53 protein-coding genes, 2 tRNA genes, 1 pseudogene and 1 riboswitch (2 of these 57 cut by a window edge) are annotated in these 56,809 nt (G+C 69.0%); of the genes and pseudogenes, 24 read left to right on the top strand and 32 right to left on the bottom strand.

Annotated features, from left to right (window positions below):
* Together kdpA and ACYVLQ_RS17280 are read right to left on the bottom strand one after the other, a co-directional pair.
* Positions 1–1,553, bottom strand: partial view of a potassium-transporting ATPase subunit KdpA gene (gene kdpA / locus ACYVLQ_RS17285; protein WP_460698496.1) — the 5' portion only. The gene continues 124 nt to the left of window position 1, outside the view; only the first 1,553 of its 1,677 coding nucleotides appear in the window; its start codon is at positions 1,551–1,553; its stop codon lies beyond the left edge, outside the window.
* Positions 1,554–1,640 (bottom strand): potassium-transporting ATPase subunit F, encoded by an 87-nt coding sequence (locus ACYVLQ_RS17280; protein ID WP_114699638.1) that lies wholly within the window; start codon positions 1,638–1,640, stop codon positions 1,554–1,556. It lies immediately after the preceding gene.
* 368 nt (positions 1,641–2,008) lie between these two features.
* Here ACYVLQ_RS17280 and ACYVLQ_RS17275 point away from each other — a divergent pair, with 368 nt between their 5' ends.
* The 8 genes from ACYVLQ_RS17275 to ACYVLQ_RS17240 all read left to right on the top strand — a co-directional run bounded on the left by ACYVLQ_RS17275 (position 2,009) and on the right by ACYVLQ_RS17240 (position 9,083).
* On the top strand, positions 2,009–2,161 hold the full coding sequence (locus tag ACYVLQ_RS17275; protein ID WP_460698495.1) for a hypothetical protein: 153 nt from the start codon (positions 2,009–2,011) through the stop codon (positions 2,159–2,161).
* Positions 2,158–4,647, top strand: a complete 2,490-nt coding sequence (locus ACYVLQ_RS17270) for an ATP-binding protein (protein WP_460698494.1) — start codon at positions 2,158–2,160, stop codon at positions 4,645–4,647. The genes ACYVLQ_RS17275 and ACYVLQ_RS17270 overlap by 4 nt, the downstream gene beginning before the upstream one ends.
* A 259-nt stretch (positions 4,648–4,906) precedes the next feature.
* On the top strand, positions 4,907–5,593 hold the full coding sequence (locus ACYVLQ_RS17265) for a response regulator (protein ID WP_460698579.1): 687 nt from the start codon (positions 4,907–4,909) through the stop codon (positions 5,591–5,593).
* 239 nt (positions 5,594–5,832) lie between these two features.
* Positions 5,833–6,291, top strand: a complete 459-nt coding sequence (locus tag ACYVLQ_RS17260; RefSeq protein WP_460698493.1) for an OsmC family protein — start codon at positions 5,833–5,835, stop codon at positions 6,289–6,291.
* Entirely contained in the window at positions 6,288–6,566 is a 279-nt protein-coding gene (locus tag ACYVLQ_RS17255) for an acylphosphatase (RefSeq protein WP_460698492.1), read from the top strand. Before ACYVLQ_RS17260 ends, ACYVLQ_RS17255 begins: the two co-directional genes overlap by 4 nt.
* Before the next feature lie 24 nt (positions 6,567–6,590).
* Positions 6,591–7,433: a hypothetical protein gene (locus tag ACYVLQ_RS17250; RefSeq protein WP_460698491.1), complete on the top strand. Its 843-nt coding sequence runs from the start codon at positions 6,591–6,593 to the stop codon at positions 7,431–7,433.
* Entirely contained in the window at positions 7,433–8,599 is a 1,167-nt protein-coding gene (locus ACYVLQ_RS17245) for a glutathionylspermidine synthase family protein (RefSeq protein ID WP_460698490.1), read from the top strand. The genes ACYVLQ_RS17250 and ACYVLQ_RS17245 overlap by 1 nt, the downstream gene beginning before the upstream one ends.
* Positions 8,600–8,630: 31 nt before the next feature.
* Positions 8,631–9,083, top strand: coding sequence for a DUF350 domain-containing protein (locus ACYVLQ_RS17240; RefSeq protein ID WP_460698489.1), 453 nt, complete (start codon positions 8,631–8,633; stop codon positions 9,081–9,083).
* Between the two features lie 2 nt (positions 9,084–9,085).
* Here ACYVLQ_RS17240 and ACYVLQ_RS17235 read toward each other — a convergent pair whose 3' ends face one another.
* The 7 genes from ACYVLQ_RS17235 to ACYVLQ_RS17205 all read right to left on the bottom strand — a co-directional run bounded on the left by ACYVLQ_RS17235 (position 9,086) and on the right by ACYVLQ_RS17205 (position 14,435).
* Positions 9,086–10,132 (bottom strand): PHP domain-containing protein, encoded by a 1,047-nt coding sequence (locus ACYVLQ_RS17235; protein WP_460698488.1) that lies wholly within the window; start codon positions 10,130–10,132, stop codon positions 9,086–9,088.
* Entirely contained in the window at positions 10,132–10,713 is a 582-nt protein-coding gene (locus ACYVLQ_RS17230; RefSeq protein WP_460698487.1) for a dihydrofolate reductase family protein, read from the bottom strand. The genes ACYVLQ_RS17235 and ACYVLQ_RS17230 overlap by 1 nt, the downstream gene beginning before the upstream one ends.
* A gap of 73 nt (positions 10,714–10,786) precedes the next feature.
* Positions 10,787–11,644 (bottom strand): bifunctional DNA-formamidopyrimidine glycosylase/DNA-(apurinic or apyrimidinic site) lyase, encoded by an 858-nt coding sequence (gene mutM / locus ACYVLQ_RS17225; RefSeq protein ID WP_460698486.1) that lies wholly within the window; start codon positions 11,642–11,644, stop codon positions 10,787–10,789.
* 95 nt (positions 11,645–11,739) lie between these two features.
* Positions 11,740–12,477: a ribonuclease III gene (gene rnc, locus ACYVLQ_RS17220; protein ID WP_460698485.1), complete on the bottom strand. Its 738-nt coding sequence runs from the start codon at positions 12,475–12,477 to the stop codon at positions 11,740–11,742.
* A 22-nt stretch (positions 12,478–12,499) separates the two neighbouring features.
* On the bottom strand, positions 12,500–12,682 hold the full coding sequence (rpmF, locus tag ACYVLQ_RS17215) for a 50S ribosomal protein L32 (RefSeq protein ID WP_460698484.1): 183 nt from the start codon (positions 12,680–12,682) through the stop codon (positions 12,500–12,502).
* A 2-nt stretch (positions 12,683–12,684) separates the two neighbouring features.
* Positions 12,685–13,350 carry a YceD family protein gene (locus ACYVLQ_RS17210; RefSeq protein ID WP_460698578.1) on the bottom strand — a complete coding sequence of 222 codons (666 nt, stop codon included), beginning with the start codon at positions 13,348–13,350 and terminating at the stop codon, positions 12,685–12,687.
* Between the two features lie 338 nt (positions 13,351–13,688).
* Positions 13,689–14,435: a DivIVA domain-containing protein gene (locus ACYVLQ_RS17205; protein ID WP_460698483.1), complete on the bottom strand. Its 747-nt coding sequence runs from the start codon at positions 14,433–14,435 to the stop codon at positions 13,689–13,691.
* Between the two features lie 246 nt (positions 14,436–14,681).
* Between ACYVLQ_RS17205 and ACYVLQ_RS17200 the strand changes: the two genes are divergently transcribed.
* From ACYVLQ_RS17200 to coaD, 3 genes are all read left to right on the top strand, one after another.
* Entirely contained in the window at positions 14,682–15,509 is an 828-nt protein-coding gene (locus ACYVLQ_RS17200) for a GtrA family protein (RefSeq protein ID WP_460698482.1), read from the top strand.
* A 364-nt stretch (positions 15,510–15,873) separates the two neighbouring features.
* Positions 15,874–16,917: a hypothetical protein gene (locus tag ACYVLQ_RS17195; RefSeq protein ID WP_460698481.1), complete on the top strand. Its 1,044-nt coding sequence runs from the start codon at positions 15,874–15,876 to the stop codon at positions 16,915–16,917.
* Positions 16,918–17,390: 473 nt separating this feature from the next.
* Positions 17,391–17,876: a pantetheine-phosphate adenylyltransferase gene (gene coaD / locus ACYVLQ_RS17190; protein WP_460698480.1), complete on the top strand. Its 486-nt coding sequence runs from the start codon at positions 17,391–17,393 to the stop codon at positions 17,874–17,876.
* 493 nt (positions 17,877–18,369) lie between these two features.
* Here the strand turns inward: coaD and ACYVLQ_RS17185 are convergent, their stop codons facing one another.
* Positions 18,370–19,386 (bottom strand): NAD(P)/FAD-dependent oxidoreductase, encoded by a 1,017-nt coding sequence (locus ACYVLQ_RS17185; RefSeq protein ID WP_460698479.1) that lies wholly within the window; start codon positions 19,384–19,386, stop codon positions 18,370–18,372.
* An 80-nt stretch (positions 19,387–19,466) separates the two neighbouring features.
* On the opposite strand from ACYVLQ_RS17185, the pseudogene ACYVLQ_RS17180 reads away from it, so the two are divergent.
* Positions 19,467–20,053 (top strand): annotated as a pseudogene (locus ACYVLQ_RS17180) (helix-turn-helix domain-containing protein).
* 190 nt (positions 20,054–20,243) lie between these two features.
* Here ACYVLQ_RS17180 and rsmD read toward each other — a convergent pair.
* A complete protein-coding gene (gene rsmD, locus ACYVLQ_RS17175) occupies positions 20,244–20,801 on the bottom strand; it encodes a 16S rRNA (guanine(966)-N(2))-methyltransferase RsmD (RefSeq protein ID WP_460698478.1) in 558 nt (185 codons plus the stop codon).
* Between the two features lie 139 nt (positions 20,802–20,940).
* Positions 20,941–24,345 carry a pyruvate carboxylase gene (locus ACYVLQ_RS17170; protein WP_460698477.1) on the bottom strand — a complete coding sequence of 1,135 codons (3,405 nt, stop codon included), beginning with the start codon at positions 24,343–24,345 and terminating at the stop codon, positions 20,941–20,943.
* 261 nt (positions 24,346–24,606) lie between these two features.
* Positions 24,607–24,806: riboswitch (cobalamin riboswitch) on the top strand.
* A gap of 116 nt (positions 24,807–24,922) precedes the next feature.
* Here ACYVLQ_RS17170 and metE point away from each other — a divergent pair.
* On the top strand, positions 24,923–27,187 hold the full coding sequence (gene metE, locus ACYVLQ_RS17165; protein ID WP_460698476.1) for a 5-methyltetrahydropteroyltriglutamate--homocysteine S-methyltransferase: 2,265 nt from the start codon (positions 24,923–24,925) through the stop codon (positions 27,185–27,187).
* 63 nt (positions 27,188–27,250) lie between these two features.
* Here the strand turns inward: metE and ACYVLQ_RS17160 are convergent, their stop codons facing one another.
* The gene (locus ACYVLQ_RS17160) at positions 27,251–28,384 is read right to left on the bottom strand and encodes a bifunctional 2-methylcitrate synthase/citrate synthase (protein ID WP_460698475.1); all 1,134 of its coding nucleotides are present in this window, start codon (positions 28,382–28,384) and stop codon (positions 27,251–27,253) included.
* Between the two features lie 4 nt (positions 28,385–28,388).
* Entirely contained in the window at positions 28,389–29,297 is a 909-nt protein-coding gene (prpB, locus tag ACYVLQ_RS17155; RefSeq protein WP_460698474.1) for a methylisocitrate lyase, read from the bottom strand.
* Positions 29,298–29,716: 419 nt separating this feature from the next.
* Between prpB and ACYVLQ_RS17150 the strand changes: the two genes are divergently transcribed.
* Entirely contained in the window at positions 29,717–29,887 is a 171-nt protein-coding gene (locus ACYVLQ_RS17150) for a DUF1737 domain-containing protein (RefSeq protein WP_460698473.1), read from the top strand.
* 17 nt (positions 29,888–29,904) lie between these two features.
* Here the strand turns inward: ACYVLQ_RS17150 and ACYVLQ_RS17145 are convergent, their stop codons facing one another.
* Positions 29,905–31,413 carry an MmgE/PrpD family protein gene (locus ACYVLQ_RS17145; RefSeq protein ID WP_460698472.1) on the bottom strand — a complete coding sequence of 503 codons (1,509 nt, stop codon included), beginning with the start codon at positions 31,411–31,413 and terminating at the stop codon, positions 29,905–29,907.
* 116 nt (positions 31,414–31,529) lie between these two features.
* Between ACYVLQ_RS17145 and ACYVLQ_RS17140 the strand changes: the two genes are divergently transcribed.
* Both ACYVLQ_RS17140 and ACYVLQ_RS17135 read left to right on the top strand, forming a co-directional pair.
* Entirely contained in the window at positions 31,530–32,951 is a 1,422-nt protein-coding gene (locus tag ACYVLQ_RS17140; protein ID WP_460698471.1) for a short-chain fatty acyl-CoA regulator family protein, read from the top strand.
* Positions 32,952–33,021: 70 nt separating this feature from the next.
* Positions 33,022–33,189 carry a hypothetical protein gene (locus ACYVLQ_RS17135; protein WP_460698470.1) on the top strand — a complete coding sequence of 56 codons (168 nt, stop codon included), beginning with the start codon at positions 33,022–33,024 and terminating at the stop codon, positions 33,187–33,189.
* A gap of 62 nt (positions 33,190–33,251) precedes the next feature.
* Here the strand turns inward: ACYVLQ_RS17135 and ACYVLQ_RS17130 are convergent, their stop codons facing one another.
* The 4 genes from ACYVLQ_RS17130 to ACYVLQ_RS17115 all read right to left on the bottom strand — a co-directional run bounded on the left by ACYVLQ_RS17130 (position 33,252) and on the right by ACYVLQ_RS17115 (position 39,201).
* Positions 33,252–33,794 carry a hypothetical protein gene (locus ACYVLQ_RS17130; RefSeq protein ID WP_460698469.1) on the bottom strand — a complete coding sequence of 181 codons (543 nt, stop codon included), beginning with the start codon at positions 33,792–33,794 and terminating at the stop codon, positions 33,252–33,254.
* Between the two features lie 66 nt (positions 33,795–33,860).
* The gene (locus tag ACYVLQ_RS17125) at positions 33,861–34,766 is read right to left on the bottom strand and encodes an EamA family transporter (protein ID WP_460698468.1); all 906 of its coding nucleotides are present in this window, start codon (positions 34,764–34,766) and stop codon (positions 33,861–33,863) included.
* A gap of 250 nt (positions 34,767–35,016) precedes the next feature.
* A complete protein-coding gene (gene recG / locus ACYVLQ_RS17120) occupies positions 35,017–37,284 on the bottom strand; it encodes an ATP-dependent DNA helicase RecG (RefSeq protein WP_460698467.1) in 2,268 nt (755 codons plus the stop codon).
* Positions 37,285–39,201 carry a DAK2 domain-containing protein gene (locus ACYVLQ_RS17115; RefSeq protein ID WP_460698466.1) on the bottom strand — a complete coding sequence of 639 codons (1,917 nt, stop codon included), beginning with the start codon at positions 39,199–39,201 and terminating at the stop codon, positions 37,285–37,287.
* Between the two features lie 310 nt (positions 39,202–39,511).
* Between ACYVLQ_RS17115 and rpmB the strand changes: the two genes are divergently transcribed.
* Both rpmB and ACYVLQ_RS17105 read left to right on the top strand, forming a co-directional pair.
* A complete protein-coding gene (gene rpmB, locus ACYVLQ_RS17110; protein ID WP_011210730.1) occupies positions 39,512–39,703 on the top strand; it encodes a 50S ribosomal protein L28 in 192 nt (63 codons plus the stop codon).
* 82 nt (positions 39,704–39,785) lie between these two features.
* The gene (locus ACYVLQ_RS17105; protein WP_460698465.1) at positions 39,786–40,313 is read left to right on the top strand and encodes a GNAT family N-acetyltransferase; all 528 of its coding nucleotides are present in this window, start codon (positions 39,786–39,788) and stop codon (positions 40,311–40,313) included.
* Here the strand turns inward: ACYVLQ_RS17105 and ACYVLQ_RS17100 are convergent.
* The 3 genes from ACYVLQ_RS17100 to ACYVLQ_RS17090 are packed head-to-tail and all read right to left on the bottom strand — an operon-like array spanning position 40,276 to position 42,266.
* Positions 40,276–40,542 carry a hypothetical protein gene (locus ACYVLQ_RS17100; protein ID WP_460698464.1) on the bottom strand — a complete coding sequence of 89 codons (267 nt, stop codon included), beginning with the start codon at positions 40,540–40,542 and terminating at the stop codon, positions 40,276–40,278. The two genes, ACYVLQ_RS17105 and ACYVLQ_RS17100, sit on opposite strands and share 38 nt — an antisense overlap.
* 38 nt (positions 40,543–40,580) lie before the next feature.
* Complete coding sequence (locus ACYVLQ_RS17095; protein ID WP_460698463.1) at positions 40,581–41,258, bottom strand: uracil-DNA glycosylase; 678 nt, start codon at positions 41,256–41,258, stop codon at positions 40,581–40,583.
* Between the two features lie 39 nt (positions 41,259–41,297).
* Complete coding sequence (locus tag ACYVLQ_RS17090) at positions 41,298–42,266, bottom strand: thiamine-phosphate kinase (protein WP_460698577.1); 969 nt, start codon at positions 42,264–42,266, stop codon at positions 41,298–41,300.
* 457 nt (positions 42,267–42,723) lie between these two features.
* On the opposite strand from ACYVLQ_RS17090, the gene ACYVLQ_RS17085 reads away from it, so the two are divergent.
* Positions 42,724–43,425, top strand: coding sequence for a DUF3515 domain-containing protein (locus ACYVLQ_RS17085; RefSeq protein WP_460698462.1), 702 nt, complete (start codon positions 42,724–42,726; stop codon positions 43,423–43,425).
* A gap of 60 nt (positions 43,426–43,485) precedes the next feature.
* Here ACYVLQ_RS17085 and ACYVLQ_RS17080 read toward each other — a convergent pair whose 3' ends face one another.
* Genes ACYVLQ_RS17080 through ACYVLQ_RS17070 form a run of 3 tightly spaced genes read right to left on the bottom strand, consistent with a single transcriptional unit; the run spans position 43,486 to position 45,958 of the window.
* Complete coding sequence (locus tag ACYVLQ_RS17080; RefSeq protein WP_460698461.1) at positions 43,486–43,785, bottom strand: DUF6191 domain-containing protein; 300 nt, start codon at positions 43,783–43,785, stop codon at positions 43,486–43,488.
* Positions 43,786–43,824: 39 nt separating this feature from the next.
* Positions 43,825–44,928: a D-alanine--D-alanine ligase family protein gene (locus ACYVLQ_RS17075; protein ID WP_460698460.1), complete on the bottom strand. Its 1,104-nt coding sequence runs from the start codon at positions 44,926–44,928 to the stop codon at positions 43,825–43,827.
* Positions 44,929–44,962: 34 nt separating this feature from the next.
* Complete coding sequence (locus ACYVLQ_RS17070) at positions 44,963–45,958, bottom strand: NAD(P)H-dependent glycerol-3-phosphate dehydrogenase (RefSeq protein WP_460698459.1); 996 nt, start codon at positions 45,956–45,958, stop codon at positions 44,963–44,965.
* Positions 45,959–46,113: 155 nt separating this feature from the next.
* On the opposite strand from ACYVLQ_RS17070, the gene cofC reads away from it, so the two are divergent.
* The 3 genes from cofC to ACYVLQ_RS17055 all read left to right on the top strand — a co-directional run bounded on the left by cofC (position 46,114) and on the right by ACYVLQ_RS17055 (position 50,200).
* Positions 46,114–46,866: a 2-phospho-L-lactate guanylyltransferase gene (gene cofC / locus ACYVLQ_RS17065; RefSeq protein WP_460698458.1), complete on the top strand. Its 753-nt coding sequence runs from the start codon at positions 46,114–46,116 to the stop codon at positions 46,864–46,866.
* Between the two features lie 158 nt (positions 46,867–47,024).
* Entirely contained in the window at positions 47,025–49,196 is a 2,172-nt protein-coding gene (locus tag ACYVLQ_RS17060; protein WP_460698457.1) for an RNA degradosome polyphosphate kinase, read from the top strand.
* Positions 49,193–50,200: an NUDIX hydrolase gene (locus tag ACYVLQ_RS17055; RefSeq protein ID WP_460698456.1), complete on the top strand. Its 1,008-nt coding sequence runs from the start codon at positions 49,193–49,195 to the stop codon at positions 50,198–50,200. Before ACYVLQ_RS17060 ends, ACYVLQ_RS17055 begins: the two co-directional genes overlap by 4 nt.
* 107 nt (positions 50,201–50,307) lie before the next feature.
* Here the strand turns inward: ACYVLQ_RS17055 and ACYVLQ_RS17050 are convergent, their stop codons facing one another.
* The 3 genes from ACYVLQ_RS17050 to leuC form a co-directional block, all read right to left on the bottom strand.
* Positions 50,308–50,964 (bottom strand): HU family DNA-binding protein, encoded by a 657-nt coding sequence (locus tag ACYVLQ_RS17050; protein WP_068013769.1) that lies wholly within the window; start codon positions 50,962–50,964, stop codon positions 50,308–50,310.
* A gap of 156 nt (positions 50,965–51,120) precedes the next feature.
* Positions 51,121–51,729, bottom strand: a complete 609-nt coding sequence (gene leuD / locus ACYVLQ_RS17045) for a 3-isopropylmalate dehydratase small subunit (RefSeq protein ID WP_460698455.1) — start codon at positions 51,727–51,729, stop codon at positions 51,121–51,123.
* Positions 51,730–51,799: 70 nt separating this feature from the next.
* Positions 51,800–53,224, bottom strand: coding sequence for a 3-isopropylmalate dehydratase large subunit (gene leuC, locus ACYVLQ_RS17040; protein WP_460698454.1), 1,425 nt, complete (start codon positions 53,222–53,224; stop codon positions 51,800–51,802).
* Positions 53,225–53,320: 96 nt separating this feature from the next.
* Here leuC and ACYVLQ_RS17035 point away from each other — a divergent pair, with 96 nt between their 5' ends.
* Together ACYVLQ_RS17035 and ACYVLQ_RS17030 are read left to right on the top strand one after the other, a co-directional pair.
* Entirely contained in the window at positions 53,321–54,022 is a 702-nt protein-coding gene (locus tag ACYVLQ_RS17035) for an IclR family transcriptional regulator (RefSeq protein ID WP_460698453.1), read from the top strand.
* 85 nt (positions 54,023–54,107) lie between these two features.
* On the top strand, positions 54,108–54,608 hold the full coding sequence (locus ACYVLQ_RS17030; RefSeq protein WP_460698452.1) for a pyridoxamine 5'-phosphate oxidase family protein: 501 nt from the start codon (positions 54,108–54,110) through the stop codon (positions 54,606–54,608).
* A 41-nt stretch (positions 54,609–54,649) separates the two neighbouring features.
* Here the strand turns inward: ACYVLQ_RS17030 and ACYVLQ_RS17025 are convergent.
* The 4 genes from ACYVLQ_RS17025 to ACYVLQ_RS17010 all read right to left on the bottom strand — a co-directional run.
* Positions 54,650–54,722 (bottom strand) — tRNA-Glu (locus ACYVLQ_RS17025).
* A gap of 127 nt (positions 54,723–54,849) precedes the next feature.
* Positions 54,850–54,921: transfer RNA gene (locus tag ACYVLQ_RS17020), tRNA-Gln, on the bottom strand.
* A 144-nt stretch (positions 54,922–55,065) separates the two neighbouring features.
* The gene (gltX, locus tag ACYVLQ_RS17015) at positions 55,066–56,526 is read right to left on the bottom strand and encodes a glutamate--tRNA ligase (protein ID WP_460698451.1); all 1,461 of its coding nucleotides are present in this window, start codon (positions 56,524–56,526) and stop codon (positions 55,066–55,068) included.
* Positions 56,527–56,540: 14 nt separating this feature from the next.
* Positions 56,541–56,809: the end of a fumarylacetoacetate hydrolase family protein gene (locus ACYVLQ_RS17010; RefSeq protein ID WP_460698450.1), read on the bottom strand. Its footprint extends 505 nt past the window's final position; 269 of the gene's 774 nt are visible here — the last part of the coding sequence; its start codon lies off the right edge, out of view — the gene reads right to left on this strand; it ends in the stop codon at positions 56,541–56,543.

Here is a 56,809-nt window from a genome sequence, read left to right as displayed (position 1 = left end):
CCGATCGACTCGGGCGTATGACCTTGCGCGGCAAGCGATCCGGCCAGCGCGAGCACCAGGATGATCGGCAGGAAGCGGCCGAACACCATGGCCAGGCCCAGCGCGGTGTTGTACCAGTCGGTATTGCCGGACAGCCCCGCGAAGGCCGAGCCGTTGTTGTTGGCCGCGGACGCGAAGGCGTACAGCACCTCGGTCAGCCCGTGCGGGCCCGTATTGCCCATGCTCGCGCGCTGGCCCGGCAGCGCCATGGCCGACGCCGTACCCACCAGCACGATGAGCGGGCTCACCAGGAAATACGTTGCGGCCAGCTTGATTTCGCGCGGCGTGATCTTCTTGCCCAGGTACTCGGGCGTGCGGCCGACCATCAGACCCGCGACGAACACCGTGATCACGGCCAGAATCAGCATGCCGTACAGCCCCGCCCCGACACCGCCGGGCGCGACCTCCCCGAGCTGCATGTTGAACAGCGGCCACAGGCCGCCGAGGCTGGTGTAGGAGTCGTGCGCGGAGTCCACCGCACCGGTCGAGGTGAGCGTCGTGGCGGCCGCGTACGTCGCCGAACTCGATACGCCGAACCGGGTTTCCACGTCGGCCATCGCCGAACCGACCGCGGTCGGCACCGTGCCGTGGTGCATCAACTGGAAGAGGTTGGTCAGCGTCACGCTGATGATCGCCAGCGTGGCCATCACCGCGGTGATGGCGTAGCCCTGCGTCGGGCTGCCGACCATCCGGCCGAAGGTGCGCGGCAGCGAGAAGGCGATCATCAGGATCAGGAAGATCTCGAGCCAGTTCGTCCAGGTGGTGGGATTCTCGAACGGATGCGCGGCATTGACGTTGAAGAAGCCACCACCGTTGGTGCCCAGTTCCTTGATGACCTCCTGGCTGGCGACCGGACCACCCGGCAGGGTCTGTGACCCGGTGCCCGCTACGGTCTGCGCGACCTGGTCGTACACGTGGAAGTTCTGGATCATGCCCGCGGCCACGAACACGATGGCGAACACGAACGCGATCGGCAGCAGGATGCGGATGGTTCCCCTCACCAGATCCACCCAGAAGTTGCCCAGATCGGTTGTGTTGCGACGGGCGAACCCGCGCACCAGCGCGATCGCCACCGCCATGCCGACGGCGGCCGACACGAAGTTCTGCACGGCCAGGCCCATCATCTGCACGGTGTGGCCCATCGTGGATTCGCCCGCGTAGTTCTGCCAGTTCGTATTCGTGACGAAGCTGATCGCGGTGTTCCAGGCCAGCCCTCCGGTCATCTCGGTGCCCGGCTCGCTCAGATGCCACGGCAGGTGCCGCTGCAACAGCTGCAGGAAGAACAGGAACAGCACGCTGATCGTGGAGAAGGCCAGCACGCTGCGGGCGTACACGCCCCAGTTCTGCTCGACCCCCGGCTGCACGCCGATCAGCTTGTAGATGCCGCGCTCGACCCGCGAATGCTTCGCACCCGCGTACACCCGGTAGATGTAGTCGCCGAGCGGGATGTGAATCACGGCGAGCGCGATGATCAGGGATACGACGAACAGTATCCCCGCGGTGGTCGTGTTCACCTAGAACCTCTCCGGAAACAGCAGCGCCGCAACCACATACAGGGCGACACCGACGGCCAGAACCAGACCGATGATGTTCTCCGTCACAGCCGCTCCACACCCCGTTGGATCAGCCCGAGCAGCGCGAAGACCGCCACGGTCAGCACCGTGAACACCACGACAGACATGTCGAAACCTCTCTTGGATCAGCGGCGCACACCAAGATGCGCCGCACAGAGTCAAGCGGTCGTACAGGTCTTTTTCGACATCGTTAACGCGTTCTTTGCGCCGTAAAGGCCCGCATTGACGAGCCACTTACGGAAACCGCCGATGTGTGGCCGGGACGGCGTCAAGGTAGCCGACCATGCCGTCAAGAAGTCGTAAGAAACTGTCCGTCAGCGATTCCCGGAGGTACACAGTGGTGTGTTCGGCTGCGGAAACCAACCCGGTCGGCGAACACACAGTGATGTAAGGAGATGACTGTGCCGGATTTCGCGGTCACCGCGGCGGTGGTCCTCGGCTTCCTGACCTGCGCACTGGTCCTGCGGATACTCGCCACCGGGACCCCGATCCGCGCACGCGTGGCGCGGCGGCCGCGCGGAGCGTCGCGCGCGATGATGGACGAGTGAAGCGCGGCCAACTACGGATCTACCTCGGCGCCGCCCCCGGCGTGGGCAAGACCTTCGCGATGCTGGGCGAGGCCCATCGACGGCTCGAACGCGGCCGCGACGTGGTGGCGGCGGTGGTGGAGACCCACGGCCGCAAGAAGACCGCCGGGCTGCTGGAGGGGATCGAGCGGATCCCGCCCAAGCAGGTCGAATACCGCGGGACCACGCTGCCCGAACTCGATGTCGAGGCCGTACTGCGGCGCCGCCCCGCCGTGGTGCTCGTCGACGAACTGGCGCACACCAACGCGCCCGGCTCCAAGAACGAGAAGCGCTGGCAGGACGTGCACGAGTTGCTGGACGCGGGCATCGACGTGATCTCCACGGTCAACGTTCAGCACCTGGAGAGCCTCAACGATGTCGTGCAGCAGATCACCGGCGTGGTGCAGCGCGAGACCGTGCCCGACTGGGTGGCGCGCGGCGCCGAGCAGGTGGAACTGGTCGACATCACCCCCGAAGCGCTGCGGCGCAGAATGTCGCACGGCAACGTCTACGCCGCCGAGAAGGTCGACGCCGCCCTGCGCAACTACTTCCGGCCCGGAAACCTCACGGCGCTACGGGAATTGGCGCTGCTGTGGCTGGCCGACCAGGTCGATGCCGCGCTCGCCAAGTACCGCGACGACCACCGCATCACCGATACCTGGGAGGCCCGGGAGCGCGTCGTGGTCGCCGTGACCGGCGGCCCGGAATCGGAGACGATCGTGCGGCGGGCCAGCCGCATCGCCACCAAGTCCAGCGCCGACCTCATCGTGGTGCACGTGGTCCGCGGCGACGGACTGGCGGGTGTGTCCACGCAGCGGCTCACGCGGCTGCGGGATCTGGCGAACAGTCTCGGCGCCAGCCTGCACACCGTCACCGGGGAGGACGTGCCCGGCGCGCTGCTGGACCTCGCCCGCCAGGTCAACGCCACCCAACTGGTGCTGGGCACGTCGCGGCGCTCGCGCTGGGCCCGCATGCTGGACGAGGGCATCGGCTCGGCCGTGGTCCAGGCGTCGGGGAAGATCGACGTGCACATGGTCACCCATGAGGAGTCCAATCGCGGCTTCCGCTGGTCGTCGGTGACGCCCCGGGAACGCACGCTGTCGTCGTGGCTGACCGCGGTGCTGGTGCCGTCGGTGATCACCGCGGCGTGCTACTTCTGGCTCGACAATCACCTCGACCTGGCCGGGGAGAGCGCCCTGTTCTTCACCGGCGTCATCGCGGTGTCGCTGCTCGGCGGTGTCGCCCCGGCGGCGCTGTCGGCCCTGCTCGGGGGGCTCCTGCTGAACTGGTTCTTCGTCTCCCCCAGGCACAGCCTCACCGTCGCCGAACTCGACAACTTCCTCACCATCGTGGTGATGCTGATGGTGGCCGTGGCGGTGGCCGCCCTGGTGGACGTCTCCGCCAAACGCACCCGCGAGGCACGCCGAGCCTCGCAGCAGGCCGAACTGCTCACGGTGTTCGCCGCCGCCGTCCTGCACGGCGCCGACCTGCACGATCTGCTGGAACGGGCGCGGGAGACCTTCGGCCAGCGGGCGGTCAGCTTCGTCTCCGACGACGCTGCGATCGCCTGCGTCGGCGAGGATCCGCCGCGCCGCATCGCCGACGCCGACGTCGCGATCGAGGCCGGGGACGATCTGCACTGGCTGCTGCTCACCGGCCGCTCCCTCACCCCCGGTGACCGGCTGGTGCTCGGCGCGGTCGCCAATCAGGCCGCCGGGCTGCAACAGCGGCGGCGACTGGCCGACGAGGCGCAGGCGGCGGCGAGCGTGATCGCCGCCGACCGGCTGCGGCGGGCGCTGCTGTCGGCGGTCAGCCACGACCTGCGCACGCCGCTGGCGGCGGCCAAGGCCGCGGTGTCGAGCCTGCGCAGCGACGACGTCGAATTCTCCCCCGAGGACACCGCCGAACTGCTCGAAACCATCGAGGAATCCACCGATCAGCTCACCAGCCTGGTCGGCAACCTGCTCGATTCCTCGCGGCTGGCCGCCGGGGTGGTGCGGCCGCAACTCAAGCGGGTGTATTTGGAGGAGGTCGTCAATCGGGCGGTCGTCGGCGTCGGGATGGGCACCCGCGGGTTGCGGCGCGCGGCGATGGAACGGATCAAGGTGGAGGTGGGCGACGTCTCGGTGCGGGCCGACAGCGGCCTGCTCGACCGGGTGCTCGCCAACCTGATCGATAATGCGCTGCGCTACTCCCCCGGCGACACTCCGGTCCGCGTGGCCGCCGAACACACCGGCGACCGCGTGTCGATCACCGTGGTCGACTACGGTCCCGGAGTGCCGACGGGGATGGAAGACCAGATGTTCGAGCCGTTCCAGCGTCTCGGCGATCGCGACAACTCCACCGGCGTCGGACTGGGACTGTCGGTGGTGCGTGGATTCGTCGAGGCGATGGGCGGCACCGTCCACGCCGAGCCGACGCCCGGCGGTGGCCTCACGATGGTGATCGACCTGCCGGCGGACGAATGAGGACGCACGGCCCGCCCGAGACCCACTGGACAGTACGAGAACAGGAGAACCGGTGACGACACCGAGCGACGGGCCCGCGGCGCGAGTGAGCGAACAGCACACCCCGCGCTCGCCGATGCCCGTGGCGAGCACCGCGCGGCCGGGAGCGACGGGTCCGGACGAGGCGGCCCGCGCGGCCAAGGAGAGTCCCGGCAACGCCGCGCTCGGACGCGGGGGCGGCGCGCGCAATCCCGGCGGGACCCGCGACCGCGACCAGTCCGTGGCGCCGACCAAGGTGCTGGTGGTCGACGACGAGCCGCAGATACTGCGCGCGCTGCGGATCAACCTGTCGGTCCGCGGCTACGAGGTGATCACCGCCGCCACCGGCGCCGCGGCGCTGCGAGCGGCGGCGGAGAAGCATCCCGAGGTCGTCGTGCTGGACCTCGGGCTGCCGGATATGGACGGCATCGACGTGCTGGCTGGCCTGCGCGGCTGGACCCAGGCGCCGGTGATCGTGCTGTCGGCCCGGACCGACTCCGCCGACAAGGTGGAGGCGCTCGACGCGGGAGCCGATGACTACGTGACCAAACCGTTCGGTATGGACGAGCTGCTCGCCCGGCTGCGAGCGGCGGTGCGGCGTGCGGCGGCCATCGGCGAGGGCTCCGATCCGGTCGTCGAGACGTCGTCCTTCGTCGTGGATCTGGCGGCGAAGAAGGTCACCAAGCACGACCACGACGTGCATCTGACGCCGACGGAGTGGGGAGTGCTGGAGATGCTGGTACGCAACCAGGGAAAGCTCGTGGGGCGGCGGGAGTTGCTGCGCGAGGTGTGGGGGCCGTCGTATGCGACGGAGACGCACTATCTGCGTGTGTATCTCGCCCAACTGCGCCGAAAGTTGGAAGACGACCCATCCCACCCCAAACACCTGCTGACAGAGGCGGGCATGGGGTATCGGTTCCAGTCCTGAGGTCCCGTCATTCCGATATTCCGGCGCGCCCCGAGGCCCCGTCCTTTCCGGCATGCTTTCGGCCGGAATCCATGGCGAGACCCCGGCCAAAAGCGCGCCGGGGTTACAGGAACAGCGATCGCCGCCGGGATACGGGCAGCGATCGACGCCGAGACACGGACAGCGATCGACGCCGGATGCCGGGTGACAAGGGATTGTGCGGTCTGCGCGTGAGTTCGCGGGGATGGCAGGATCGGGGCATGGCTGAACAGACCGCTGCAAGTCCTCCCGCCGCGACCGCGAAGGCGGCGACCGAACTCTGGGTCGAGCGGACCGGGACCCGGCGGTATACCGGGCGTAGTTCGCGGGGGGCCGAGGTGCTGATCGGGTCGGAGGGGGTCGAGGGCGTCTTCTCGCCCGGTGAGTTGCTGAAGATCGCGCTGGCGGCCTGCACCGGGTTGAGCTCGGACTTTCCGCTGTCGAATCGGCTCGGCGAGAACTACGACGTCACCATCCGGGTGTCCGGGGCCGCCGATCGGGAGAACGAGGTCTACCCGGAACTCGACGAGGTGGTGGAGTTGGATCTGTCCGAACTCGACGAGGCGGGGCGGGAGCGACTGCTGGTGACCGTGCAGCGGGCCATCGACAAGGTGTGCACGGTGGGCCGGACGTTGAAGGCAGGCACCAAGGTGGATCTGTCGTTCCAGGTGGACGCGTGACCGACCCCGTGCGGCTGAGTGCCTGGGTGCACGGCCGGGTGCAGGGCGTCGGGTTCCGGTGGTGGACTCGTTCCCGCGCACTGGAACTGGGTCTGATCGGATTCGCGCGTAACACGCGCGACGGCAGAGTCCATGTCATAGCAGAGGGTCCGCGGGACCGATGTGACAAACTGCTGGCGTTGTTGCGGTCCGGCAACACTCCTGGCCGCGTCGATCTGGTTGTGGAAGACTGGGGCGCCGCACAGGGCGAATTGACCGGATTCGAAGAACGGTAGAGGCGGGGAACAGGGAGTCGATCGTTGGCAACTGAAGAATCCGGCAACCGGCCCGGCAACTCCGGAGAGCCCGGAGAGGACCCCGGAAAAGACCCTGGCAAACCCGATCCGAACGAAACGGCGGCGGGTGCGCCCGGACCGCGGTGGGCCGAGCCCACACCGCCCGACCAGCCCACAGCGCGCTTCGCCGAACCGGGCCCCGCCGCGCCGCTGCCGGGCATGCCGAATCCGTTCCCTGACCCAGCCGAAACCGGTGGCGCCGGTGCGCCGCCCGCCCAACCCCCCGGCGGCCCAGCCGAATCCGAGCCCCCGCGCTCCCTGCGCGGCAGCATTCAGCGGCAGCAGGCGGGCGTCACGCAGCCGCGCCCGCCCACGGTCGCCGAGGCGCGCGCCCGCGACAAGGCCCGCCAGCGCGCCGAGGAGGCCCAGCGCGCCGCCGAGCAGGCGTTGGCGGACAAGAAGAAGCAGCGCAAACGACTGCTGATCGGCGGTGTGGCCGTGGTCGGCATCGCCGCGGTGGTCGGCGCGGGCTATCTCACCTATCGAGCGGTCACCGCGCCCGACGAGGTCACCGCCTCCTGTGTCATGGAGAAGGACGGCCAGCAGGTCGTCGTCCCCGACGCGGACTGCGAGCGGGCGCAGAACGCCTCCTCCACCTCCGGGTACCACGGCGGCGGATTCCCCGGCATCTTCATTCTCGGCGGCAATCAGTACCGCTATTACTACGGCGGCAATCAGACCGTCGGGCGCCCGCCCGTCGGTGGCAGCACGGTCGAGCCGAAGAACGCCACGGTGAAGACCAAGAGCGGCACCGTCATTCGCGGCGGACTGGGTTCCAAGAGCAGCAGCTCGAGCGGAGGTTCCTAGTGCGGCGGGTGCACAGCCAACCGCGGCAGGGCTGGCAGCGGATCATTCAGGATCAGGGCCTGGTCTTCGGATCACCCGGCCGCGACGCCAACGGGCACCCGCGGCCGTACTGGGACGAATCGGTGCACTACGAGTTCGACCTCGACGAGATCCTGGCCCTGGAGGCCCAGGTCGAGGTGCTGCACTCGATGTGCCTGCACGCCGTCGAGCAGATCATCCTCACCGAGCGTTTCGCCGATTTCGGTCTGCCGCAATGGAGTTGGGAGCCGATCAAGCAGTCCTGGCAGCGGTCGGATCCCTACGTCTACGGCCGCTTCGACCTGCGCTACGACGGCCGCGGCCCGGCAAAGCTGTTGGAGTACAACGCCGATACCCCGACCTCGCTACTGGAGGCGGGAATCGTGCAGTGGCACTGGCTGACCGACACCCACCCGGACGACGATCAGTGGAATTCGCTGCACGAGAAGCTCGTCGAACGCTGGGCCGAACTGCGTGAGTCCCTGCCCACCGGCGAACTGCACTTCACCTGGTCGGGCGCGGACGCCTCCGGCGAGGACAACGTCACCACCGCCTACATGCAGGAGACCGCCGCCGAGGCCGGATTCCACACCGTGGCGCTGCCGATCGAGGAGATCGGCTACGACACGGAGCTGGAGCGTTTCGTCGATCTGGCCGAGGCGCCGATCGAATCGCTGTTCAAGCTGTATCCGTGGGAGTGGGCGCTGGACGACGAGTTCGGCAAGCGAGTCGTCGATTCGCTGCCGGAGACGATGTGGGTCGAGCCGCTGTGGAAGGCGGTGCTGTCGAACAAGGCGCTGCTGGCGGTGCTCTGGGAGATGTATCCGGGCCATCCCAACCTGCTGCCCGCCTACATCGACGATCCGCACGAGCTCACCGAATACATCAAGAAGCCCAAACTCGGCCGCGAGGGCGCGAATATGACGATCGTCGGCGCCGGGATGGAGACCGCGACCGGCGGCGTGTACGGCGAGGAGGGCTACGTCTACCAGTTGCTCGATCCGCTACCGGATTTCGACGGCATGCGCCCCGTGCTGGGCGCCTGGATCGTCGGCGACACCTCGGCGGGGCTGGGCATCCGGGAGACCCCCGGCCTGATCACCGACGACAGTTCCACCTTCGTCCCGCACCGCATCCCGCAGCACTGACACGCACCGAACCACACCTGGAGGACCATCCATGACCACACTTGCGCTCGAACAGGGGTATTGGGGGAATATCGGCCACGGCATCGGCTCCATCATCGCCTTCGCCGTCCTCGGACTCGCCCTCATGCTGATCGGCTTCTACGCCATCGACATCACCACGCCCGGCCCGCTGCGCCGACTCGTCGCCTCCGGCAACCCGAACGCCGTCGTGGTCACCGCCTCCGGAATGGTGAGCATGGCGCTGATCGTGGTGCTGGCCATCTACTCCTCGGCGGGCAAGCTGGCGGAGGGTCTCATCGCGGCGGCCTGCTGGGGCCTCGTCGGCATTGTCGCGCAGGTGGTTTCGGTGCGCGCCCTGGAATGGGTCGTCGGACTGGACATCGACGATCTGCTGCACGCCGACACCTACAAGGTGCAGTCGTTGCTGGTGGCCGCCGCCCACCTCGGCATCGGCATGGTCGTCGCGGTCGCCGTCCTGTACTGAGTTCAGGCGGCCGCGAACTCGAGCAGCTCCTCCACCGGCCAGGTGTTGATGATGCGTTCCGCCGCAACACCGTTGGCCAGTGCGCGCTCGCATCCGTAACCCTGCCAATCCAATTGGCCGGGGGCATGGGCATCGGTGTCGATGGAGAAATAGCAGTCCATCTCCACGGCCAGCCGCATCAATCGGCTCGGCGGATCGCGGCGCTCCGGGCGGCTGTTGATCTCCACCGCGGTGCCGTAGCGGCGGCACGCCTCGAACACGACCTCGGCGTCGAACTGCGACTCGGGCCTGATGCCGCGCTCGCCGGTCACCAACCGGCCGGTGCAGTGGCCGAGGACGTCCACGTTCGGATCGGCGACCGCGTACACCATGCGCCGCGTCATGGTGGCGCTGTCGGCGCGCAGCTTGGAATGCACGCTGGCGACGACGATGTCGAGCTGCGCCAGCAGGTCGGCCTGCTGGTCCAGGGCGCCGTCGTCGAGGATGTCGACCTCGATGCCGGTGAGGATGCGGAACGGCGCCAGCTCCTCGTTCAGCCGCGCCACCACGTCCAGCTGGCGGCGCAGCCGGTCGGCGGAGAGCCCGTTGGCGACGGTCAGCCGCGGCGAATGATCGGTCAGCGCGCAGTATTCGTGGCCCAGGGCGGCGGCCGTGCGCATCATCTCCTCGATCGGGCTGCCGCCATCGGACCAATCCGAATGGGTGTGCAGATCGCCGCGCAGCAGCTTGCGCAGCGGCGCGCCGTCGGGCGCGATCGGCTTTGCCGCCGTACGCAATTCGGCCAGCTTGTCGGGCAGCTGTCCGGCGGAGGCCTGGGTGATCACATCGGCGGTCTTCGGGCCGATTCCCGGAATCTCTTGCCAGCCACCGTTTCTCCGGTAGCCGTCGTAGCGCTCCGGCGACAGGTCGGCCACCGTGTCGGCCGCCCTCCGGTAGGCCTTCACCCGATGTGTCTGCGCCCGCGCGCGCTCCATCCAGAAGGCGATCTCCCGCAGGAGGTAGGCGACCTGCTCCTGCGCGCCGCTGCCCGAAGGAAACTGTTCGGCCACTAGCGAATCCGAACGTATTTCACGAAGGCCACGCCGTCCTCGAAGATCCGGCTGGTCAGCACCCGGAACCGGGCCGGTTCGGGCAGCTGCGCGCCCGCGCCGAACAGCGGACGTCCGCGCCCCAGCACGATCGGGTACAGCTTGAGGAATACCTGGTCGATCTCCGGCAGCAGCTCCTGGGCGAGTTCGCCGCCGCCGCACAGCCAGATGCCGAGTCCGGTCTCCCGCTTGAGTTCGCGCACCCGCTCGAGCGGATCGCCGGAGACCAGTTCGACGTCGGGAGCCGGGCGCTCGGGCAAGGTCGTGGACACCACGATCTGCCGCAGATGCGCGTACGGGCTCGACGTTCCGGTCCGGACGCCGAAGTCGTGGGTCTTGCGGCCCATCAGCACGGTGTCGAAGTAGCTGCCGAGCTTGTCGATGCCCAGCGATTCGCGCACCTTCGTCGGCAGCGTCTCCGGGTACTGCGCCGTGATCGCGGGCCCGTGGTCACCGCCGACCGGGAAGAAATCGACCGAACCGTCCTCGGTGGCGATGAAACCGTCGATGGTCGATGCGACGTAGTAGGTCAGTTTGCGCATGCCCCCGCCTCTCCGCGTTTCTTGCCGGTAGTGAGTGCTATCGACGGTACCGCGAATCCTCCTGTCACCGTGGTCAGCCGCGCGGCCTGGGCTGGCAGCGCGGGCAGGAGAACGACGAGCGGTTCATGAACTTCTCCCGCCGCATCGGCGCCCCGCAGCGGCGGCACGGCTCGTCCTCGCGGCCGTAGGCGGCCAGGGCGCGCTCGAAGTAGCCGGATTGACCGTTGACGTTGACATACAGGGCGTCGAAGGAGGTGCCGCCCGCCTGCAGCGCCTCGCCCATCACCGCCCGCACCTCGGTCAGCAGGCCGTGCAGGGCAGGCTTGGTGAGCTTGGCGGCGACCCGTTCGCCGTGGATGCGGGCGCGCCACAGCGCCTCGTCGGCGTAGATATTGCCGATACCGGATACGACGGTCTGATCCAGCAGCACCCGCTTGATCTCGGACTGCTTCCTCTTCAGCGCCCGGACTACCGCATCGGCGTCGAAGCGCGGATCCAGCGGATCGCGGCCGATATGGGCCACCGCCTCGGGCACCGCGGCGCCGTCGACCTCGACCAACCGGTGCAGCGCCCAGCCGCCGAAGGTGCGCTGGTCGATGAATCGCAGCTGCGCCCCCGAATCCAACCCGGCGATGATGTGCGCGTGCTTCTCCAGCGGCGCATCGGCGGGCTGCACCAGCATCTGACCGCTCATGCCGAGATGCACGACCAGCGAGGTCTCCGGGTCGTCGAAGGTCAGCCACAGGAACTTGCCGCGGCGCTGCGCGGATTCGACGCGCAGCCCGGCCAGCTGCGCGGCCAGATGGTCGCCACCGAGCACGTGGCGGCGCACCGACCGCGGATGTTTGACGGTGACGGATTCGATGACGCTACCGACCACATGCTCGGCCAGACCGCGTCGGACGACCTCGACCTCGGGAAGCTCAGGCACCGCGATACTCCTTAGAATCGCTCACCAGTGTAAGAACGGCCACCGACAGAAATGCCGCCCACGCACGGCGGCGGGCGGCTTCCGTCAGCGGCGAATCAGACGGAGCCGTTGAGCGACTGCCAGGCGGCGCCCGCAGCCTTCTGCTCCGCTTCCTTCTTCGACCGGCCGACGCCCGTACCGTAGGCCCGCCCGCCGACGACGGCGGTCGCGGTGAATTCCTTGTCGTGATCCGGGCCGGTCGAGGTGATCTCGTAGCTGGGCACGCCGATACCGCGCTCCGCGGTCAGCTCCTGCAGGCTGGTCTTCCAGTCCAGCCCGGCGCCCATGCGGGGACCGCGCTCGAGCAGGTCGGCGAACAGGCGCAGCACCACGCTGCGCGCGACCTCGATGCCGTGCTGCAGGTGCACCGCGCCCAGCAGCGATTCCATGCCGTCGGCGAGAATGCTCGGCTTGTCGCGGCCCCCGGTCAGCTCCTCGCCCTTGCCGAGCAGCAGGTGGCGGCCCAGTCCACCGGCGCCGAGTTCACGGGCGACCTCCGCGAGGGCGTGCATATTCACCACGCTCGCGCGGAGTTTGGCCAGCTCGCCCTCGGACTTCTCCGGATGTTCCAGGTAGAGACGCTCGGTGATGCTCAGGCCGAGCACCGAGTCGCCGAGGAACTCCAGTCGTTCGTTGGTCGGCAGGCCGCCGTTCTCGTAGGCGTAGGACCGGTGGGTGAGCGCGAGCCGGAGCAGATCCGGGCGCACGTCGACGCCGAGCGCCTCGAGCAGAGGGCTGTGATCAGCGGCTTCGCCTACGGCGAGTGCGTCTGCTCCGTCCTTGCTGGCGGTCACGTTCGGCTACCGGGCTAGGCGATCAGACAGCGGAGGTGACCTGGCGGCCCTTGTACGTGCCGCAGTTGGGGCACGCGATGTGCGGCAGCGTCTTCTGACCGCAAGCCCGGTTCGGGCATGTGATCAGGGCCGGCGCGGTGGCCTTCCACTGGCTGCGCCGCGAGCGGGTGTTGGCACGAGACATCCGGCGCTTCGGAACGGCCACGACTACTTCTCCTCTGTTCTGGAACTTGCCGAGCCGTTGCGGCCCGCAAGAGATCGGTCTTCGTCGGATTCTGCTGCGGCGCCCTCGGCACCGGCGCCGGGTGCCTCGGCCGCGAAATTCGCGAGCCCGGCCCAGCGGGGGTCCAGTATCTCATGCCTGTGATCCGGACCTGCAATCGCCATCCGCACACCGCATTCCGGGCACAGACCGGCGCAGTCGGGCTCGCACAGCGGCTGCAGCGGCAGCGCCAGGCCGACGGCGTCGACGACCACCGGTTTCAGATCGGCCATATCGTCGATCAGCCGGTAGACCTCGTCGTCCTCGGTGGTCTGCTCGGTGGCGCTGTCCGGGTAGGCGAACAGCTCCGTCAGCTGCAGCTCGATCTCGTCGGTGAACGGCTCGAGACAGCGTGAGCACTGCCCCGACACCGGTGCGTGCACCGCGCCGGTGACCAGGACACCCTCCGAGACGGCCTGCAGCGTCAGGTCGAGCTCGACCTCGCCGCCGACCGGGACGGCGACCATGTCCAGGCCGATCCGCTCCGAGACGGGGACGGTGCGGCGCACCTGCCGCATCGAACCGGCGGCGCGTCCGAGACTGCGTGTGTCCAGCACGAAGCCCGCGTCGATCTGACGACGACGCGAACCGGAACCGGATTCGGCGGGCATCACGAACTCACTCACGATCGGTTGTGGGATTTGGGCAACCAGTCAACAATACCGGACCGGGCGCCCCGCACCCAAACCGCAGGTCATCGGGCACCCAATGCGCCCTCCACCTCATTCCCGGCGTGCCCGCTCCACCTCATTCCCGGCGCGCCCGCTCCACCCCATTCCCGGCGCGCCCGCTCCACCCCATTCCCGGCGCGCCCGCTCCACCCCATTCCCGGCGCGCCCGCTCCACCCCATTCCCGGCGCGCCCGCTCCACCCCATTCCCGGCGCGCCCGCTCCCCCTCATCCCCGGCATGCCCGCTCCACCTCATTCCCGGCATGCTTTTGGCCGGGATCAACGCCTGAATTCCGCAGCGTAGTCCGGGACGCCCGCACCGGAGCGCAGCTGCTGGCGGCCGCGGCCGACCGTACGCAGGGCGCCGTGCAGGGTCTCCTCGAAGTCGGCCAATTGGCCATCCACGTAGTGGTCGCACTCCTCGCGCAGCCGGTCCGATTCGGCCTGCGCGGCATCGATGAGGCGGGCCGACTCCACGTGCGCGGCGCGCACCACCTCGGTCTGCGACACCAGGCGCTCCTGTTCGGCGCGCCCATCTGCGACCGAACGGTCGTAGGACGACTGCCCGGCCGCGATCATGCGCTCGGATTCGGTCCGCGCCCGGCCGGTGACTGCCTCGTACTCCGCCTTGCCGTCGGCCACCACCCGATCGGCCTCAGCCTGCGCGGTGGCGACCAAGTGGTCGGCGTGGGCCCCCGCCTCGGCCACCATCCGGTCGGCGTGCGCCTTGGCGTCGGCCAGGATGCGGTCGGCCTCCTCGCGGGCCGCGGTGACGGTCTGGTTGGCCTGGTCGTCGGCGGCGGTGACGGTGGTCTCGGCGGTCGAGCGGGCATCGGAGACGATTTTGTCACGGTGGTCCAGGACGTCCTGGGCGTCGTCGAGCTCGCCGGGCAGCGCGTCACGTACGTCGTCGAGCAGCTCGAGGACCTCGCCGCGCGGGATGATGCAGTTGCGCGTCGGCGGGATGCCGCGCGCCTCCTCCACGATCGCGACCAGTTCGTCGAGTGCCTCGAATACGCGGTACATCCTGCTGACCCCACTCTCCTACCGAGCTCTCACGACGGAGACCGCCGTCCGGCCTTCTTGCAGCCTGGGCCCAGTGTGCCCCTCGTCACGATCATCTGCCCAGTTCACCCGCGGTGTGTCGTGGGTGTGTTTCCAACGCCACAGAAATCAAGTGGAGGATTTCCCTCCACTTGGTGTTATCGTTTTACTGAGCGGTAGACCAGTCGGGTCGCGGAACAATCCGCGCCCGGCGATGTTGGATCGGAAATGACAATGGCTGTCCTGTATCCGGTACTGAAGGGCCCCGGGGCGAACATCCCGCCCGGCCCTGGCATACCCGTGCAGCCCGACGGCAATACCGCAGCGCAGCCCGCCGATTCGGGCCGCGCTCCCTATCATTGGCTGATCTGGCTGGGCATGGGATTGACCGTGCCGCCGCCCGATGCCTTCCGGATGCCGTTACGCCCGGCGGATTCTCCGACCGGCGCCGGATCGCGGGGCCGCAAGCCGACCCTGCTGTCCCGGTTGATCACCGGGCAGTTGTCCCGCGGCCGCGCCAGGCACCTGCCCACAGGATCCGAGCCCATCGTTCCCGGTGCGCTGGCCGAGGCGTCGCCGCGCACCGTCACCGTCCTGCCGCCGGAGGAATCGACCGCCGACGGCCCGCGGGCGGCGCGGCGGGCGCTCTCGCAGTTGGGCGCGTATCTGCGCGGGGACCAATGGCTGCCGCAACTGGTCCGTTTCGCGCTGGTCGGCGGGCTCAGCAATATCGGCTACTTCCTGCTGTTCCTCGCCTTTTACGGCGGTGGCGCGCAGCTGGCCAACCTCGCCGGTTCCATCGTGAGCACCGCGCTGGCCAACGAGATGCACCGGCGGCTCACCTTCCACGCCGCCGACCGCGTCGGCTGGGTCACCGCGCAACTCGAGGGCGGCGGCCTGGCGCTGGCCGGGCTCGCGATCACCTCGGCCGCCCTCGCCGTACTCGACTTCGTCGCGCCCGGCATGAACGACGTCTCCGAGGCCTTGGCCGTCATCGCCATCGCGGCCGCCGTAGGCACCCTCCGCTTCCTCACCCTGCGCCTCTGGGTCTTCTGAGCGCCCAACTCCCCCGAACAGCCCGGCCCACAGACCCCAGCCCCTTGCCGCACCCCGGGCATCCCCGTGCACCCCATACACGTGCGGCAAGCCGTGCGTGAATGAATACGGGGTGCGTGAACAAGCTGGTCAAGCGAGCAAGGAACCGCATTCGGGTACCCGGCGTCCAATCTGAGCAAACGCACTGTCCGAGTACTCGAGGTGGAGGTTCAGTAATGAAGCGTCGCCAAGGATGTCGCACGTCGTGGCGGAACGGTCTGGCCCCGCAAATGGTATGGGTGCGGCCCGCCGTCAGGTCGATCGAGATCTGCGAGACCGGTACGCCGCGGCGAACCCGGCGCCCCCGCACCGATCGCGAACCCGAATGAGCGGGACGGGCGGGCCGCAGCCGGGCGATCCGTGGACGGAATGCCTTGCCGCCGAAGACCTCTGCGATACCGGCGTGCGGCGTCGGCAGGAGGTGATCCGGAGCGGTGTCAGCGACGCCGAGATCCGCAGGCGCTGCCTCGGCGGACGCTGGCGGCGGCTGCGGCGCGGTTCCTACACCGACGAGGCCGGCTTCGCGGGGTTGGACGCGATGGCGCGCCATCGGGTGCTCGCCGACGCGGTACTGCCCGACCTGTCCACCGACGCGATCCTCAGCCACCAGTCGGCGGCCGTGGTGTACGGGGCTCCGGTGTGGGTCGCGCTGCTGGACCGCGTGACCGTCACTCGCAACCGGCGCAACGGCGGACGGATCAAGGCGACCATGAAGGTGCACTGCGCACCGGTCGACACGGTCGCCGAGCTGGACGGATTCGTCCTCACCACACCGGCGCGCACCATCGTGGACCTGGCGCGCACCACGCCCTTCGAGGCCGCGGTCGTCGCCGGCGACGCGCTGGCACGCGACTACGGCGTCCCCGCGGCGGACCTGGCGACGGAGCTCGAACTCGCGAAGCGTCGGCACGGCATCGACGCCGCCCGCCGCGTGGTGAACTTCCTCGATCCGCGCAGCGAGAGCGTGGGCGAATCACGCAGCCGCGTAATGCTGCGCCGACTGGGCCTGCCGATGCCGCAGTCGCAGGGCGACGTCTACAGCGGTGGCGGCCGGATGCTGGGCCGGGTCGACTTCTACTACGGCGAGACCGGCGTCATCGGCGAATTCGACGGCCGCGTCAAGTACGGCCGCCTGCTCCGCCCCGGCGAGGCGCCGGGCGAGGCGGTCTTCGCCGAGAAGAAGCGTGAGGACGCCTTGCGCAGCAGCGGCTTTCAGGTAGTGCGATGGACCTGGGACGAAATCCCCACCGGCGAGGTCGCCACCCGCCTCCGCGCCGCCCACACCCGAGCCCAGCACACCCGCCCCGACGGCTTCATCTGCCAGTCCCCCCTCCCCAAACCGAAACCCCTATCCCTCAGAAACCTCTGACCCCTCCCGCGCGCCCGTCGTACGTCCTGGTGGGGCGTGCGCCGGGCTCGGGTGAGCTGGGCCGAGACCCTCCCCCGTGATCCCGTACCCCACATCTATCCACGCAGTCGCTACCACGCATGCACGGTGTGCGTCGACCCGCATGGAGTGCACGATGCCCTGATCACCGCCCCGCGCAATGCCGGGTACGAAGCAAGCAGCCGGGCAACAAAACTCACGCACCCCGCACCTGTTCACGCACCCGCTACAGCACATGTATGGGGTGCGTGAACCTGCAAGGGGTGCGCGATGGGGTGGCTGTCCGGTCCGGACTAGCGCTGGGTGCGAAGGGTGTGGGCGGGCAAGGGAACTCGCTCGTTCGTGTGGTTGTTCGCGCGCTCGTTGCGGCGCGCGTGCTGGAGCGCTGGGATGAGGACCGGGGGGTGAGGTACCGGAGGGGTTGGGGTGGAGGGTGGCTCTGTTAGCGTTCGGGGATGGCTGGAGCACTGTGCCCCGGGTCGTTCGATCCGGTGACCAACGGGCATCTCGACGTGATCACGCGGGCGGCCGCGCAGTTCGACGAGGTCGTGGTGACTGTGAACGTGAACAAGAAGAAGCAGGGCATGTTCACGGTCGAGGAGCGGATGGAGATGTTGCGCGAGGCGACTGCCGCGCTGCCGAACGTCCGCGTCGCATCGTGGTACGGGCTGACGGTGGAGTTCGCCCGAGAACAGGGCATCGGCGCGATCGTCAAGGGCCTGCGCGATGCCACGGACTTCGGGTACGAGCTGCAGATGGCGCAGATGAACAAGAAGCTGTCCGGCGTCGACACCTATTTCCTCGCCACCAACCCCTCCTACGGCTACCTGTCCAGTTCGCTGGTCAAGGAGGTCGCCACCTTCGGCGGCGACGTAGCCGACATGCTCCCCCCCGCCGTCCACAAACGCCTACTGGCCCGCATCGCCGAACGCAAAGACTGAGCAGGCGCCTACCGGCCCGACATACCTCTCCAATCCTCCCGACATGTCTCTCGAGTCATCCCGGCGTGCATCCCTCCAGTCATCCCGACATGCCTCTCGAGTCAACCTCGGCATGCATCTCTCCAGCCCTCCCGAGATGTCCCTCCAGTTATCCCGGCATACCTCTCGAATCAACCCGGCATACATCCCTCCAGCCATCCCGACATGCCCCTCGAGTCAACCCGGCATACATCCCTCCAGCCATCCCGACATGCCCCTCGAGTCAACCCGACATACATCCCTCCAGCCATCCCGGCATGCCTCTCAAGTCAACCCGGCATACATCCCTCCAGTCATCCCGGCATGCTCTTGGCCGGGATCCGCGGCAGCCGAAGCGGATTCCGGCCCAGCGCATGCCGGAATGACTGAAGGGCTGGTGCCCGATCGGCTGTAGGGACCGGTGCCCGCGTAGCCGGTGAGGCCGGGGCCGCGGGCTATGGAACTCGGTGTCCGGTCACAATCCGTGGCGGTTGCCGGTAATCAGGTCGCTGATCTGGGATTCCAAGGCGGGTGAGAATGGGGCGCGGGCTGCCTCGACCGCTCGGCGGGTCTCCTCTGTCACCAAGTCCATGTTGATCTGGGCGGCGGCGTTCGCGCCTGCCGCCGCAGCGGGGCCTACCTGGGCGGAGGGATCGGTGACGTTACCCGCGACCCAGACTCCGGGGATCGTCGTGCGCCCGGCCGGGTCGGCGGGGATGTGGTCGCCCATGCCGCTGGGGTGCGGTACCGGGTGCAGGCCGAGGTCCGACAGGAATCCCGCGCGGGCCACCATGCGCGAGGGCGCGGCCAGGACCTGCCTGGCGACCAGCGAGCCGTCGGCGAGCCGCACTCCGACCAGCCGATCGTCGACTACCTCGACCGACGCCACCTCGCCTGTCACGACTCGGACGCCGCGCGCCGCCAACTGCTCGGCCTGCTCGCCGGTCGGTTCGGCCATCGTATGCGTGAACAGCGTGACGTCGTCGGTCCATTGCCGCCACAGCAGCGCGCCGTGCACCGTCATCGGGCCGTTGGCGAGCACGCCGATGGCCCGGTCGCGAACCTCCCAACCGTGGCAGTACGGGCAGTGCACGACGTCGCGGCCCCAGCGGTCCCGCAGCCCGGCGACGTCCGGCAACTCGTCGGTCAATCCGGTTGCCACGAGCAGGCGTCGCGCCCGCACGGTGCGCCCGTCAGTCAGGGTTACCGTCAGCCCGGCGTCGTCGCGCGTGGCGGTCTCAACGGTTCCGGAAACCACCTGACCGCCGTAGCCGCGAACCTCCGCGCAGCCCCGTTCCAGCAGTTCAGCGGGGGGCATGCCGTCGCGGGCCAGCAGGCCGTGCACCCCGTCGGCCGGTGCGTTGCGCGGATCTCCGGCATCGATCACCACCACCGACCGGCGCGCCCGCGCCAGCATCAGGGCCCCGTTCAAGCCCGCGGCGCCGCCGCCGATCACCACCACGTCGTAGCCGTCCATCAGCTGATCGGTCATATGACCACCTCCTGCCATCGACAATGCGGGCGGGTCGGCGGTCTAGGCAAACTTCTTTGCCGAAATGGCAAACTGAAGACATGGACGACTTCGATCAGGCGCTGGACGCGGTCGGCCCACGGCTGCGGGCGCTGCGCAAGCAGCGCGAGACCACGCTCGCGGAGCTGTCGGCGGCGACCGGCATCTCGGTCAGCACCCTGTCGCGCCTGGAGTCCGGCGCCCGGCGCCCGGCGCTCGAACAGCTGCTCCCGCTGGCCCGGGCGCACGGCGTCACCCTCGACGAGCTTGTCGACGCCCCGGCGACCGGGGATCCGCGCGTGCACATGCGGCCGGTCACCCACCACGGCATGACAATGGTGCCGCTCACCCGCCGCCCGGGCGGTATCCAGGCGTACAAGATGGTGCTGACGCCCGAGGACCGCGCCGGTGACCCGCAACCCCAGACGCACGAGGGCTACGACTGGGTCTACGTCCTCAACGGGCGATTGCGCCTGATCCTCGGCGAGCACGACCTGGTGCTGTCACCGGGCGAGGCAGCGGAATTCGACACCCGGTGCCGCACTGGTTCGGCGCCGCAGGTGGCGAGCCGGTCGAACTCCTCAGCCTGTTCGGCAAGCAGGGCGAGCGCGCACATCTGCGCGCCCGGCCCAAAGCGCAAACCGGGTAAGCCATTTCGCATCCGGGCGGCGGGACTGCTCGCCACGCCCAGGCGCCGAGGTACGCCTCGCCACACCAGGAACCAAATACAACTCGCCACACCAGGGCCGAGTCAGGCTCGCCGCGTCCAGGGGCTGAGCGTGGCTCGCCATGCCGGGGGCGAGTGTGGCTCGCCGCGTTGGGAGGTCGGGGGACGGGGCTCAGGGTTCGAATTCGGCCAGTTCGATGCGGGTTTCGCCGTAGCGGCGCGGCTTCAGGACGGAAAAGACTGGTGGCCAGTCGATTTCGGGCGAGCGGGTGGGGCGCTCGATGATCACCAGCGCGTCCTCGCGTAACCAGCCGTTGGTGGCCAGGGATTTCAGGTCGGCAACCACATCGACGCCGTCCACGGCATAGGGCGGATCCGAGAAGACGAGGTCGAATGCCGCGGCAGGCGTGCCGGAGAGCACGGAGCCCACGGTGCCCACCCGCAATTCGGCCCCGGGCAGGCCCAGATCGGCGATATTGCCACGGACCACGGCCGCCGCCTTGCGGTCGGACTCCACGAGCAGGGCGTGAGAAGCGCCGCGCGACAACGCCTCCAGGCCGAGCGCTCCCGAGCCCGCGTAGAGATCCAGGACCCGAGTACCGTCGAAGTCCAAGCGCGCAGCCAACATGTTGAACAGCGCCTCGCGCACCCGATCCGACGTCGGCCGCGTACCGGCGGGCGGAACCCGCAGCCGCCGCCCTCCGGCCACCCCCGCCACGATCCGCGTCATCGAGCCACCCCCGAGAACACCGCCCCACTCGATGCCCCCACTCCGCACAACGGGCGGGCGCCACCGTGCGCGGCGCGGCACGCCCCCGAACCGGATCCCCGCGAGGCTGACCCGCGGGGGCTGGTGGGCCTGGGGCGGCTCACTCCGCCGCGGCCTCGTTCAGGCGGAGGTCTACGAGCAGGTCGCCGCCCTCCACCTGCTGGACCTTGCCGATGGCGACGCGGCGCACCACGCCGGCGCGGGGGGCGGTGATGGCGGCCTCCATCTTCATAGCCTCGATGGTGCCGATGGTGTCGCCCGCCGTGACGGTGTCTCCCTCGGAGACGACCAGGGTGACGACGCCCGCGAAGGGGGCGGCCACGTGACCCGGATCGGTCTTGTCCGCCTTCTCGGCGGCGGGGACGTCGCTGGCGACGGAGCGGTCGCGGACCAGGACGGGACGCAGCTGCCCGTTGAGGATGCACATCACCGTGCGCATGCCGCGCTCGTCGGGCTCGGAGATGGCCTCCAGGCCGATCAGCAGCGTGACGCCCTTCTCCAACTGCACCCGATGCTCCTCGCCGTGCCGCAGCCCGTAGAAGAACTGGTTGGCCGACAGTCCCGAGATGTCGCCGAATTTCTCACGGTGCGCGAGGAATTCGCCCGCCGGGCCCGGGAACAGCAGGCGGTTCAACGTCGCCCGGCGCTCCTCCGAGCTGCCGCCGAGTCCGGCCTCGTCGGCCGCGGTCAGCTCCGTCTCGGGCTTGGCGGACCCGCGCCCGGCCAATGCCCGGCTGCGGAACGGTTCCGGCCAACCACCGGCGGGAGTGCCGAGTTCCCCACGCAGGAAACCGATTACGGAGTCGGGGATGTCGTAACGGCCCGGATCGGCGGCGAAGTCCTCCACATCGATGCCCGAGCCGACCAGTGACAGCGCGAGGTCGCCCACCACCTTGGACGACGGCGTCACCTTCACCAGTCTGCCCAGCAGCCGATCCGCCGCAGCGTATTTCGCCTCGACCTCCTCGAACCGGTCGCCGAGGCCGAGCGCGATCGCCTGCTGGCGCAGGTTCGACAGCTGCCCGCCCGGAATCTCGTGGGTGTAGACGCGGCCGGTCGGACCCGGCAGCCCGGATTCGAAGGGCCCGTACACCTTTCGCAAGGCCTCCCAGTACGGCTCCAGATCGCACACATTGCCCAGGTTCAGCCCGCTGTCGTACTCCGAATTCGCCGCCGCCGCAACGATTGCCGACAGCGGCGGCTGGCTGGTCGTGCCGGCCATCGGCGCGCTGGCACCGTCGACGGCATCCGCACCGGCCTGCCACGCGGCCAGGTACGTCGCCAGCTGACCACCCGGTGTGTCGTGGGTGTGCACGTGCACCGGCAGGTCGAAATTGCTGCGCAGCGCGGTGACCAGGGTGTGCGCGGCGGGCGCGCGCAGCAGTCCGGCCATGTCCTTGATGCCGATGACGTGCGCGCCGGCGTCCACGATCTGCTCGGCCAGCTTGAGGTAATAGTCGAGCGTGTAGAGGTTTTCGTCCGGGTTCGACAGGTCGCCGGTGTAGCTCATCGCGACTTCCGCGAGGGCCGTGCCGGTTTCGCGCACCGCGTCGATGGCCGGGCGCATCTGGTCGACGTTGTTCAGCGCGTCGAAGATCCGGAAGATGTCGATCCCGGTCGCGGTGGCTTCGGAAACGAAGGCGCGCGTGACCTTTTCCGGGTACGGCGTGTACCCGACGGTGTTGCGCCCGCGCAGCAGCATCTGCAGGCAGATATTGGGGATCGCCTCCCGCAGCGCCGCCAGCCGCTCCCACGGGTCCTCGTACAGAAACCGCAGCGCCACATCGTAAGTCGCGCCGCCCCAGCACTCGACCGACAGCAGCTCCGGTGTCAGCCGCGCCACGTGCCCGGCCACCTGGATCAGGCTGTTGGTACGCACCCGGGTCGCCAGCAGCGACTGGTGCGCATCGCGGAAGGTGGTGTCGGTCAACGCGATTCCCCGCTGCTCGCGCAGGGCCTGCGCGAAACCCTCGGGACCCAGCCGCAGCAAACGCTGCCGCGACCCGTCCGGCGGCGGCGCCGTGGTGTCGATCGGAGGCAGCTTGTCGTGCGGGTACACCGCGGTGGGACGCTCACCGTGCGGCTTGTTGACGGTGATGTCGGCCAAATAGGTCAGGATCTTGGTGCCGCGGTCCGCGGACCCGCGCTGGGTCAGCAGGTAGGGCCGCTCGTCGATGAAGGAAGTGGTCACCCGCCCGGCCCGGAAGTCGGGATCGTCGAGCACCGCCTGCAGGAACGGAATGTTGGTCGCCACACCGCGAATCCGGAATTCGGCGACCGCCCGCCGGGCCCGGGCCACCGCCTGGGTGAAGTCGCGGCCGCGGCAGGTGAGCTTCACCAGCATCGAATCGAAATGCGCGCCGACCTCGGCGCCCAGGTTGGCGCCGCCGTCGAGGCGAATGCCGCCGCCGCCCGGACTGCGGTAGGCGGTGATGCGGCCGGTGTCCGGCCGGAAGCCGTTGGCGGGATCCTCGGTGGTGATCCGGCACTGCAGCGCGGCGCCGCGGATACCGATCGAGTCCTGGCTCAACCCCAGGTCGTCCAGGGTTTCCCCGGCGGCGATCCGCAACTGCGACGCCACCAGATCGACGTCGGTGATCTCTTCGGTGACGGTGTGCTCGACCTGGATACGGGGGTTCATCTCGATGAACACGTGATTGCCGCGCTCGTCGAGCAGGAACTCCACGGTGCCCGCGCAGCTGTAGCCGATCTGCCGCGCGAAGGCCACGGCATCGGCGCAGATGCGTTCGCGCAGTGCGGGATCCAGGTTCGGCGCGGGGGCCAGCTCGATCACCTTCTGATGCCGCCGCTGCAGCGAACAGTCCCGCTCGAACAGGTGGATGACATTGCCCCGCCCGTCGGCGAGGATCTGGACCTCGATATGGCGGGGATTGATCACCGCCTGTTCGAGGAATACCGTCTGGTCGCCGAAGGCCGATTCGGCCTCCCGCATAGCCGCCTCCACGGACTCGCGCAGCTGCGCCCGGTCGGCGACCCGGCGCATACCGCGGCCGCCGCCACCGGCGACGGCCTTGACGAATACCGGGAACCGCAGGGAATCCGCGGCCGACAGCAGCTCCTCCACGTCGGCCGACGGCGCGGTGGAGGCGAGCACCGGCAGCCCCGCGGCCTCCGCGGCGGCGATCGCGCGGGCCTTGTTACCGGTCAGTTCCAGCACCTCGGCCGAGGGGCCGATGAAGGTGATGCCCTCCCGCGCGCACGCCGCGGCCAGGTCCGGGTTCTCCGACAGAAATCCGTAACCGGGGTAGACGGCGTCGGCGCCGGCGGTCTTGGCCGCCTTGATGATCTCCTCGATCGACAGGTAGGCCCGCACAGGGTGGCCGGGCACCCCGATCTGGTACGACTCGTCCGCCTTCAGCCGGTGCACCGAATTGCGGTCCTCGTAGGGAAATACCGCGACGGTGCCGATCCCGAGTTCGTAAGCGGCGCGGAACGCTCGAATGGCGATTTCCCCGCGGTTGGCGACCAGCACTTTGGAGAACATTGGCTTAAGGTACCTGGCTCGTCGGCGAGTCCGGACATCGAATACGCCTTCGCAGCCAACCTCACAACCGAACCTTGCCGATCTGCAAATCTGTGTGACCTGCCGGTAACCGAGCCAGTACGCGTGGTTTCCGGCCAAAAGCGATGCGGGGTGGAATGACAGCGGCGGGCTCATACCCGGAATAACCGCTTTGCCCCGTGCCTTATCCTCTACTACGCAGCTGGTTCGCTGCGCCTGGCGAGTTGGAGCCCCGAGCGCCAGGGCGGCAGCGTCGAAACCGGTCCGGAGGGATCGGCCAGAGGGAACCCGGTGGGAATCCGGGACTGTCCCGCAGCGGTATGCAGGAACGACCGCCGTCACCAGCACTGGGTGCGCGCACCTGGGAAGCGACGGCCAGTAGGGACACCCCCGACGGGGAGATGCCTGCGAGTCCGAAGACCTGCCAGTTGTGCCGGGTACGCCGTATCCGGCGGCCACCGCCTCGTGGAATCGGGCGGGCGGACACCAGTGCACAGGCATCTCGGGCTCCGTCTGCTCTGTATGGCGGTGACCTGTGGCTTCCAGCACTGGAGAGACCGTGACTGATCACACCCCTTTCACCGCAACGGTTCTCGGCATTCCGCGGATCGGGCCGCGGCGCGAGCTCAAACGCGCGACCGAGAGTTACTGGGCCGGGCGCATCGACGCCGCCGACCTGCACGCCGTCGGGCGCGAGCTGCGGCGCACGCAGCTGGCCGCGCTGACGGCGGCCGGACTGGATTCGGTTCCCGTTGGGACCTTTTCCTATTACGATCAGATGCTCGACACCGCGGAGATGTTCGGCGCGCTGCCCCTGCGGGTCGCCGGAATCACCGACCCGGTGGAACGCTACTTCGCCGCGGCCCGGGGCACCGAGGACGTCGAGCCGCTGGAGATGACCAAGTGGTTCGATACCAACTACCACTACCTGGTCCCCGAGATCGGCCCGGGCACCTCCTTCGCGCTGCGTCCGGACAAGCTCCTCGGTGAGTTCCGCGAGGCTCGTGAACTGGGCGTACCCGCACGTCCGGTCGTCATCGGGCCACTGACCTTCCTGAAGCTGTCCAAGGGCCTCGACGGCATCTCGCCGGTGGATCGGCTGAACGATCTGCTCCCCCACTACCGCGAACTGCTCGGCCTGCTGGCCGCCGAGGGCGCCGACTGGGTGCAGATCGACGAGCCGGTGCTGGTCACCGACCTCACCGATGCCGAGCTGTCGCTGATGCGGCGCACCTACGCGGAGCTGTCCGGACTGCGGCAGCGACCGGCGATCCTGGTGGCGACCTACTTCGGCCGCCCGGGTGCGGCGCTGCCCGCCTTGGCGGACATGGGAATCGAGGGTGTCGCGCTCGATTTCGCCTCCGGCACAACGGTCGACGACGTGGCCGCGGTACCGGCCCTGGCGGACAAGCTGGTGGTGGCCGGTGTCGTCGACGGGCGCAATATCTGGCGGACCGACCTCGACGGGGCCTTGGCCTCGCTGGGCACGTTGCTGGGCAGTACCGGCGCGCTGGCGGTGTCGAGCTCCAGTTCGCTTCTGCACGTGCCGTATTCGCTGGACGACGAGACGGAGCTGGATCCGGCGCTGCGGTCGTGGCTGGCATTCGGCGCGGAGAAGGTCGGCGAGGTACGGCTGCTCGCCACCGCCCTGGGCGAGGGCACCGGCACCATCGCCGACGAACTGTCCGCGGCGCGGGCGGCGCGGGCGAGCCGTGCCGCCGATCCGCGCCTGCGCAACGATGCCGTGCGCGCCCGTCTGTCCGCGCTCGGCGCGGACGCCACCCGCCGCGCCCCCGCGACGGAACGCCGTGCGCTGCAACGGGAACGGCTGGGACTGCCGCTGCTGCCCACCACCACGATCGGCTCGTACCCGCAGACGACCGCGATCCGCAAGGCGCGAGCCGAACTGCGCAAGGGCGAGATCACCGGCGCGCAGTACCACGAGCGGATGCGCGCCGAGATCGCCGATGTCGTTGCGCTGCAGGAGAAGCTGGGTCTCGATGTACTGGTGCACGGCGAGCCCGAGCGCAACGATATGGTGCAGTACTTCGCCGAGCAGCTCGACGGCTTCTTCGCCACCGGCAACGGCTGGGTGCAGTCCTACGGCACCCGCTGCGTGCGGCCGCCGATCCTGTACGGGGACGTGGTGCGGCGCGCGCCCATGACCGTCGAGTGGATCGGGTACGCGCAGTCGCTCACCAGCAAGCCGGTCAAGGGCATGCTCACCGGCCCGGTGACGATCCTGGCCTGGTCGTTCGTGCGCGACGACCAGCCGCTGGCGGAAACGGCCCGGCAGGTCGCGCTCGCGATCCGCGACGAGACGGTGGACCTGCAGTCCTCCGGGATCCGCATCGTCCAGGTCGACGAACCGGCGCTGCGAGAGCTGCTGCCGCTGCGCGCGCAGGCCAAGCAGGCGTACCTGGACTGGGCGGTGACGGCGTTCCGGCTGGCGACCAGCGGCGTGTCCGACGCCACCCAGATCCACACCCACCTGTGCTACTCGGAATTCGGTGAGATCATCGGAGCTATCGCCGATCTGGATGCCGACGTCACCTCGATCGAAGCGGCCCGCTCGCACATGGAGGTGCTCGACGACCTCAACGCGGCCGGATTCCACCTCGGCGTCGGGCCGGGCGTCTACGACATCCACTCGCCCCGGGTGCCGAGTGTGGAGGAGATCACCACCTCGCTCCAGGCCGCACTGAAAGCCGTACCGGCCGAACGGCTCTGGGTCAATCCGGACTGCGGGCTCAAGACCCGCGGACCCGCTGAGGTCGAGGCGTCGCTGCGGAACCTGGTGACCGCGGCACAAGCCGTACGCTGATGCACTGTGGCCCCGGCCGTCTGACGACAGCCGGGGCCACTGGTGTCACGGTCGCGGCGTGCGTCAGGCCACTCCCACGACCCGTTGCGGCACACCCACATACTCCGACAGCGGGCGGATGAGCGCATTGGACTGTGACTGTTCGATGATGTGGGCGGTCCAGCCGGTGATGCGGCTCATCACGAAGATCGGCGTGAACATGTCGATGTCGAAGCCCATCAGGTAGTACGCGGGTCCGGCGGGGAAGTCCAGATTCGGTTCGATGCCGGTCGATTCCGCCATGGCCGCCTCGAGTTCGGCGTACATGCGCAGCCATTCGTGGCCGCCGGTCACCTCCGCGACCTGCTTCAGGGCCGCCCTCATGGTCGGCACCCGGGAATCGCCGTTCTTGTAGACGCGGTGTCCGAAACCCATCACCTTCTCCTTGCGGGACAGCCTGTCCCGCAACCACTCCCGCGCCCGCTCCGGCTTACTGATCTCCAGCATCGCGTGCATGACGGCCTCGTTGGCGCCGCCGTGCAGCGGGCCCTTCAGCGTGCCGATGGCGGCCGTGACCGCGCTGTACATGTCGGACTGCGTCGAGGTGACCACGCGCGCGGCGAAGGTCGAGGCGTTGAAACCATGCTCGGCGTAGAGGATCAGCGATGTCTCGAACGCCGCCACGATCCGCGGGTCCAGGCGGCGGTCGGCGGTCGACGGTTCGCCGAAACACATGTAGAGGAAGTTCTCGGCGAAACCCCGCTGCTCGTCCGGGGCGATCGGATCCAGCCCGCGGCGACGGCGCATATCGGCCGCGATCACCGTGGGCAGGATCGCGGTCATCCGTAATGCCTTGGCCAGCAGCGCTTGCGGGCTCGTGCCCCGGTCCTCGAGTGGATCCTCGGCGCCGAGATAGCTGACCACGGTGCGCACGACATCCATCGGGTGGCAGGTCTCGGGCAGCTTGTCGATCAGCGCCAGCAGCGAGCGATCGAGGCGCCGCTGCGCGCGTTCGCGGTGGCGCAGCGCCCGCAGCTGGTTCGCGTCGGGCAGCTCGCCGTACCACAGCAGGTGGGCGACCTCCTCGAAGCCGCAGTGCCGCGCCAGATCCTGGACCGCGTAACCGCGGTAGGTCAGGGAGTTGGTTTCGGGAACGACCTTCGAGATGGCGGTGGTGTCCACCACGACCCCGGCCAGTCCCTTCTTGATCTCGGTCATGGAGTCACTCGCTCACGGTGAAATTGAAGATGCCGGAATCGAATTCGTTGTAGTGCTGGTAGCCGAGCAGCTCGTACAGCCGTGCTCGATGCTGCATAGTGTCGAGCAGGCCGGATTGGGTTCCGGTGGCGGCGATTTCGCGCAGCCCGGCCTCGACGGCGAACATCGCCAGGCGCAGGGTGGTGACCGGGTAGATGACGGCGTTGTACCCGAGACCCTCGAGTCTCTCCGCCGACAGCAGGTCCGACTTGCCGAATTCGGTCATATTGGCCAGCAGCGGAACCGGCACGGCGGCACGGAACTTCGCGAACTCGCTGGCATCGGCCAAGGCCTCGGTGAAGATCAGATCGGCACCCACGTCGGCATAGGCCTTGGCCCTGTCGATCGCCGCGGCCGGCCCCTCGATGCCGCGGGCGTCGGTGCGGGCGCAGATCACGAAGTCCGGATCGCGCCGGGCCGAGACCGCCGCCCGGACGCGCCGCACCATCTCCTCGACCGGTACGACGGCCTTTCCGTCGAGATGCCCGCACCGCTTGGGGTTCACCTGGTCCTCGATGTGGCAGCCCGCCAGGCCCGCGTCCTCGAGCAGCGTGATCGTGCGGGCCGCGCTCATCGGCTCGCCGAATCCGGTATCGGCGTCGATCAGTGTCGGCAGATCGGTGACCCGTGCGATCGCGCGGCCTCGCTCGGTCACCTCGCTCAGCGTAGTCAGCCCGATATCGGGCAGCGCGAGTTCGGCGGAGACCACCGCCCCGGACACGTACACGCCCTCGAACCCGAGTTCCTGAACCAGCTTCGCCACCAGGGGGTTGAACGCCCCGGGCAGCCGCTGGATCCGCCCGCTGGCCAGCCCGGCCCGCAGCGCCTTCCGCTTGTCGCTCGCGGACCTCGCCGCCGCCATCAGCCCGGTCACAGCGACCGCCGCCGCGTTGCCCGAACGTCCTGCCCGATTGTCGTCCCGGCCCGAATGTCCTGCCCCATTGTCGTCCCGGCCCGAATGCCCTGCCCCATTGTCGTCCCGGCGTGCTCTTGGCCGGGATCCATCCCCGCCACCAGGAGATTCCGGCCAAAAACACGCCGGAAAGACAAGGGTGAAGCAGACCCGAAAGACGAGGGCCAGGCGCGCCGGAAAGACAACGGTGGAGCGTGCCGGACAGACAAGGGCAAAGCGCGCCAGCCAGACCAGGGCGAAACGCACCAGACAGACAAGAGCGAAACGCACCGGACAGGTGGGGGTGCAACGCGCCGGACAGATGGGGGTGAAGCGGGCCGGAAAGAGGAGGGTGCAGGAGCTGTGGCTGCGGTGGAGTGAGATGGCCCTAGGCTCGTCTTATGACCGAACCGCTGCGCTACCGCCTGATCACCGGCCCCGACGACGCCATCTTCTGTGAGCGGATCAGCAAGCTCCTGGAGGACGGCTACCGTCTGCACGGCTCGCCCTCGGTCACGTTCAACGGCATCCACGTGATCGCGGCGCAGGCCGTGGTGTGGGAAGGCGACTGAGATACGTTCCGGCGGCATCAGAAGATTCCCTTTCCGGTCGACGGCGCCGCCGCGAGCACGTCGGGAGAGACCGTGAACGTCAGCTGGTCCAGCTCGTCCGGCCGCAGCCGCGGAGTTCGTTGCGCCGCATCGAGAAAGCGGTCCTGCTCGGCGGGCTCGAGTACGCCCTCGGCGAGGGTGCGGAACTTCGCGATGTACTGCTCGCGCCCGAAGGGCCGCTCCCCCAGCGGATGCGCGTCGGCCACGGCCAGCTCGTCCACGATCGTCTCGCCGTCGGCCAGCGTCACTACCGCCCGTGCGCCGAACGCCTTCTCGCTCGGATCGGCGGAGTGGTAGCGCCGGGTCCACTCCGGGTCCTCGACCGTGCGGATCTTCTGCCACAGCGCCACGGTGTCGGGCCGCCGCGCCCGCTCCGGCGCGTACGAACGCTCGTGGTGCCAGGTTCCGTCCTGCAGGGCCACGGCGAAGATGTAGGGCACCGAATGGTCGAGCGTCTCCCGGCTGGCGTGCGGGTCGTACTTCTGCGGATCGCCGGACCCGCTGCCGATCACCACGTGCGTGTGGTGGCTGGTGTGCAGCACGATCGAGGCGATCTTGCCGAGATCGCCGATGCGCGAGCGCATCCGGCGCGCCAGGTCGATCGGCGCCTGGCTCTGATACTCGGCCGAATGCTCCTTGGTGTAGCTGTCCAGGATCGCCCGCTTCGGCTCCCCCGGAACCGGTAGCGGCACGGCGTATTCCGCGTCCCTGCCGCCCAGCAGCCGGGCGATCACGCCGTCCTCACCCTCCCAGATCGGCGCGGGGGCGCCCTCGCCGCGCATGGCCCGGTCCACCGCTTCCACGGCCATCTTCCCCGCGAAGGCGGGCGCGAAGGCCTTCCAGCTGGAGATCTCCCCCTTGCGCGACTGCCGGGTGGCGGTCGTGGTGTGCAGGGCCTGGCCGATGGCCTGAGAGATCGTCTCGGCGTCCAGGCCCAGCAGGGTGCCGATACCGGCCGCGGCGGACGGCCCGAGGTGAGCGATGTGGTCGATCTTGTGCTCGTGCAGGCAGATTCCGCGCACCAGGTCGATCTGAACCTCGTAACCCGTTGCGAGACCGCGGATCAGGTCCGCGCCGCCGCGCCCGGCATGCTGCGCGACGGCGAGGATCGGCGGGATGTTGTCTCCCGGATGCGAGTACTCCGCGGCCAGGAAGGTGTCGTGGAAGTCCAGCTCCCGCACCGCGACTCCATTGGCCCACGCCGCCCACTCGGGTGAGAACCGGTGCGTGGCGGGCAAGCCGCAGACGGTGGCACCCGGCGCGTAGGGGTGCGCCTGCGCCTGACGTCGAGCGGTCGTCGGCGGGCGCCTGCGCAGCGCGGCCGCGGCCACCCCGGCATTGTCGATGATCCGGTTGACGATCATCTCCGCTACCTCCGTCGGCACCGGGACGGGGTCGGCGGCCACCTCCGCGATCCGGGTCGCCAGATGGTCCGAGCGGGGAAAGTCATCCGCCGAGGCATGGGAACGTGCGATATGACGCTTCATACTTCGCACGCTACGCAGCGACGCATCGCGACAAAACACCTTGCAACAGTAGATTTTTGTCGGCGAGTACAGCCAATATTGCAATGTTTGCGAAGCCAGTGGGTAGCATCGGCGGCGTGCGCAAGATGTATGCGGGTGCCCGACTACGGCGGTTGCGCGAGGAAAGGCGGATGACCCAGGCCGCGCTGGCCAAGTCCCTGGAACTATCCCCCAGCTACCTCAACCAGCTCGAGCGCGATCAGCGACCGCTCACCATTCCGGTACTGCTGAAACTGAACTCGACCTTCGACCTGGATGTGCAGTTCTTCGCCGCCGACTCCGATGCGCGGCTGGTCTCGGACCTGCACGAGGTGCTGGTCGAGGCCGCCGGCGGCACGGCCCCGCCCGCCGCCGAGGTCGAGGACCTGGCCACCCGTCTGCCCGAGGTCGCCAAGACCATCGTCGCCATGCACCGGCGACTGCGCGCGGCCACCGACCAGCTGGACCTGCTGTCCTCCAAGGTCGCCACCCCGACCGGAGCGCCCGGCGTCCCGATGCCCTACGAGGACGTCCGCGACTTCTTCTACGACCACCACAATCACATCGCCCAGTTGGACCTGGCCGCCGAGCGGCTGTTCGACGAGTGCGGGCTGTCCGTCGGCTCGCTGGACCGGCAGCTGGCCCGCGTCGCCGAGGAGAAGGCCGGGGTGACGGTGCTGGTGCGCGGCGACGGCGCCGACCCGGCCATTCCCAAGCGCCACTTCGATTCCGAGAGCCGCACCCTGACCCTGGCCCGGCGGCTGCGCCCTGGTCAGCGCGCCTTCCAGATCGCCACCACCCTCGCGTTCCTGCTCTACGGGCCACTGCTGGACGAGGTGCTCAGCGATACGCCCTCGCTCACCGGGGAGTCCCGGGCGCTGGCTCGGGTGGGGCTGGCCAACTACTTCGCCGGTGCGCTGGTGCTGCCGTACGGGAAGTTCCTGCGCTCGGCCGAGGAATTGCACTACGACATCGATCTGCTGGGCCTGCGGTTCGAGGTGGGTTTCGAGACGGTCTGCCACCGGCTGAGCACACTGCAGCGGCAGGGGCAGCGCGGGGTGCCCTTCTTCTTCGTGCGCACCGATCGCGCCGGAAATATCTCGAAGCGCCAGTCCGCCACCGCGTTTCACTTCTCCCGGGTCGGCGGCAGCTGCCCGCTGTGGGTGGTGCACGAGGCCTTCGCGCATCCGGGCCGCGTGCTCACCCAGGTGGCCTCGATGCCCGACGGGCGGCGCTACCTGTGGGTGGCCCGCACCGCCCATTCCGCTCCGCGCGGATTCGGCACGGCGGCAAAGGAATTCGCCATCGGCCTGGGCTGCGATATCGAATACGCCGACCGGCTGGCCTATTCCAAGGGCCTACAGCTCGACGACCCGTCCGCGGCGATCCCCATCGGCGCGGGCTGCAAGGTGTGCGAGCGCTCGGCCTGCCCACAGCGGGCGTTCCCGCAGATCGGACGCCCGCTGGCCGTCACGGAGACGACCTCGATCGACCTGCCCTACCCCCGCGCGGTGCCCTGAGGGGTAGGGCGGCGGAATCCCCGCCGGGGTACAGACTTCGGCGACCCTGACCGATGATCACGACGCGGACGTGGTGCGCGAACAAGCAGCCCGGGCGGGAGTCCACCTCGAATCGCTCACGACATTCCGGTCCGCACCGGCACGTCCGGCGCGCGACCTGGTGCTCGGCTACGGCAACATCACCCCGGGCGGCATCGATCAGGCGATGGCGGCACTGGCCGAACCGCTCCGTCCCTGAGCTTCCGAGGGCCATTGATCGGCACCCCTGATTCCACTGCAACCCGAACTGCTGACCCTCGCCTACTCCAAGGTCTGCTCCTCGGCCGGGCGGCCGGGGAGCGGGTGAGCCAGAAAGCCCTCGGCGAAGAACTGCATGGAACCGCACCGGTCGCATCGATAGGCGTGCTGTTTCACGACCTCCTGACCCCAGTCGCTCGGATGATCGGTCAGCAGCCCGCTGTGCCCCGTGACGAACCCCAGCACGCCGATGTATGTCCGCTGTCGCTCGCACCACGGGCAGGTGAGGTCAACAGCCTCGCGACGACGGCGGATCTCGTTCTCCTGCAGCGTTATACGTTGTTGCGCCTGAGCCAGGTAATGCGCGGCCTCTGGGAGGGACAGGTGGGTCGCCGCACCCCACGAACCTTCATATCCGCCGTTGACGATTGTCCGCAGATGCGCGAACCCGGCCTCGGAGCGCCGCACCACCCGGGTGCCCCGAATCCCGCCCTCGATCCGGAAGGTGATCTCCGCGCGCGAAACTCCGTTCGGCAGGCCCCTGGCCACCGTCACCCGCTTGGGGTCATCCGCATCCGGCTTGAACTCGATCCCCCGGTCCCGCACGACATCCACCATACCGCCCGAGCGCGGGATGCCGGTCCGTAGCGGCGCCGACAGACATCAGGCGGATCACACCCGTGCCGAACGCGTGGCGCCGATGGAGGCGGCGACGACGCAGGCGATGCCGCCCCACTGCTGAATGTTCATCAGTTGGCCGAGGACCGCCAGCCCGGCGAAGGCGGCGACGGCGGGTTCCAAGCTCATCAGGACGCCGAAGACGCGGGGCGGGATGCGGCGCAGGGCCTCGAGTTCCACCGAGTACGGCAGCACCGAGGACAGAATGGCGACGCCGAATCCGGCGGCGAGCACGGACGGCTGGAGGAGCGCGGACCCGGCCTCGGCGATGCCGACCGGCGCCATCAACACACCGCCGAAGGCCATGGCCAGCGCCAAACCCCCACCGCCGCTGGTCTTCTCGCCTAGCTTGGCGCTGAGCAGGATGTAGCCCGCCCAGCACGCGGCGGCCGCCAGGGCGAACGCGACGCCCGCCCACCCCACCGGACCATCGGCGTGGGTGAGCAGCAGGACGCCGCCACCGGCCAGGACCGCCCACACCGGATCGGTCCAGCGGCGCGACCCGGCCAGGGCCACCGCGAGCGGGCCCAGGAATTCGATGGTGACCGCCATGCCGAGCGGGATGCGGTCGATCGCCTCGTAGAAGAACAGGTTCATCGCCGCGAGCACGGTGCCGTACGCGAGGACCACCGGCAGGGCGCGGCGCTCGATGCGCAGCGCGGAGCGCCAGAAGACGAGCAGCACGATGCCCGCGAAGAACAGCCGCAGGCTGACCGCACCGCCCGGTCCGGTGGCCGCGAACAGCCGATTGGCCAGCGCGGCACCGATCTGGACGCTCACGATGCCGAGCAGCACGAGCACGGTCGGCGGGACGCCGCCGATGCCCTGGCGCGGCCGCAGCCGGGAGAGCACCTGCGGCATAGTGGGTTTGCGGCCCCATTCGAGATCGATCGCTACCACCGGCGCTCCCTCCTGCCTCGCAGCCTCCAGAAATCCGACCTTGGCAGCATCCCACCGACCACCGACACGTTTCCACCCGGTAGATTCCGGCCAAAAGCATGCCGGCAATAATGGTGGTGCCATGCGCCGGAGCGGAAGGGACACCACACCGGACCGGGAAGGGACACCACAACGGAGCGGGAAGGGACGCCACGGAACCGGACGAGACGCCACCGGAACGGGAGTAGTCACGCCGCGTGCGACGCGGCGGCTACGACTTGGCCAGGTATTCCAGGCGTTCGGCGTCTACCGCCGCGCGCATCATGCTTGCCAGGCCAGGGTGTTTTTTCAGGCCCGGGTCGGCCTCGACGAGTTCCCGTGCCAACTGCTGTGCCGTGGTGATGATCTCGAGGTCGTCCAGCAGCGAGAGCAGGCGGAGGCTGCGGGCGGTGCCGGATTGGGCGGAGCCGAGCACGTCGCCCTCGCGGCGCTGGCGCAGGTCGAGCACCGACAGCTCGAAGCCGTCGAGGGTGCCCGCGACCGCTTCGAGCCGGACCATGGCGCCGCCCATCGGCGAGGTCTCGGTGATCAGCAGGCACAGGCCCGGGTGCTTGCCGCGCCCGACGCGCCCGCGCAACTGATGCAGCTGGCTGACCCCGAACCGGTCGGCGTCGACGATCACCATCACCGTCGCGTTGGGCACGTCCACGCCGACCTCGACGACGGTCGTGCACACCAGCACGTCCACGTCGCCGTCGTTGAACGACCGCATCACGCGGTCCTTCTCGTCGTTGGGCAGGCGGCCGTGCAGCAGGCCCACCCGCAGGTCCGCGAGCGGACCGCCGCGCAGCGTCTCGAAGACGTCGGTCGCGGCGTGCGTGGTGGAAGCCTCCTTCCCCTCCTCCGATTTCTTCTTGCGCCCCTTGCCGTGTCCGTTCTCGTCCTCGTCGCCGATGCGCGAGCACACCACGTACGCCTGGCGACCCGCGGCCACCTCCTCGCGGATACGCTCCCAGGCCCGCTCCACCCAGGCCGGATGCGCCTTGGCGGGAACGACTTTGGTGGTGATGGGCGAGCGCCCACGCGGCAGCTCGGTGAGCGTGGAGGTTTCCAGATCCCCCAGCGTCGTCATGGCGATGGTGCGCGGGATCGGGGTCGCGGTCATCACCAGCAGGTGCGGGCTGATCCCGTTCTTGGCCTTGGCGCGCAGCGCATCCCGCTGTTCAACACCGAAGCGGTGTTGCTCGTCCACGATCACCATGCCGAGATCGTGGAACTCGACCGCGTCCTGGATCAGCGCGTGGGTGCCGATGACGATGCCCGCCTCGCCGGTCATGGCGTCCAGCAGCGCCGCCTTCTTCGCGGCCGCCGGCATCGAGCCCGTCACCAGCGTCACCTTCGTGGCGTACTCCGCGGCGCCCAGCTCACCCGCGGCACCGAGGTCGCCGAGCATCGCACGCAGCGACCGATAGTGCTGGGCGGCAAGCACTTCCGTCGGCGCCAGCAGGGCACACTGCAGCCCGGAGTCGACCACCTGCAGCATCGCGTGCAGGGCCACGATCGTCTTGCCCGAGCCGACCTCCCCCTGCAGCAGCCGGTGCATGGGGTGATCGCGGGACAGGTCGTCGGAGATCTCGGCGATCACCTTCTGCTGCCCGGCGGTCAGCTCGAACGGCAGGCGCTGCTCGAAAGCCGTTGCGATGCCGTCGGCGCGGGGCGGGCACGGCTTCGCGGCGCGGCCTTCGGCATCGTGGCGGCGCTCCGCCAGCACCAACTGCAGGGCCAGCGCCTCGTCGAAACGCAAACGCTCCCTGGCCTGTTCGATATCGGACTTGCGCTCCGGCAGATGGATCAGCCGCAGCGCGTCGGTCACGGCCATCAGGCCGCGGTCCTCCCGAATATCCCGGGGCAGCGGGTCGTCGATCGGATCCAGCTGGTCGAGCACCTGCCGGACGCAGGCCAGCAGGTCCCAGCTCTGCACCTTCGCGGTGGCGGCGTACACCGGAATGTACTCGCGCTCGAAGAACGAGACGTCCACTCCCCCCGCGCCCTTCGCGCTCTGCGCCAGCCCCCGCAGGTTGCCGCTGCCGCGCACCGAGGTGAGGTTCTCCACCGACTCCCCCGCCTCGGGCAGGATCAGATACGACGGGTGCGACAGGTTCCACCGATCGGGGCGCCAGTAGTGCACGGTGCCCGACATCATCGCCCGAACGCCCTGCTTGACAAGGTAATTCACCTTGTCGCCGTTGAAGAACGTGATCTCCACGGGGCGGCTGGAGCCGGCGTCGAGTTCCACCTTCAGCAGATTCCCCCGCCGCTGGCGCATCGGGCGCTTCTCGGTCTTGGTCACCCGGCCGACCACCGTGAGGTGCGCGCCCTCCTCCGGCGCCTCCTCCGTGAGCGGCTGCCCCTGCGTCGCGTAGCGCAGCGGGTAGTGCCGCAGCAGGTCCTCCACGGTGTGCATATCGAAGGCGTCGGCCAGCGGTTCGGCCGCCTTCACGCCCAGCACGTGATCGAGCCGGTCGCGCAGCGTCGTCATCTATTCCACCCCGATCTGCACCAGGTCTGCGGATTGCCCGCCGTCGTAGGTGACGACCTCGACGCCCGGGAAGTTGGCGATGATGTGCTCGGTCAGCGCCTCGCTCAGCCCGGCCGGGGCCGCGGCGCCCAGCAGCAGCGTGACCAGTTCACCGCCGAGGCCGAGCATCCGGTCCAGCAGCGTGCGGGCGGCCACGCCGACGACCGGGTCGATCACGACCACGTCGTGTCCGACCAGCCCGAGGCCGTCGCCCGGCTCACAGGTGCCGACGATGGTCAGCGCCCGCTCGGCGGCCACCCGCAGCGCGCCCCACCGGGCCGCGGCGGCCGCCTCGGACATGGCGAACACGTCGTCGGCGGCGGTGCGGCCGCCGTCGTGCAGGGCCAGCGCCGCCAGGCCCTGCACCATCGACCCGCTCGGCAGCATCAGCACCTCGCGCTGCCCGTCGCGCGCGGCGACGCTCACCGCGACCAGTTCGTGGGCGGGCAGCGCGCCGTTGGGCAGCACCAGCACCTCGCGGTGCGGCATGTCCCGGATGGCGGTCAGCAGCGCCTCGGCGGTCACCTCGCCGTCCAGCACGACCGCTCCGGCGTCCTCGAACAGCCGGGCAGCTCCCGGCCCGGCGGCGACCGCGAGGATCCCGCGGTCGGACCCCCGGTGTTCGTCCACCGCGAGCCCCTCGATCCGGATGCGGCTCACGGCCCCCGCGCGCAGGCCCGCCTCCACGGCCGCGCCCGCATCGGCGCAGTGCACGTGCGCCGACCAGGCGCCGCCGCCGTCACCGACGACGACGACCGAATCGCCCAGGCGCGCAAGGGAGTCGCGCAGGTCCGCGATGCGGTTCTCGTCGGTGTCCGACAGCAGGTACATCACCTCGTACTGCGGTCGCGCCACACCGTCATCGTCGCTCGTACCGTCCGCGCCCGCCGCGGTTTCCGCCGCACGGTATGAACTCCCCACCGTTCCGGCACACGACGAACCGCCGGATCCGAGCAAGGCAGCCAAGTCCCGGCCCACAACGGGGGGCGACCCGCGGGGAGCAGCACCTGGGGCCGAGCGGCCGCCAGGGGCAGACGATCCCTCCACTCCGGCGCGACCGCGTGGCCCGGGGCGCGCCGCCGTGGCGGGGGGCGCGGGCACCGGCTCGACCTCCGTGTATTCCGGCCGGAACGGAATCTGCCCGGTGATCACCGTGACCAGGCTGTCCAGCAGGATCAGAAGCCCCCGCGCCCCCGCGTCCACCACCCCGGCGGCACGCAGCACGTCCAGCTGCGAGGGCGTATCGCCCAGCGCCTTCGCCGCACCGTCCGCCGCGGTCTCGGCCACCGCGGCGAGCGAGTCTTCCGCGCAGTCCTCCCCCCGGTCCGCCGCCGCCTCCAGCACGGTCAGCATGGTGCCCTCGACGGGTTCGCTCAACGACTCCCGCACCAGAACGGCGGACCGCCGCAACGCCGTTCGCAACGTAGCGGCCGTAAGGGGGCCGCCCGCAACGGCTTCGGCGATACCCCGCAGCACCTGCGACAGAATGATGCCCGAATTGCCGCGCGCCCCAACGGTCGCCGCCCGCGCCATCGCCCCCGCCACACGCGCGGCGTCGCCGGTTTCCGGCAGCGCACCGTTGTGTGTGCCAGCGTCAACGGCCACCGCCAACGTGCCGCTCCTGCTGCCGTCGCCGCCACTCCGCGTCATGGCAGAGCGGCCGGAGTACACGGCGGGCCCGGTCTCCGATTCCCCGGCATCGACCGCCCGGAGCGCCGCGCGCATAGTGACGAGGAGGTTGGTGCCGGTGTCGGCATCGGCGACCGGGAAGACGTTCAGCGCATTGATCTCGTCGCGGCGCCGCTCGAGTCCGTCCAGGCAGAGCCGAGCCCACCGCGCGAGTGCAGCACCATCCAGCTCCTCCCGGAACCCGGGCACGCCACCGTCCTTTCGCCGCAGCTGCGATCAGCCAAACCCCGACCGCCAGCCTAGTCTCCCGCACCGACACGTGCGGGAGCGCAGTCGGCCGTCACTCGCCGTGCGGTACGTCATATCCTCCCGGATCCGCCGACGACCCTGATTGGACATCGATCACCGGCCCCGGCTAGTCTTGCAGGGTTGCCTCACGCAGCCGTGGATCGGCCGCGTTCGCCAGCGGGTCTCCGTGGGCAGGCATGACGACAAAGTTTCCGGACAGGCTGTCCCGCGAAGACAGCGGTCCCCACATGACATGAAGGAGCTCGCGACTATGGCTGCCGTCTGCGACGTCTGCGCCAAGGGCCCCGGCTTCGGTAAGTCGGTTTCGCACTCGCACCGGCGCACCAACCGTCGCTGGAACCCGAACATCCAGACCGTCCGCGCGCAGGTTGCCCCGGGCAACACCCGCCGGATGAACGTGTGCACCTCCTGCCTGAAGGCGGGCAAGGTGGTCCGCGGCTGAGCTGCGCGAAACCGTCGAACGGCGCCCCGGCGCACCCGCGAGGGTGACCGGGGCGCCGTCGTCGTTGCATGGGCAGGGGATCATGACCGAACCGACCTGGCGGATCGCGCCGCTGGCGGCCGAGCACACCCGCAGCCTGGCCGAATGCCATATCGCCTGCTGGCGTGAGGCCTATCGGGACCTGGTGTCGCGGCACGTGCTCGCCGCGTTCGACGTCGACCGCCGCGCCGAGCAGTGGGAGCGCGTACGCCTGCGGTACCCCGACTCCACGACGGTCGCCCTCACCGGGGACACCGTCATCGGATTCGCCAGTGGCGGCCCGTCCCGGGACCGGCCGCCGGTGGCCGCCCGCGAGGTGAACGCGCTGTACGTGCGGGCCGCCTGGTACGGCACCGGCGTCGCCCACGACCTGATGCGCGCGGTGCTGCGCCCCGACGCAGACACCTCGCTGTGGGTGTTCGAGGAGAACCCGCGCGCCCAAGCCTTCTATCGGAAATACGGTTTCGAACTCGATGGCACCTTCCGCACGGAGGCGTTCACTCCCACCATCGAGGTTCGCATGATTCGCCGGGTCAGTTGGCTCCGCCGAGGCACTGCACCTCGGCACTGATGCTCTGCAGCGCGCACAGTCCGAAGGCGTTCACATTCGACGACAGTGAGGCCGAGCCGGTCTGCGGGTCCCACAGCGCCAGCACCGGCGCGGCCTCGGTGGTCGTCGTTTCCTGCGGGGCCGCCTGCTCCAGGGGCAGCGGCGCGGCCTGGGCGGCCGCGGGCGCGCCCAGAATGGCCGCTCCCGCGGCAACGGTGACGACGGCGCCACGCACGGACTTGATCTGCATGCAACTTCTCCTGTTTCGATCCAGCGTCATAGCCCCGGTCAGGGCAGACGCCAGTCGACCGGAGCGGCACCCAATGTACCCAGCAATTCGTTTGTTCGCGTGAACGGCCTCGATCCGAAGAATCCGCGCGAAGCGGACAACGGTGAGGGATGGGCGGATTCGATGTACGGAACGTCGCCCAGCATCGGCTTGAGCGTCGACGCGTCGCGACCCCACAGGATCGCGACCATCGGCTGGTTACGCGCGACCAGCGCGCGAATCGCCTGCTCCGTCACCGCTTCCCAGCCCTTCCCGCGGTGCGAGGCGGGCTGGCCGGGCTGCACGGTCAGCACCCTGTTCAGCATCAGCACGCCCTGGTCCGACCACGGTGACAGGTCACCACAGCCCGGCGTGGGGTGGCCGAGGTCCTTGGAGTACTCCGAGAAGATGTTGGCGAGGCTGCGCGGGACCGGCGAAACATCCGGCGCCACCGAGAAACTCAGCCCCATGGCATGCCCGGGGGTCGGGTAGGGGTCCTGGCCCACGATCAGCACGCGCACCTTGTCGAAGGGCCGCTGGAACGCGCGTAGCACGTTCTCGCCCTTCGGGAAGTAGCCACGACCCGCGGCGTTCTCCGCACGGAGGAATTCGCCCATCGCCGCGATCCGGTCGGCAACCGGTTCCAGTGCTTCGGCCCAGCCCGTATCGATGATCTCCGACAGTGGTTTTGCGCCCATGTCGGGACAACATAGCCTGGCGAGTTTCACGACGGTAGCTCACCCACCTTCCATGAACGATTCCCAGCCGACCGGTCCGGTCCAGGGCTCGCCGTCGACGGTCACGCCGGAGCCGGTCCCGACCCGTCCCACCGGCGCCCACCCGTCGGGAAGTGCTTGCCCGGCGCGGAAAGTCGCGGCGAAGGCATGGTCCTCGCCGCCGGTGAGGATCCAGGCGGCCGGGTCGGCGCCGAGCAGTTCGGCCGCGGGCCGCAGGGCCGGATCGGTCAGGGCGCCCGAGTCCACATCGACGGCCACGCCGGAGGATTCGGCGATATGACCGAGATCGGCGAGCAGGCCGTCGGACACGTCGGCCATGGCCGTGATCGCGGCGTCGGCGGGCATGCCGAGCACGGTCCCGTACGGCGGCTGCGGGACTCGGTGCGCGGCAACGACTTCCGGAAACCTCGCGGGGTCGATGCCCGCGGCCAGCACCGCGAGCCCGGCCGCCGACCAGCCCAGCCGCCCCGCCACCGCGACGATATCGCCGGGGCGGGCCCCCGAGCGCAGGACCGGACGGGCGGGCGGATCGCCGAAGGCGGTCACCGAGATCACCAGCAACGGGCTGCGGACCACATCGCCCCCGGCGATGGAACCACCCGCACGGTGCGCCTCGCGCCACAGGCCCTCGACGAACCGGTCGACGAATTCGACGGGCGTGTCGGCGGGGCAACCCAGCGACACCACGAACGCGCTCGGCGCCGCGCCCATCGCGACCACGTCGGCCGCGTTCTGCGCGACGGCCTTGCGCCCGATGTCCCCGGGCGACGACCAGTCGAGCCGGAAATGCCGGTCCTGCACCAGCATGTCGGTACTGACCATGTACCGCCCGGCGGGCGCGGCCACGATCGCCGCGTCGTCGCCGGGGCCGAGCAGCACACCGGCGCTCTGGCTGCGGCCGCCGTTCATGCGCGCGATGAGCGCGAACTCTCCCAGTTCGCGGACCGTGCGCGGGGTGCTGTCGGTGATGACGCTCTCCTTCCGATGAGCCGACCGCCGTCGGCCGGATCGACAGTACTGGCGCGCCCGGCCGCGCCCGCGACGCACCGCCGCGAGACACACTCGGCGCACCTACGGTCCGACTACCCCCATCCACGGCCGCCGCACCTCCGGCACACCCCCCGCGACCTCCGCACGCCGACCCCCCGACCATCGCAGGCTCCGGCACACTCCCCGCGAGCTCCGCGCACCGACACCCAGGGCCATCGCACCTCCGGCACACTCCCGACCGCGGCGTCTACGCGCCGACACCCACGACCTCCGCATTCCGATAGGACCCAGGTCGGGGCGACGCGGCATTTCGTACCCTCCGACCTCCTCCTCGAGCCGCGTAATCCGGTTCGCTACGCTCGGGACCGGAATCCATCCCAGCAGCGGCACGCCGGACCCGCGGCGCGAATCAGGACGAGCGGAGACGAACCCCCGGATGAGCAGCGAGACGGAGCGGTCCGAAGGCACCCAGCCCGAACACCCGGATCGAGTATCCGGCGCGACATCGGGTGATGCCACCGCCGGAACCGGCTCCACGTCCCCCACCGCAGCGGCGGACAACTCCGGTGACCGCTACAGCGACGCTTCCGACGGGGACGCTCCCCGGTTTTCCCCCGCGCTCATCGCGACGGCCGTGGCGCTGCCGGTCGCGCTGATCGTCGCCGTGCTGGTGATCGCCGTGATGTCCCGGCAGAACCCGGTGCGGGAGCCGCTGGCCCTCGGTTCCATTCCGGCTCCCGGAGCCACCGGCGAGGCCTGTACGGCGCTGCTGCCCGCGCTGCCGGACGAACTGGGCGACTACACCGAGGCCGAACTGGCGCAACCGGCTCCGATCGCCACCACCGCCTGGCAGCTGCCCGACGGGGGCGAGCCGATCGTGCTGCGCTGCGGCCTGGACCGCCCGATGGAATTCGACAAGGCGTCGTCGCTGCAGGTGGTGAACGGGGTGAGCTGGTTCGAGCTGCGCGACCAGACCTCGGGCGTCACCTCCGGCACCTGGTTCGCCGTCGACCGCGGCACCTACATCGCCGTCACCATGCCCAACAGCGCGGGACCGACACCGCTGCAAGATATCTCGGACACCATCATCGAGACGATGCCCGCCCGGCCGATCGACCCGGGGCCGGTTCCGAACTAGCGATTCCGGCCAAAAGCATGCCGGAAATACGAGGGGCAGGCCATGCCGGAACAGGAGAGGTCAGGAGGGGCGGAGGCGTGCCTTGCCGGAGGTCAGGTCCAGGTCGAATCCGCCCGGGGCGCCGTCGCCCGGGTTCTCGCGGTGCATGAGCACCGACTGGCGCTGCTCGAACTCGTGGCGCTTGGCCGCGGTGAACAGGGCGTCGAACTGTTCGAATCCGATCGCCGAGGCGCGCTCGCCCTCCTCGCCGCGCATCCACGGCAGCGCGGCGCGGCCGGTCACCTTCCGATATGCCACCTCGGCGAAGGCGACCGCAATTATCAGCAGGGCCAAGCCCGGGATGGTCATCGCGACGAGCACCCCATCGAGGGTACCCGGGCGGCCCGGGCGCGACGGAGATCAGCGCAGCCCGGTACCCCGCGACACAGCCGTCTCCACCAGTGTCGTGATCAACTCCCGATTATCGATGCCGGTCGACTCCCACATGCGCGGATACATCGAGATCGAGGTCATGCCGGGCATGGTGTTGATCTCGTTGAGCACCGGGCCGTCAGCGGTGACGAAGAAGTCGACCCGGGCCAGGCCCTGGCAGTCCAGCGCCCGGAACGCCCGCACCGCCAGCTCCCGGACCTGTTGGGTCACATCGTCGTTCAGCTTGGCCGGGATATCGAACTCGCACACGTCGTCGAGGTACTTCGTGTCGAAGTCGTAGAACTCGGGCGCCGCCGCGCCGGGATCGGCGTCAGGCATCCGAATCTCCGCCGGGACACTGCCTTCCACCCGGCCGTCCGGGAATTCCAGTACGCCGCACTCGACTTCGCGACCGACGACGGCCGCCTCCACGATCACCTTCGGATCATGTTGCCGCGCAACCGCGACGGCCGCGTCGAGCCTATCCCAGTCGTCGACCTTGGTGATGCCGATGGACGAACCGCCCCGCGCCGGTTTGACGAAGACGGGCAGCCCGAGCCGCCGCCGGTCCGCCTCGGACACGGTCGCGACGCCCGGCCGCAGCACCACGTGGTCGCCGACCGGAAGCCCCTCGGCCACAAGGAGTTTCTTCATGTACTCCTTGTCCATGCCGGTGGCGCTGGCCAGCACCCCCGGCCCGACGTAGGGCAGGCCCGCCAGCTCCAGCAGACCCTGGATCGTGCCGTCCTCGCCGAACGGACCGTGCAGCACCGGGAACACGACGTCGACCGCGCCGAGGCCGGACCCGGTGCCGCCCAGCGCCAGCAGCTTGCCGGAGCGGGTCGGATCCGCCGCCAGCACCAGTTCGGTCCCGGACGAGTCCACCGCGGGGAGCGAACGGTCGGCGATCGCGAGCGCGCGGGCGTCGGAATCGGCCAGCACCCAGGTGCCCTCGCGGGTGATGCCGATCGGCACCGCCTCGAACCGCTCGGGGTCCAGGCTGCGCAGGACGAAGCCCGCCGACACGCACGACACGGCGTGTTCGTTGCTGCGTCCGCCGAAGACCACCGCGACCCTGATCCGGTTGCTCATAGAGCGAACCGTACCCGGGACGGGCGGCGATCAATCATTCCGGCTTCATCCGCCGCCCGAGCAACTGGCCGACTGCCTCGGCCACCGACAGTCCCTCGTGGCAGACCCGGTGCACCGCGGTGGTCAGCGGCATCTCCACCCCTTGACGCTCGGCCAGCGCGCGAATCGAGGTGCACGACTTGACGCCCTCGGCAACCTGCCCGTGCGTGGCCTCCTGCGCCGCCTGCATGGACCCGCCCTCGCCCAGCACATACCCGAACGACCGATTGCGCGACAGCGGCGAGGTGCAGGTCGCCACCAGGTCGCCGATACCGGCCAGCCCGGCCAGCGTGACCGGATTCGCGCCCAGCGCCACCCCCAGCCGGATGATCTCCGCCAGGCCGCGGGTGATGAGACTCGCGATCGAGTTGTCGCCCAGCCCCAAGCCGGCGGCGATACCGCAGGCCAGGGCGATGACGTTCTTGCTGGCGCCGCCGATCTCACAGCCCACGACGTCGGTGTTCGTATACGGGCGGAAGTAGCCGGTGGCGCACGCGTGCTGCACCGCCTCGGCGCGCGCGGCATCGGTGCACGCCACGACGGAGGCGGCGGGCTGCTGCGCGGCGATCTCGCGCGCCAGATTCGGACCCGACAGCACCGCGATGCGGCCGGTCCCGGCGCCGGTCACCGCCGCGATCACCTCGCTCATCCGCAGCAGCGTGCCGGTCTCGATCCCCTTCGCCAGGCTGAGCAGCGTGGCGTCGGCGCCGATCGCGTCCTTCCACACCTCGAGGTTGGCGCGCAGCGATTGCGAGGGGACCGCCAGCACGACCGTGTCCGCGCCGTCGAGCGCCACCCGGAAGTCGTCGGTGGCCGAGATCCCGGGCAGCTCCACATCGGGCAGATAGGACGGATTGCGATGCTCGGCGGCCAGGACCTTGGCCACCTCGGTCCGCCGCGCCCACACCGTGACCTCGGTGCCCGCATCGTTCAACACCTTCGCGAACGCGGTGCCCCACGACCCCGCGCCCATCACTGCCGCCCTAGTCATGACAGCCAATATGCCATCCGCCACACCCCGCCGCCCCGACTACGGAACGAAGCGGAACCCGCCGGGAGGAGATAGCCGAGCGAGACCTCGAGGCGTCGAACACCCCCGCACCGCCGAAGGCGGCAGCATCAAACGCCTCGTGGGACGATTGGCACATGCGTCCGGAAGCAGTGCATGCCGTGATCGCGGTGAAACACCTCGATCGCGCCAAGAGCCGACTCGCCGACCGGTTGCCGACCGGCCAGCGGTCGCGGTTGGTGCTGGCGATGCTGTCGGACACGGTCACCGCCGCGGTGGCGGCGGGCCTGGGCTCGGTGACGGTGGTGACCCCGGACGACGAGGTGGCGGCCGCCGTGCGGGAGCTGGGCGCGGCGGTCCACCCGGATCCGACGGATCTCGCCGGGAGCGCGAACGGTGACCTCGCCCGGCCCGACGACGCCGCCCGCCGACCCACCGACGGGCTCAATGTCGCCCTGACCGCCGCCGCCGCGGCCGTGCGTGAGCACCACGGGCCGGTCGAGTTGCTTGCGCTGCAGGCCGACCTGCCCGCGCTGTGTCCCGGTGAGCTGTCCGACATGCTGGCCTCCGCCCCGCCCGGCCGCGCGATCGTCGCCGATCACGCCGGTCACGGCACCGCCGCCCTGCTGGTGCGCGACGGCCTGGCCCCGCTGGACCCGCTGTTCGGCCCCGACTCGGCCCGCCGCCACATCGCTTCGGGGGCAAAAGATCTGGAGGGCGACTGGCCGGGCCTGCGGCTGGATGTGGACACCGAGGACGACCTGCACCGGGCGTCGGCGCTGGGGGTCGGCCCGGCGACCGCCACGGTGCTGCGCACCATCGGGTGGCCCGAACCTGTTCACCGAAATCTCACACGGAGGTATGCGGCGAATCACATGTGTGCCAGATGATCGCCGGAACGGCGTCGTACATTGTCGAAATCGGCGGTGCCGGACACCGCGCCGCCCGACCGGTAAGGAATGATCGTCATCGTGAGCGAGCTTGCGAGTGAACCATCGGCACAGCGCGCATCGCGCACGGTGACGCCGAACGCTAGCGAGGTGTCACCGTGAGCGATACGGATACAGGGCAGCAGCCACGCCTGCCCGCGGCGCCCCCGGCAGCGACACCGCCGCCCTCCGCCTCCGCGACGCCGCAGTTGCCAGCAGATCGCTACCTTAACCGAGAGCTGAGCTGGCTGGACTTCAACGCCCGAGTGCTGGCCCTGGCCGAGGACACCTCCGAGCCGCTGCTGGAGCGGGCCAAGTTCCTCGCCATCTTCGCGTCCAATCTCGACGAGTTCTACATGGTCCGCGTCGCGGGCCTGAAGCGCCGCGCCGAGGCCGGTCTCTCGGTGCGCTCGGCGGACGGCCTGACGCCCAGCGAGCAGTTGGAGATGATCGCCAAGCGCACGCAGGATCTGGCGGCCCGCCACGCCCGCGTGTTCCTGGACCAGGTGCAGCCCGCGCTGGTGGAGCAGGGCATCGCCATCATCGGCTGGTCGGATCTGGACGACGAAGAGCGACAGCGGCTTTCGGGCTACTTCCAGGATCAGGTTTTCCCGGTGCTCACCCCGCTGGCCGTGGATCCGGCGCACCCGTTCCCCTACATCAGCGGCCTGAGCCTCAATCTCGCTGTGACGGTGAAGGATTCCGAGACCGGCGGTGAGCACTTCGCCCGTGTCAAGGTGCCCGACAATGTCGACCGCTTCGTGCGGGTGCGCCGCTCCGTCCCCGACGCCGCCGCCCCCACCCGGCTCGCGGCGTTCCTGCCGATGGAAGACCTGATCGCCGCGCACCTGGATCAGCTCTTCCCCGGAATGGATGTGGTGGAACAACATTCGTTCCGCATCACCCGCAATGCCGACTTCGAGGTCGACGAGGACCGCGACGAGGATCTGCTGCAGGCACTGGAACGGGAGCTGGCGCGGCGGCGCTTCGGTTCGCCCGTCCGCCTGGAAGTGTCCGACGATATGACCGAGCACATGCTCGATCTGCTGCTGCGCGAGCTCGACGTCGACCCCGGTGACGTGATCCAGGTGCCGGGCCTGCTGGATCTGTCGTGCCTGTGGCAGGCGTACGGCGTGGACCGGCCGCAGCTCAAGGACGCGCCCTACGTCCCGGCCACGCCGTCGGCGTTCGGCGAAAGGGAGACGCCCAGAAACGTTTTCGCGGCCCTGCGCGAGGGCGACGTGCTGGTGCACCACCCGTACGACTCGTTCTCCACCAGCGTGCAGCGCTTCATCGAGCAGGCCGCCGCCGACCCGCAGGTGCTGGCGATCAAGCAGACCCTGTACCGCACCTCCGGCGACTCCCCCATCGTCAACGCGCTCATCGACGCCGCCGAGGCCGGTAAGCAGGTGGTGGCGCTGGTGGAGATCAAGGCCCGCTTCGACGAGCAGGCCAACATCAAATGGGCGCGCCAGCTGGAACAGGCGGGCGTGCACGTGGTCTACGGCCTGATCGGGCTCAAGACGCACTGCAAGACGTGTCTGGTGGTGCGCCGCGAGGGCGCCACCATCCGCCGCTACTGCCACATCGGCACCGGCAACTACAACCCGAAGACCGCGCGGCTCTACGAGGATGTCGGATTGCTCACCGCCGCACCGGAAATCGGCGCCGACCTGACAGACCTGTTCAACTCGCTGACCGGCTACTCGCGCAAGGCGAACTACCGCAATCTGCTGGTGGCCCCGTCCAGCGTGCGGTCGGGCATCGTCGAGCGGATCCGCCGCGAGACCGAGCTCGCGCAGCAGGGCCTGCCCGCCCGGATCCGCTTGAAGGCCAACGCGATCGTCGACGAGCAGATCATCGACGCGCTGTATCGGGCGTCGCAGGCCGGGGTGCCGGTGCAGATCGTGGTGCGCGGCATCTGCGGGCTGCGCCCGGGCGTGCGAGGCATGAGCGAGAACATCGAGGTGCGCTCGATTCTCGGCCGCTTCCTGGAACATTCGCGCGTCCTGCACTTCCAGGCACAGGACGAGTACTGGATCGGCAGCGCCGACATGATGCACCGCAATCTGGACCGGCGGGTGGAGGTCATGGCGCAGGTGAAGGACACCAAGTCGTGCAAGCAATTAGAGGCGGTGTTCGACTCGGCGCTGCATCCTTCGACGCGCTGCTGGGTACTCGAGCCCGACGGCGGCTGGCAGGCCCAGCCCGACCCGGATATCGACCACGACGAACAGGTCCGCGACCACCAGGAGTTCCTCATGCGGCTGCGACGACCGGATCAGCAGTGAATCACGCGACGGCACAGGATTTCGAGGAGACCTCGTTCTCCGACCCCCGCGTGACCGCCAATATTCTCGCCGCCGGCGCGGTGGTGTGGCGCCACGCCCCCGGCACCGGCGTTCTCGAGGTCGCCGTGGTGCACCGCCCGAAATACGACGACTGGTCGCTGCCGAAGGGCAAGCTCGACCCGGGCGAGACCCCGATAGTCGCCGCCGTGCGCGAGGTGGCCGAGGAAACGGGCCTGCGGTGCCGCCTGGGGCGCTATCTCGGACATGTGACCTATCCGGTGACCGGACATCGCAAACTCAAGCGCGTGGACTACTGGGCGGCCGCCGTCACCGCGGGCGAGTTCGAGCCCAATTCGGAAGTGGACCAACTGCGCTGGCATCGCGTCGACCGCGTGATGGATCAGCTGTCGTATCCGATGGATCGCACCATGATCCGCAATTTTCTGCGGCTGCCGCCGGATACGGGCACGCTGCTCGTGGTGCGGCACGCCAAGGCCGGGCGCCGTGGCCGGTTCAAGGGCCCGGACGAGGACCGTCCACTGGAGAAGGCCGGACGGCACCAGGCGGAGACCCTGACTCCGAATCTGCTGGCGTTCGGCGCCACCGAGATCAATTCCGCGCCTCCGGTGCGCTGTGTGGAGACAGTGGCTCCGCTTGCGGACGCGCTCGGCGTCGAGATCGGCCGCGAGCCGCTGCTGTCCGAATCCGGTTATGCCGCAGCACCGGACGCGGCGCTGGACCGTGTGCGCGAGCTCGCTTCCGCCCCGGTCGTGCGCGTGATCTGCAGTCAGGGCAAGGTAATTCCGCCGCTGCTGGAGCGCTGGGCCGAAATCGATGGTGTCGCACTGCCACCCGCCCGTAACCGCAAGGGCACCGTCTGGGTGCTGTCGGTGGCCGACGGTCGGCTGCTGGCCGCCGACCATCTCGATCGCGCTCTGCGGGTGGACGCCCGCTCCCCCGATGCGGCTCCGCAGGGCGCGCTCTCCACCGACGGACGCCGATAGCCCTTACCGCACAAGCGAACCGCGACACGTCCAGGCATGCCGGAATGACGGGTGGTACGAACACGAAGCGGCCCCGGCCGAGGGCCGGGGCCGCTTTCGCGATGCCGTCAGCGACGCGTGGTCCGCTTGGCGGCGGTACGCTTCGCCGCTGTCTTCTTGGCGGGCGCCTTCTTCGCCGCGGTCTTCTTGGCGGTGGCCTTGGCCGCGGTCTTCTTGGCCGTGACCTTCTTGGCCGGAGCCTTCTTGACCGTGGTCTTCTTGGCGGCCGTCTTCTTCGCGGTCGTCTTCTTGGCCGTGGTCTTCTTCGCCGTTGCCTTCTTGGCCGGAGCCTTCTTGGCGGCGGTCTTCTTGGCCGTCGTCTTCTTGGCGGCGGTCTTCTTGGCCGTCGTCTTCTTGGCGGCGGCCTTCTTGGCCGTCTTCTTGGCGGCGCCCGATACCGGCGCTGCCACACCGCGTTTCACGGCCGGACCGGCCGCGGCGATCTTCTGCTTGCCCGCGATGATCGCCTTGAACTGCGCACCCGGACGGAAGGCCGGCACCGAGGTGGGCCGCACCTTGACGGTTTCGCCGGTGCGGGGGTTACGCGCCACCCGCGCCGCACGCTTACGCTGTTCGAACACACCGAATCCGGTGATGGTGACACTCTGACCCTTGTTCACAGCGCGCACGATCGTGTCGACAATCTGCTCGACTGCCGCAGTGGCCGTGCGCCTGTCAGTACCCAACTTTTCGGTCAGAACGTCGATCAGTTCCGCCTTGTTCATTGAATCCTCCGCAGACTAATGGCCCGTCGTCGGACCGACTAGGTACCACGGTAAACCCTCAATGGGCAAGAGTCTATGTGCCACGCCAAATTTCATGTGGCGTGGCACACGCGCAGCAACTGCGATTGGTAGCTCCCAGCTAACACCCAGGACTGTTTACGCCTGCGAAATAGCGTCCGGAATGGTGATGGGTTTCCAAGCTGGCCTTGCCTTTTCGAAGGCGTCGATGGCGTCTTCCTGGCGCAGTGTCAGCCCGATGTCGTCCAGACCTTCGAGCAGGCGCCACCTGGTGTAGTCGTCAATATCGAAGGGCAACACGGTGGTTCCAGCGGTCACCGTGCGCGCCTCGAGATCCACGATCAATTCCAGACCGGGCCGTTCCTCGAGCAACTTCCAGAGCAATTCGACATCATGTTGTGACATCTGGGCCGCGACCAGGCCGCCCTTGCCGGAGTTGCCCCGGAAGATGTCGGCGAAGCGCGGCGAGATCACGACTCGGAAGCCGTAGTCCATGAGCGCCCAAACCGCGTGCTCTCGTGAGGAACCCGTGCCGAAATCCGGACCGGCCACCAGGACAGACCCCCGGTTGAAGGGCTCGGTGTTCAGAATGAACGTCGGATCCGAGCGCCAGGCCGAGAACAGCCCGTCCTCGAATCCCGTTCGTGTGACGCGCTTCAGATAGACGGCGGGGATGATCTGGTCGGTATCGACGTTGGACCGGCGCAGCGGAACGCCGATCCCCTTGTGTACCTTGAACGGTTCCATCGGTTCTCCTGATTTCTAGGAATGAGTTCCGGCTCTCGCCGGGATGACATCGACCCGGCGGACTCCGGGATCAGGACAAATCCGCAGGTGAAGCCAGCGTTCCGCGCACCGCGGTGGCGGCGGCGACGAGCGGCGAAACCAGATGTGTGCGGCCACCTTTGCCCTGCCGCCCCTCGAAGTTGCGATTGGATGTCGAAGCACAGCGCTGACCGGGCGAAAGCTGATCGGGATTCATCCCCAGACACATCGAGCAGCCCGCCTGACGCCATTCCGCGCCGGCGGCGGTGAAAATCTCGCCCAGGCCCTCGGATTCGGCCTGTGCGCGCACCCGCATCGACCCCGGCACGATCAACATCCGCACGCCGTCGGCCACCTTGCGACCGTCCAAAACCCCGGCCACGGCGCGCAGATCCTCGATGCGGCCGTTGGTGCACGAGCCCACGAATACCGTGTCGACCTTGACCTGCCGAAGCGGAGTTCCGGGCTCCAAATCCATGTATCGCAGTGCCTTCTCGGCCGATTCGCGCGCCGATTCGTCGGAGATATCGGCCGGATCAGGCACCGATTCGCCCAGCGGCAGTCCCTGTCCCGGATTGGTGCCCCAGGTGACGAACGGGGTCAGTGTGGACGCGTCGATGTGCACCTCGGCATCGAATTCGGCGTCGTCGTCGGTCTTCAGCGCCTCCCACGCCGCGACGGCCGCATCCCAGTCCGCACCCTGCGGCGCGTGCGGGCGCCCCTTCAGGAAAGCGTAGGTGACCTCGTCGGGGGCTACCATTCCCGCGCGGGCGCCGGCCTCGATGGACATGTTGCACATCGTCATCCGCGCCTCCATGGACATGGCGCGCACGGCCTCGCCGCGGTATTCGAGCACATAGCCCTGGCCGCCGCCGGTGCCGATCTGCGCGATCACGGCCAGGATCACGTCCTTGCTCGTCACGCCGTCCGGCAGTTGTCCGTCGATATTGATCGCCATGGTCTTGAACGGCCGCAGCGACAGCGTCTGCGTGGCCAGCACATGCTCCACCTCGCTGGTCCCGATGCCCATCGCGATCGCGCCGAACGCGCCGTGCGTGGAGGTGTGCGAATCGCCGCACACCACGGTGGTGCCCGGCTGGGTCAGGCCCAGTTGCGGGCCGACCACGTGCACGATGCCCTGCTCGATATCGCCCATCGGGTACAGCCGGACACCGAACTCCTCGCAATTGCGCCGCAGCGTGTCCACCTGGGTGCGGGAAACGGGGTCCGCGATCGGCTTGTCGATGTCGACGGTCGGGACGTTGTGGTCCTCGGTGGCGATGGTGAGATCGGGCCTGCGTACCGGGCGGCCCGCCGCGCGCAGGCCGTCGAAGGCCTGCGGGCTGGTCACCTCGTGCACCAGGTGCAGGTCGATGTAGATGAGATCGGGTTCGCGCGCGTCGCCCTCGCCGGCGCCGTGGACGACGACGTGCTGGTCCCAGACCTTCTCCGCCAGGGTGCGTGGCCGCTCGGCCATCTTCCTCTCGCTTTCACTCGGATCCCGCGCCGTAGTGGGCTGTCGACACGGGGCAGCATTTGCATATCTCAGTATTCGAGACGCTAATATCGTTCTATGAGACAGCATAGCGGTATCGGGGTGCTCGACAAAGCCATGGCGGTGCTCTACGCCGCGGCCGAGCAGCCCTGCGGCCTCAACGACCTGTGCACCCGTACCGGCCTGCCCCGCGCGACCGCGCACCGGCTGGCCGTGGGGCTGGAGGTGCATCGCATGCTCGCACGCGATGCCACCGGGCTGTGGCGCCCGGGCCCGGCCCTGTCCGAGCTGGCCACCACGGCGGAGGATCCGCTGCTGGACGCGGCCGCCACGATCCTGCCGCGGCTGCGCGAGATCACCGGCGAGAGCGTGCAGCTCTACCGCCTCGACGGCCATTCCCGCATCTGCGTCGCCGCACTCGAGCCCGCGCAGGGCCTGCGCGACACCGTGCCCGTCGGCGCTCGGCTCCCGCTCACCGCGGGTTCGGCGGCCAAGGTGCTGCTGGCCTGGTCGGATCTCGAACTGCAGCGCGGCGTGCTGACCGACGCGGTCTTCGGCGACCGCGCGCTCGCCGAGGTGCGCCGCCGCGGCTGGGCACAGAGCGCCGCCGAGCGCGCGGCCGGGGTGGCCAGCGTATCCGCGCCGGTCCGGGATTCGGGCGGTGCCGTGGTCGCCGCGGTATCGGTATCGGGGCCCATCGACCGCATGGGGCGACGACCGGGCGCACGGTGGGCAGCGGACCTGGTCGCGGCAGCCGATGCCCTGCACAAACGCCTCTAGCCCTCTCTTCACCCCGTCATTCCGGCGTGCTTTTGGCCGGAACACACTGTGACCCTCGCCATACGCCGTAAAGTACAGTCGGCGCATGGGAGTTAATCAACGCGCGCAGATCGTGATGTCCGACGCGGAGATCACCGGATTCCTCGAGCACAGCCGCGTCGCCACGCTGGCCACGCTCGGCAAGACGGGCCTGCCGCACCTGACCGCCATGTGGTACGGCCTGGTGGACGGCGAGATCTGGTTCGAGACCAAGCTCAAGTCGCAGAAGGCGGTGAACATCCGCCGCGATCCACGGGTGACGGTGCTGGTGGAGGCCGGGGACACCTACGACCAGCTGCGCGGGCTCTCGATCGAGGGCCGCGCGGAGATCGTCGAGGACCCCGAGGCCCTCTTCAAGGTCGGAATCAGCATCTGGGAGCGCTACACGGGCCCGTACAGCGAGGACCTCCGCCCGATGGTGGAAGCGATGCTCAACAAGCGCGTGGCGATCCGCGTGGCCCCCGACCGCACCCGCAGCTGGGACCACCGCAAACTCGGCCTCCCCGAAATGCCCCTGGGCGGCAGCACCTGGCCCCCGCGGAACTAGGCATGAAAAAACCCTCCAGCTGGTGAGCTGGAGGGTTTCAGTAGCCCCGACGGGATTTGAACCCGCGCTACCGCCTTGAGAGGGCGGCGTCCTAGGCCGCTAGACGACGGGGCCAGAGGAAGTTCTCCGAAAGGAGGTCTCCGCTAGAGGAGGCTCGGCCAGCTTAACCGGCCGGAACCCCGGCGATCAAATCGCCAGGAGGCTGACCGCTCGACCGCGAACCGAGGACCAACACTCTCCGCTGGGGTACCAGGACTCGAACCTAGAATGGCTGAACCAGAATCAGCTGTGTTGCCAATTACACCATACCCCAATGACCTGGGCGTTCAGCCTCTGCCCCGTCGGGCCGAGGCCTCGTTCCGGGCCGAGAGAAAGATTACCAAACCCTGCCCTGAAAACTACAAATCGGCTGTTCAGGGCGGGGTTCGGCGGTCGGATCCGGCTGTGGGGACAGGGCTCAGGAGTCTTCGGCGGCCCGCAGGCGCCGCATGGTCGTCTCCCGCCCCAGCAACTCCAGCGACTCGTACAGCGGCGGGCTGATGTGCGAGCCGGTCACCGCGACCCGCACCGGTGCGAAGGCCTTGCGCGGTTTGAGGCCCAGATCGTCCACCAGCGCCGTTTTGAGCGCATTCTCCAGCGTGGCCGCCGTCCACTCGGAAACATTCTCGAGCGCGGCTATGGCGGCCCGCACCACCGGTGCGGCATCGGCCCCGAGGTTCTTTTGCGCCGCGGCGGGATCGACAGCGAACTCCTGCGACGGCACGAACAGGAACTTCAGCAGATCCCAGGCGTCGCCGAGCACGACGATCCGAGTCTGCACCAACTCGGCCGCCGTTGCGAAAAGGGTCTCGTCCACTTCAGCGCCGATGTGGTTGTGGGCCGTCAGGTACTCGCGCAGCCGGCGAGCGAAATCACCCGGCTCCAGCAAACGAATGTGCTCGGCGTTGATCGCGTCCGCCTTCTTCTGATCGAAGCGGGCCGGATTCGAATTTACTTTCGATATGTCGAACGCCTCGACCATCTCGGTCATCGAGAAGACGTCGCGGTCGTCGGTGAGACTCCAACCGAGCAAAGCCAGGTAATTCAGCAAACCCTCCGGGATGAATCCGCGGTCGCGATGGACGAACAGATTCGACTCCGGATCGCGCTTGGACAACTTCTTGTTGCCCTGCCCCATCACGAAGGGCAGATGTCCGAACTGCGGGGTGAACTCCGCCACACCGATCCGCCGCAATGCCTCATACAACGCAATCTGCCGCGGAGTGGACGACAGGAGATCTTCTCCACGCAACACATGGGTGATCTTCATCAGCGCGTCGTCGAGCGGATTCACCAGCGTGTACAGCGGATCACCGGTCCCCCGGGTGAGCGCGAAATCGGGCACCGACCCCGCCTTGAAGGTGGTCTCGCCGCGTACCAGATCGTGCCATGTGATGTCGTGGGCGGGCATGCGCAGCCGGACCACCGCCGGGCGGCCCTCGGCCTTGTAGGCGGCGATCCGCTCCGCCGTCAGGTCGCGGTCGAAGTTGTCGTAGCCCAGCTTCGGATCGCGTCCGGCCGCGCGATGTCGCGCCTCGACTTCATCTGGGGTGGAGAAGGATTCGTAGGCCTCCCCCGCCTCCAGCAAACGCCGCACCACGTCGAGATGAAGATCTCGCCGCTGCGACTGCCGGTACGGTTCGTAGGGCCCGCCGACCTCCGGCCCCTCGTCCCAGGTGAGCCCCAGCCACCGCAGCGCGTCCAGCAGCGCGCCGTAGGATTCCTCGGAATCGCGTGCGGCATCGGTGTCTTCGACGCGGAACACGAAGGCGCCCCCGTGGTGGCGGGCGTAGGCCCAGTTGAACAGCGCGGTCCGGATCAGGCCGACATGCGGCGTGCCGGTCGGTGACGGGCAGAAACGGACCCGTACGTCAGACATGTTCCTTCTCTCGATCAGCGTTTGGCGGCAACGGGATTGGTGAGGGTGCCGATGCCCTCGACCGTCACGGAGACGGATTGCCCATCCCGCATCGGTCCCACACCTTCCGGTGTGCCGGTGAGGATTACGTCACCCGGCAGCAGCGTCATCACCGTGGTGACCCATTCGATCAGCTTCGGAATATCGTGCAGCAGAAGCGAAGTCCGGCTGCGCTGGCGGACCTCGCCGTCCAGCTCGGTGGTGATCTCCAGATCGGCCGGGTCCAGCGCGGTCTCGATCCAGG

The organism is Nocardia thraciensis, from assembly GCF_054782435.1.
This window is presented reverse-complemented; position numbering and strand designations above follow the sequence as displayed.

Bases quoted from the DNA above. Each gene is read 5' to 3' on its own strand.
- leuD (WP_460698455.1), bottom strand. From the start codon at position 51,729: ATGGAACCGTTCAAGGTACACAAGGGGATCGGCGTTCCGCTGCGCCGG.
- ACYVLQ_RS17275 (WP_460698495.1), top strand. From the start codon at position 2,009: ATGACTGTGCCGGATTTCGCGGTCACCGCGGCGGTGGTCCTCGGCTTC.
- ACYVLQ_RS17200 (WP_460698482.1), top strand. From the start codon at position 14,682: ATGACAATGGCTGTCCTGTATCCGGTACTGAAGGGCCCCGGGGCGAAC.
- ACYVLQ_RS17205 (WP_460698483.1), bottom strand. From the start codon at position 14,435: ATGTACCGCGTATTCGAGGCACTCGACGAACTGGTCGCGATCGTGGAG.
- cofC (WP_460698458.1), top strand. From the start codon at position 46,114: ATGCGTCCGGAAGCAGTGCATGCCGTGATCGCGGTGAAACACCTCGAT.
- ACYVLQ_RS17085 (WP_460698462.1), top strand. From the start codon at position 42,724: ATGAGCAGCGAGACGGAGCGGTCCGAAGGCACCCAGCCCGAACACCCG.
- ACYVLQ_RS17075 (WP_460698460.1), bottom strand. From the start codon at position 44,928: ATGAGCAACCGGATCAGGGTCGCGGTGGTCTTCGGCGGACGCAGCAAC.
- ACYVLQ_RS17095 (WP_460698463.1), bottom strand. From the start codon at position 41,258: ATGGGCGCAAAACCACTGTCGGAGATCATCGATACGGGCTGGGCCGAA.
- ACYVLQ_RS17100 (WP_460698464.1), bottom strand. From the start codon at position 40,542: ATGCAGATCAAGTCCGTGCGTGGCGCCGTCGTCACCGTTGCCGCGGGA.
- ACYVLQ_RS17150 (WP_460698473.1), top strand. From the start codon at position 29,717: ATGACCGAACCGCTGCGCTACCGCCTGATCACCGGCCCCGACGACGCC.
- ACYVLQ_RS17195 (WP_460698481.1), top strand. From the start codon at position 15,874: ATGAGCGGGACGGGCGGGCCGCAGCCGGGCGATCCGTGGACGGAATGC.
- ACYVLQ_RS17050 (WP_068013769.1), bottom strand. From the start codon at position 50,964: ATGAACAAGGCGGAACTGATCGACGTTCTGACCGAAAAGTTGGGTACT.
- ACYVLQ_RS17170 (WP_460698477.1), bottom strand. From the start codon at position 24,345: ATGTTCTCCAAAGTGCTGGTCGCCAACCGCGGGGAAATCGCCATTCGA.
- rpmB (WP_011210730.1), top strand. From the start codon at position 39,512: ATGGCTGCCGTCTGCGACGTCTGCGCCAAGGGCCCCGGCTTCGGTAAG.
- ACYVLQ_RS17210 (WP_460698578.1), bottom strand. From the start codon at position 13,350: ATGCCCGCCGAATCCGGTTCCGGTTCGCGTCGTCGTCAGATCGACGCG.
- ACYVLQ_RS17035 (WP_460698453.1), top strand. From the start codon at position 53,321: ATGAGACAGCATAGCGGTATCGGGGTGCTCGACAAAGCCATGGCGGTG.
- ACYVLQ_RS17145 (WP_460698472.1), bottom strand. From the start codon at position 31,413: ATGAAGCGTCATATCGCACGTTCCCATGCCTCGGCGGATGACTTTCCC.
- rsmD (WP_460698478.1), bottom strand. From the start codon at position 20,801: ATGACGCGGATCGTGGCGGGGGTGGCCGGAGGGCGGCGGCTGCGGGTT.
- ACYVLQ_RS17030 (WP_460698452.1), top strand. From the start codon at position 54,108: ATGGGAGTTAATCAACGCGCGCAGATCGTGATGTCCGACGCGGAGATC.
- recG (WP_460698467.1), bottom strand. From the start codon at position 37,284: ATGACGACGCTGCGCGACCGGCTCGATCACGTGCTGGGCGTGAAGGCG.
- ACYVLQ_RS17105 (WP_460698465.1), top strand. From the start codon at position 39,786: ATGACCGAACCGACCTGGCGGATCGCGCCGCTGGCGGCCGAGCACACC.
- ACYVLQ_RS17260 (WP_460698493.1), top strand. From the start codon at position 5,833: ATGGCTGAACAGACCGCTGCAAGTCCTCCCGCCGCGACCGCGAAGGCG.
- ACYVLQ_RS17070 (WP_460698459.1), bottom strand. From the start codon at position 45,958: ATGACTAGGGCGGCAGTGATGGGCGCGGGGTCGTGGGGCACCGCGTTC.
- ACYVLQ_RS17160 (WP_460698475.1), bottom strand. From the start codon at position 28,384: ATGACCGAGATCAAGAAGGGACTGGCCGGGGTCGTGGTGGACACCACC.
- gltX (WP_460698451.1), bottom strand. From the start codon at position 56,526: ATGTCTGACGTACGGGTCCGTTTCTGCCCGTCACCGACCGGCACGCCG.
- leuC (WP_460698454.1), bottom strand. From the start codon at position 53,224: ATGGCCGAGCGGCCACGCACCCTGGCGGAGAAGGTCTGGGACCAGCAC.
- ACYVLQ_RS17230 (WP_460698487.1), bottom strand. From the start codon at position 10,713: ATGCGCAAACTGACCTACTACGTCGCATCGACCATCGACGGTTTCATC.
- ACYVLQ_RS17185 (WP_460698479.1), bottom strand. From the start codon at position 19,386: ATGACCGATCAGCTGATGGACGGCTACGACGTGGTGGTGATCGGCGGC.
- ACYVLQ_RS17240 (WP_460698489.1), top strand. From the start codon at position 8,631: ATGACCACACTTGCGCTCGAACAGGGGTATTGGGGGAATATCGGCCAC.
- coaD (WP_460698480.1), top strand. From the start codon at position 17,391: ATGGCTGGAGCACTGTGCCCCGGGTCGTTCGATCCGGTGACCAACGGG.